Source organism: Flavobacterium lacus, assembly GCF_003268815.1.
Lineage (GTDB): Bacteria > Bacteroidota > Bacteroidia > Flavobacteriales > Flavobacteriaceae > Flavobacterium > Flavobacterium lacus.
Genome location: NZ_QLSV01000016.1, coordinates 57,672 through 100,424, shown reverse-complemented (window position 1 = coordinate 100,424; position 42,753 = coordinate 57,672). Strand labels below are relative to the sequence as shown.

Annotated in this window: 42 protein-coding genes (1 of these 42 cut by a window edge); 25 read left to right on the top strand and 17 right to left on the bottom strand. The window is 35.8% G+C overall.

Annotated elements, in window-relative coordinates; genetic code table 11:
- Window positions 1–378: T9SS type A sorting domain-containing protein (locus B0I10_RS14235; protein WP_146740372.1), on the top strand; the 378-nt coding region annotated here is incomplete at its 5' end.
- Between the two features lie 124 nt (window positions 379–502).
- Window positions 503–2,395 (top strand): beta strand repeat-containing protein, encoded by a 1,893-nt coding sequence (locus tag B0I10_RS14230; protein WP_146740371.1) that lies wholly within the window; start codon window positions 503–505, stop codon window positions 2,393–2,395.
- Window positions 2,396–2,616: 221 nt separating this feature from the next.
- Here the strand turns inward: B0I10_RS14230 and B0I10_RS14225 are convergent, their stop codons facing one another.
- From B0I10_RS14225 to B0I10_RS14210, 4 genes are all read right to left on the bottom strand, one after another.
- Window positions 2,617–3,930, bottom strand: coding sequence for an ABC1 kinase family protein (locus tag B0I10_RS14225; protein WP_112087178.1), 1,314 nt, complete (start codon window positions 3,928–3,930; stop codon window positions 2,617–2,619).
- Between the two features lie 71 nt (window positions 3,931–4,001).
- Window positions 4,002–4,673 (bottom strand): TetR family transcriptional regulator C-terminal domain-containing protein, encoded by a 672-nt coding sequence (locus B0I10_RS14220; protein ID WP_112087186.1) that lies wholly within the window; start codon window positions 4,671–4,673, stop codon window positions 4,002–4,004.
- Between the two features lie 139 nt (window positions 4,674–4,812).
- Window positions 4,813–5,508, bottom strand: coding sequence for an OmpA family protein (locus B0I10_RS14215; protein WP_112087177.1), 696 nt, complete (start codon window positions 5,506–5,508; stop codon window positions 4,813–4,815).
- 25 nt (window positions 5,509–5,533) lie between these two features.
- The gene (locus B0I10_RS14210; RefSeq protein ID WP_112087176.1) at window positions 5,534–6,004 is read right to left on the bottom strand and encodes a lipocalin family protein; all 471 of its coding nucleotides are present in this window, start codon (window positions 6,002–6,004) and stop codon (window positions 5,534–5,536) included.
- A 198-nt stretch (window positions 6,005–6,202) separates the two neighbouring features.
- On the opposite strand from B0I10_RS14210, the gene htpG reads away from it, so the two are divergent.
- The 4 genes from htpG to B0I10_RS14185 all read left to right on the top strand — a co-directional run bounded on the left by htpG (window position 6,203) and on the right by B0I10_RS14185 (window position 9,903).
- Window positions 6,203–8,089 carry a molecular chaperone HtpG gene (gene htpG, locus B0I10_RS14205; protein ID WP_112087175.1) on the top strand — a complete coding sequence of 629 codons (1,887 nt, stop codon included), beginning with the start codon at window positions 6,203–6,205 and terminating at the stop codon, window positions 8,087–8,089.
- 116 nt (window positions 8,090–8,205) lie between these two features.
- Complete coding sequence (locus tag B0I10_RS14200) at window positions 8,206–8,445, top strand: hypothetical protein (protein WP_112087174.1); 240 nt, start codon at window positions 8,206–8,208, stop codon at window positions 8,443–8,445.
- 598 nt (window positions 8,446–9,043) lie between these two features.
- Window positions 9,044–9,220, top strand: a complete 177-nt coding sequence (locus B0I10_RS15705) for a hypothetical protein (protein WP_181456965.1) — start codon at window positions 9,044–9,046, stop codon at window positions 9,218–9,220.
- A gap of 293 nt (window positions 9,221–9,513) precedes the next feature.
- Window positions 9,514–9,903, top strand: a complete 390-nt coding sequence (locus tag B0I10_RS14185; RefSeq protein ID WP_112087171.1) for a DUF2721 domain-containing protein — start codon at window positions 9,514–9,516, stop codon at window positions 9,901–9,903.
- On the opposite strand, the gene B0I10_RS14180 is transcribed toward B0I10_RS14185, so the two are convergent.
- Genes B0I10_RS14180 through B0I10_RS14165 form a run of 4 tightly spaced genes read right to left on the bottom strand, consistent with a single transcriptional unit; the run spans window position 9,900 to window position 12,987 of the window.
- Complete coding sequence (locus B0I10_RS14180; protein ID WP_112087170.1) at window positions 9,900–10,862, bottom strand: sodium-dependent bicarbonate transport family permease; 963 nt, start codon at window positions 10,860–10,862, stop codon at window positions 9,900–9,902. The genes B0I10_RS14185 and B0I10_RS14180 overlap by 4 nt on opposite strands.
- Window positions 10,862–11,905: an L-threonylcarbamoyladenylate synthase gene (locus B0I10_RS14175; RefSeq protein ID WP_245943002.1), complete on the bottom strand. Its 1,044-nt coding sequence runs from the start codon at window positions 11,903–11,905 to the stop codon at window positions 10,862–10,864. The genes B0I10_RS14180 and B0I10_RS14175 overlap by 1 nt, the downstream gene beginning before the upstream one ends.
- Window positions 11,856–12,698 (bottom strand): DUF6671 family protein, encoded by an 843-nt coding sequence (locus B0I10_RS14170; RefSeq protein WP_112087185.1) that lies wholly within the window; start codon window positions 12,696–12,698, stop codon window positions 11,856–11,858. Before B0I10_RS14170 ends, B0I10_RS14175 begins: the two co-directional genes overlap by 50 nt.
- Window positions 12,685–12,987 carry a hypothetical protein gene (locus tag B0I10_RS14165; protein ID WP_112087168.1) on the bottom strand — a complete coding sequence of 101 codons (303 nt, stop codon included), beginning with the start codon at window positions 12,985–12,987 and terminating at the stop codon, window positions 12,685–12,687. Before B0I10_RS14165 ends, B0I10_RS14170 begins: the two co-directional genes overlap by 14 nt.
- 268 nt (window positions 12,988–13,255) lie before the next feature.
- Here B0I10_RS14165 and B0I10_RS14160 point away from each other — a divergent pair, with 268 nt between their 5' ends.
- The 12 genes from B0I10_RS14160 to B0I10_RS14105 all read left to right on the top strand — a co-directional run bounded on the left by B0I10_RS14160 (window position 13,256) and on the right by B0I10_RS14105 (window position 24,903).
- A complete protein-coding gene (locus B0I10_RS14160; protein ID WP_112087167.1) occupies window positions 13,256–14,170 on the top strand; it encodes a LysR family transcriptional regulator in 915 nt (304 codons plus the stop codon).
- A gap of 294 nt (window positions 14,171–14,464) precedes the next feature.
- On the top strand, window positions 14,465–15,361 hold the full coding sequence (locus tag B0I10_RS14155) for an EamA family transporter (protein ID WP_112087166.1): 897 nt from the start codon (window positions 14,465–14,467) through the stop codon (window positions 15,359–15,361).
- A 110-nt stretch (window positions 15,362–15,471) separates the two neighbouring features.
- On the top strand, window positions 15,472–15,804 hold the full coding sequence (locus B0I10_RS14150; RefSeq protein ID WP_394336197.1) for a DoxX family protein: 333 nt from the start codon (window positions 15,472–15,474) through the stop codon (window positions 15,802–15,804).
- Window positions 15,805–15,820: 16 nt separating this feature from the next.
- Window positions 15,821–16,528: an aquaporin Z gene (gene aqpZ / locus B0I10_RS14145; protein ID WP_112087164.1), complete on the top strand. Its 708-nt coding sequence runs from the start codon at window positions 15,821–15,823 to the stop codon at window positions 16,526–16,528.
- Between the two features lie 69 nt (window positions 16,529–16,597).
- Complete coding sequence (locus B0I10_RS14140; protein WP_112087163.1) at window positions 16,598–17,200, top strand: alpha-ketoglutarate-dependent dioxygenase AlkB family protein; 603 nt, start codon at window positions 16,598–16,600, stop codon at window positions 17,198–17,200.
- Window positions 17,201–17,233: 33 nt separating this feature from the next.
- On the top strand, window positions 17,234–18,058 hold the full coding sequence (locus B0I10_RS14135) for a sterol desaturase family protein (protein ID WP_112087162.1): 825 nt from the start codon (window positions 17,234–17,236) through the stop codon (window positions 18,056–18,058).
- A gap of 101 nt (window positions 18,059–18,159) precedes the next feature.
- Window positions 18,160–18,435 carry a TIGR03643 family protein gene (locus B0I10_RS14130; RefSeq protein WP_112087161.1) on the top strand — a complete coding sequence of 92 codons (276 nt, stop codon included), beginning with the start codon at window positions 18,160–18,162 and terminating at the stop codon, window positions 18,433–18,435.
- Window positions 18,436–18,509: 74 nt separating this feature from the next.
- Window positions 18,510–18,794 (top strand): TIGR03643 family protein, encoded by a 285-nt coding sequence (locus B0I10_RS14125; RefSeq protein ID WP_112087160.1) that lies wholly within the window; start codon window positions 18,510–18,512, stop codon window positions 18,792–18,794.
- A 71-nt stretch (window positions 18,795–18,865) separates the two neighbouring features.
- A complete protein-coding gene (locus B0I10_RS14120) occupies window positions 18,866–20,260 on the top strand; it encodes an alpha/beta hydrolase family protein (protein WP_112087159.1) in 1,395 nt (464 codons plus the stop codon).
- Window positions 20,261–20,365: 105 nt separating this feature from the next.
- Window positions 20,366–22,225: a M61 family metallopeptidase gene (locus B0I10_RS14115; RefSeq protein WP_112087158.1), complete on the top strand. Its 1,860-nt coding sequence runs from the start codon at window positions 20,366–20,368 to the stop codon at window positions 22,223–22,225.
- A gap of 624 nt (window positions 22,226–22,849) precedes the next feature.
- Complete coding sequence (locus B0I10_RS14110) at window positions 22,850–24,154, top strand: DUF819 family protein (protein WP_112087157.1); 1,305 nt, start codon at window positions 22,850–22,852, stop codon at window positions 24,152–24,154.
- A gap of 29 nt (window positions 24,155–24,183) precedes the next feature.
- Window positions 24,184–24,903, top strand: a complete 720-nt coding sequence (locus B0I10_RS14105) for a DUF4369 domain-containing protein (RefSeq protein WP_112087156.1) — start codon at window positions 24,184–24,186, stop codon at window positions 24,901–24,903.
- A gap of 46 nt (window positions 24,904–24,949) precedes the next feature.
- Here the strand turns inward: B0I10_RS14105 and B0I10_RS14100 are convergent, their stop codons facing one another.
- Both B0I10_RS14100 and B0I10_RS14095 read right to left on the bottom strand, forming a co-directional pair.
- Window positions 24,950–27,982, bottom strand: coding sequence for a T9SS type B sorting domain-containing protein (locus B0I10_RS14100; RefSeq protein WP_112087155.1), 3,033 nt, complete (start codon window positions 27,980–27,982; stop codon window positions 24,950–24,952).
- A 108-nt stretch (window positions 27,983–28,090) separates the two neighbouring features.
- Window positions 28,091–30,811 (bottom strand): gliding motility-associated C-terminal domain-containing protein, encoded by a 2,721-nt coding sequence (locus B0I10_RS14095; protein WP_112087154.1) that lies wholly within the window; start codon window positions 30,809–30,811, stop codon window positions 28,091–28,093.
- Window positions 30,812–31,066: 255 nt separating this feature from the next.
- Here B0I10_RS14095 and B0I10_RS14090 point away from each other — a divergent pair, with 255 nt between their 5' ends.
- From B0I10_RS14090 to B0I10_RS14075, 4 genes are all read left to right on the top strand, one after another.
- On the top strand, window positions 31,067–31,480 hold the full coding sequence (locus tag B0I10_RS14090) for a hypothetical protein (RefSeq protein ID WP_112087153.1): 414 nt from the start codon (window positions 31,067–31,069) through the stop codon (window positions 31,478–31,480).
- A 68-nt stretch (window positions 31,481–31,548) separates the two neighbouring features.
- Window positions 31,549–32,226: a peptidoglycan DD-metalloendopeptidase family protein gene (locus B0I10_RS14085; RefSeq protein WP_112087152.1), complete on the top strand. Its 678-nt coding sequence runs from the start codon at window positions 31,549–31,551 to the stop codon at window positions 32,224–32,226.
- Window position 32,227: 1 nt separating this feature from the next.
- Window positions 32,228–32,710 (top strand): hypothetical protein, encoded by a 483-nt coding sequence (locus B0I10_RS14080; RefSeq protein ID WP_112087151.1) that lies wholly within the window; start codon window positions 32,228–32,230, stop codon window positions 32,708–32,710.
- On the top strand, window positions 32,691–33,161 hold the full coding sequence (locus B0I10_RS14075) for a nuclear transport factor 2 family protein (protein WP_112087150.1): 471 nt from the start codon (window positions 32,691–32,693) through the stop codon (window positions 33,159–33,161). The genes B0I10_RS14080 and B0I10_RS14075 overlap by 20 nt, the downstream gene beginning before the upstream one ends.
- 1 nt (window position 33,162) lies before the next feature.
- Here B0I10_RS14075 and B0I10_RS14070 read toward each other — a convergent pair whose 3' ends face one another.
- From B0I10_RS14070 to B0I10_RS14045, 6 genes are read right to left on the bottom strand one after another with little or no spacing between them, the layout of a single operon-like run.
- On the bottom strand, window positions 33,163–34,206 hold the full coding sequence (locus tag B0I10_RS14070; protein ID WP_112087149.1) for an o-succinylbenzoate synthase: 1,044 nt from the start codon (window positions 34,204–34,206) through the stop codon (window positions 33,163–33,165).
- Window positions 34,207–34,209: 3 nt separating this feature from the next.
- Complete coding sequence (locus B0I10_RS14065) at window positions 34,210–34,887, bottom strand: metal-dependent hydrolase (RefSeq protein WP_112087148.1); 678 nt, start codon at window positions 34,885–34,887, stop codon at window positions 34,210–34,212.
- Window positions 34,888–34,905: 18 nt separating this feature from the next.
- On the bottom strand, window positions 34,906–35,847 hold the full coding sequence (menA, locus tag B0I10_RS14060) for a 1,4-dihydroxy-2-naphthoate octaprenyltransferase (RefSeq protein ID WP_112087147.1): 942 nt from the start codon (window positions 35,845–35,847) through the stop codon (window positions 34,906–34,908).
- Between the two features lie 44 nt (window positions 35,848–35,891).
- Window positions 35,892–37,391: a PH domain-containing protein gene (locus B0I10_RS14055; RefSeq protein WP_112087146.1), complete on the bottom strand. Its 1,500-nt coding sequence runs from the start codon at window positions 37,389–37,391 to the stop codon at window positions 35,892–35,894.
- Between the two features lie 4 nt (window positions 37,392–37,395).
- Window positions 37,396–38,016: a PH domain-containing protein gene (locus B0I10_RS14050; protein WP_181456964.1), complete on the bottom strand. Its 621-nt coding sequence runs from the start codon at window positions 38,014–38,016 to the stop codon at window positions 37,396–37,398.
- A gap of 22 nt (window positions 38,017–38,038) precedes the next feature.
- Window positions 38,039–38,878, bottom strand: a complete 840-nt coding sequence (locus B0I10_RS14045) for a 1,4-dihydroxy-2-naphthoyl-CoA synthase (protein WP_181456963.1) — start codon at window positions 38,876–38,878, stop codon at window positions 38,039–38,041.
- A 227-nt stretch (window positions 38,879–39,105) separates the two neighbouring features.
- Between B0I10_RS14045 and B0I10_RS14040 the strand changes: the two genes are divergently transcribed.
- The 3 genes from B0I10_RS14040 (at window position 39,106) to B0I10_RS14030 (ending at window position 41,358) form a co-directional block, all read left to right on the top strand.
- Window positions 39,106–39,624 (top strand): hypothetical protein, encoded by a 519-nt coding sequence (locus tag B0I10_RS14040; protein ID WP_146740370.1) that lies wholly within the window; start codon window positions 39,106–39,108, stop codon window positions 39,622–39,624.
- 25 nt (window positions 39,625–39,649) lie between these two features.
- Window positions 39,650–40,093: a PH domain-containing protein gene (locus tag B0I10_RS14035; RefSeq protein ID WP_112087144.1), complete on the top strand. Its 444-nt coding sequence runs from the start codon at window positions 39,650–39,652 to the stop codon at window positions 40,091–40,093.
- Between the two features lie 62 nt (window positions 40,094–40,155).
- A complete protein-coding gene (locus B0I10_RS14030) occupies window positions 40,156–41,358 on the top strand; it encodes a serine hydrolase domain-containing protein (protein WP_112087143.1) in 1,203 nt (400 codons plus the stop codon).
- A 637-nt stretch (window positions 41,359–41,995) separates the two neighbouring features.
- Here the strand turns inward: B0I10_RS14030 and B0I10_RS14020 are convergent.
- Window positions 41,996–42,753 carry the 3' portion of a metal-dependent hydrolase family protein gene (locus B0I10_RS14020; protein ID WP_112087141.1) on the bottom strand. The gene runs 607 nt beyond the window's last position, so only the last 758 of its 1,365 coding nucleotides appear in the window; its start codon lies off the right edge, out of view; the stop codon is at window positions 41,996–41,998.

Below are 42,753 nucleotides of genomic sequence, written 5' to 3'. Positions count from 1 at the left end.
ACAACTTACACTGTTAGAGTAGCGATACGTTTGAATGGTGTTTGGGGACCTTACGGTAAATCATGTAGTATTATTACTCCAGGAGCCGGAAGACCGGATGCAGTTTCAAGAATGGATGCAACCAATGTAAATGAGTTCAAAGCGATTGCTTATCCAAACCCATTTGCAAACAGTTTTGCTATAGATGTGAGAACTTCTAACACAGAAGCAGTAAGCCTGACCGTGTATGACATGACGGGAAGACTATTGGAAGTAAAAGAAGTAAAAGCACAAGATGCGACCAACTACCAGTTTGGTGATCGTTATCCATCGGGAGTTTACAACGTGATTGTAACCCAAGGTGAAGAAACGAGAACCGTGCGAGTGGTGAAAAATTAAGTTCTAAAATAAGTTTAATTAAAAATATACCTCTCTTTTTTCAGAGAGGTATTTTTTAATTTGCAGCTTTGTCTATTTGAAAGCAAAAGATAGAATGTTACCAAAAGTGAGAAATAAAAATATTATGAAGAAAATTAAAATCGTATTCGCTGCAATATCTGCTGTTTTATGCTTGAATAGTGTTCAAGCACAAGTGGGTATTGGTACAACAACACCGCAAGGTGCTTTAGATATTACATCAACGACTGATGGCCTATTAATTCCGAGGGTTTCACTGGGTGGGACAAATTTCCCAGCACCACTTACGGCACCAGTAAATTCTGAGATAGTTTACAACACGAATAATAATAGTGCACTACCTCTACCCGTTCTTGCATTACAAGGGCTTGTTACACCAGGATTTTATTTTTGGAATGGTACAATATGGGAACGTTTTATCACCGGTGTATTACCAGCTTCAACAGGATGGTTAACAACTGGAAATACAGGCATTGTTGATGGAACCAATTTTATCGGAACAACAACAGCTGCAAATCTTCAATTTAGAAGAAATAATTCACATGCAGGAAGAATTTCAGCCACTAGTACATCTTTTGGTGTTAATGCTCTAACAGCCGGTGCCACAACGAATGGCACTGCTTTTGGGGTAAATGCTTTAGCAGCAAATACAGCCGCGAATAACACTGCCTTTGGAACTAATGCTCTAGCGGCAAACACCACCTCTGCAAACAATACCGCTTTTGGGTTTAATGCTTTAGCAACAAACACACCAAATGCAGACACAGGAGCTTTAAACACCGCTGTTGGTAGTGGTGCACTTGCGAGTTTAAATGGAGGTAATAACAATACTGCGGTGGGATACAATGCTTTAACATCGGTGCCATCACGAACACTATTTAATACAGCTGTTGGAAGCAATTCCATGTCTGGTTTAAATTCTGACGCTACCAGGAATAATGTGGCTGTTGGAGATAATACTATGACCGGTTCCGGAACAATTACATGGACTGTAGCCATAGGCTCGAATGCTTTAAGAAATGCTACTAACACATCAACAAGGAACACCGCCCTTGGTTTTTCTGCTGGTTCAAATACTACTAATGGAACTGACAACGTATTTTTAGGTCACTTAGCAGGTAGCTCAGAAGCCGGAAGTAGCAGTAATAAATTGTATATTGAAAATACAAATGCTAATTCAAGTAATGCTCTCATTTATGGTGAGTTTGATACCAATATACTGAGAGTAAACGGGACACTACAAGTTAATAACCCAGCTGGTGTAAACGGTTATTCGTTACCAAACACCCGAGGAACATTAAATCAAATTTTAAGAACAGATGGTGCAGGGGTAACAAGTTGGGTAACACCCTCAACAATTGAAACTGATCCGCAAGTATCCTCTGCTACAAACAATGTAATACCGAAATGGAACGGCACTACCCTTGTGGATGGAATTATAACCGACAATGGTACGAGTGTAAATGTAGCTGGAAATACCACTACTACCACTTTTCAAATGACGAATGGAGCTACGGCCAATTATATTTTGCAAAGCGATGCTGCTGGAAACGGCACTTGGGTTCAAAATCCGCTAAACACTTTATCTATGGTAAGGGTTAATTTGGGTGGTTCAAATCAGGTTTTAACTGCCCCGGCTCCTCCGGGCACTTGGGAAAAGATTAATTTTTCAACAGAAGTTTTTGATACCAGTTCAGAATTTGCAGGTGGAACATTTACCGCCACTAAAGCTGGTTTTTATCAAATCAATGCAGGATTTCATACTAATGATCAAACCAATTTGCAACAATATGCAATTGGTGTTTTTGTAAATGGCGTTTTATATCAGGAAACGTCCGGAAATCACACTAATTTGGGCGAGGTATCACGCAACATTAACTGTCTAGTTAATTTAGCGATAGGGAATACTGTAGAAATTTTTGTTAAAAATTTTATTCCAGGAGTAGTAATTAATGGCTTTATCGGTAAGACCTTTTTTGAAGTACAACAAATAAGGTAAAAATACAATTTCAAATCGCTTTAGACGGATAGAAAATGACTGGGTGAAAATCCAGTCATTTTTTTATTTAATTATATTTGCAAATATGATATATATTATAAATGATACACTTAACTTTTCATGCTTACTATAAAGAATAAGAGCGACATAACTCAAACGTGGAGTGTCGCTCTTATCAACCTAACCAATAAATAAACAAACCTTATATAAACAACTAAAATTTAGTTGGCAATGTATTTTTCATAGTATTTGGTGTCCACTCTTGCTTTCAAATCGTGCAACAGTGTATACAAACCGAAGAATGTTCTGTTAATGTATAAAAAGTGCTTTGACCCTCTATTGCCATTCATTTTTCGCAACTGTGTATCTTTTGAAAACTCCTCACCCATTTTAGCAATACTTCCAAAAAATTCTTCATCTGAAAAATCGAAGAAATCACCATGAAACGGTTTAGTGAACAAGCTCAATAACTGATGAAACAGGTTGGTGAAATACTCAATTTCTTTGGGTGAATCATCCGTTCGCAATATTTCTAATTCAAATAACTTTTCATTAAATAATTTTGGATTATTGATCACTTCCGGACGAGCCAATTCAAAGTATGGGATATAAAATTCATCCGGTACTTGTTTAATGCAACCAAAATCAATCGCAATTAAATTCGCTTTCTCATCAATTAAAAAATTACCCGGATGCGGATCGGCATGCACTTGTTTTAAATAATGCATTTGATACATATAAAAATCCCATAATGCCTGACCCAACTTATCACCTTTTTCACGATCTGCATTGTGAGCCGTAAACTCCGATAAATGTTCCCCTTCCATCCAATCCATCGTTAAAATTCGTTTCGACGATAGTTCTTCATAGTAAATCGGAAATCGCAAGTTAGGTATCATGCTACACGCCTCTGCAATAAATTTCCCCTGTTTCAACTCTAACTCATAATCTGTTTCTTCCAATAATTTATGCTCAACCTCCTTGAAATATTTCTCCGAGTCTTTTCCTTGGAGGTTGAACATCTTAATTGCAAAAGGTTTCACAATTGCCAAGTCTGAACTAATACTTTCCGCTACGCCCGGATATTGAATTTTCACAGCAAGATTTTTCCCATCCTTTGCAGCTTTGTGCACCTGTCCGATGCTGGCCGCATTTATAGAATCAGGCGTAAACGAATCATACAGTTGTTCAGGATATTTTCCCAAATAATTTTTAAATGTCTTTCTCACCAACGGAGCACTCAGCGGTGGCACCGAAAATTGAGCTAAGGAAAACTTATCCACATATGCTTTAGGCATGATATTTTTTTCCATGCTTAGCATTTGAGCCACTTTCAATGCACTTCCTTTCAGATTCTTTAGTCCGTCATAAATATCTTCTGCATTGTTCTCGTTCAATTTATCCTTTGTCAAACCGGGATTCACCACTTTTTCGCCGTAATAGGCAATGTAGTTTCCTCCTACTTTCAAACCGGTTTTCACCAATTGTCCGGCACGTTCAATTTTATTGGTTGGTATTTTGTCTAATGTTTTCATTTATTTTTTTGGCGTGTTCCGCCGGTGGCGCACGGGTTATTCGCTACTATCCCTCATGCGAATGCGTGCTGTTAATTAAATTTTTCCTTCCAAACAAATTTGCCTAAATCCAATAAACTATCCAATGGCGTAGTGTCTAAGACATCAAAAGTAGCTTTTACTGCTTTTTCAATCATTACATCGGTTTTTTCAAATCCTTTGGAAGTGTCCTCCAACCAAAATTTCAATATAAATAAGAACTCTACCCAAGCACCTTCTACATAAAGTGGTTTTAAAACCTTATTGACTTTAAAATCTTCTTCCGAAGTTTGCGTGTCTGTCATATCTACGATAAAACTTTTAAAATGGTTTCGGAACGATTTCAATTGTTGCAAATTCTTCAACATATTTTTTTCTTCCTTCAACGCAAATACCACATAACTTCTGTTTAGTGTAAGTATTTCAATCAATGAAAAATAAAGCGTTAATAGTTTATTTTTATTGGAATAGGTCAAATAATTTTCGTCCGATTCGACCGTGTTTTTAACATTTTCAAAAAACTTTACCCAAATGTCTTGCTTCAATGCTTCTATTGAACCATATAAAGCATAAAATTCAGTTTCTAAAATTTTATTTTCTTGACAAAACAAATACACATTCTTGGGTTCGGCATTATTTTGTAAAACTTGATCCATGTACATACTTACAATTTGGTCATCACTTACAAGTTTTTTCTTCGTTGTTGTTTTTTTTATTGTTGCCATTTTTTGGTTAAATTTCTTGATTGTAAAGGTACTCATTTGTTCAACTTTTTTCAAAATTATTTAAACAAAATATTTGTTAAAGTTATTTCAAAAAAAAAGACCATCACAATTGATGGTCTTTGTACTATTTAAAAAGCAATTAGTTTTTCACTTCTTTCTCTGCATCTTGAATCATTTTTTCGTTAGCAGTAATTGTAAATTCCACTCGACGGTTTTTACTTCTTCCTTCCACCGTTTCATTAGAAGCAATTGGATCGTTGGGCCCCATTCCTTTTGTTTTAATACGGGTAGAACCTAAACCTTTACTTACTAAATAACTTCTCACAGATGCCGCTCGATCTTCGGACAATTTTTGATTAAATTCTAATCGACCTGTGCTGTCAGTATAACCATAAATTACAATATCGGTATCAGCATAACTTTGAAAAACAGGTACAACTTTATCCAAATTTGCTTTAGCAGTAGCCGTTAAAACTGATTTATTAGTTTCAAAATTCACTGAATTTTCACCCAAAACCAATACAATACCCTCTTCTACTCGGTTTACTTCTGCACCCGGTAACGCTTGTTCGATTTCGCGGGCTTGCTTGTCCATTTTATTACCAATTACACCTCCCACGGTTCCACCTACAACACCGCCAATTACGGCTCCAAGAGCGGTGTTTCCACCTTTTCCGAGGTTGTTTCCTAGAATTCCACCAATTACTGCTCCAGCAGCGACGCCAATTCCGGCACCTCTTTGTGTATTATTTGTATTTTTTGCCGCTTCACAACCCGTAAAGAGTGTCCCTAATGCAAAAGAAGCAACGATACTTATTGCTATTATTTTTTTCATATTCTGTTGTATTATATTATTTTATTTAATTTACTTTTTGAAATTGATAAACCACATCTGTCATCGAATTTCCTACGCTAATTCTATCTACCAATTGAAAAGAACTTTCAGTTTGATTGGCTACTTTCAATACATAGCCTTCTCTCACTTTCTTCGCTTTTTCTCCAGCGTCTAACACTTTCATGACAAAATTTCCTTCTTTATTCACAAACCAAGTAATTGGCGAACTAAAGGCAGGGCAACCCGCTTTGGTTAGTGCCATTTCACCCTTGTTATTATTGGAAACGAATTTCCAATTACTTCCCACGAAACATTGTGAATCGGCAAGTTCAAATGAATTTACTTTAATGTACTCTGACCCCGGATAATTTACTGATGCAATTACCCAATTTCCTTTCATGCCTGCTTCGGTCTTGTTGTCCAACTTTGTGGCGGTGTTTGTTTTGCAGGAAAAAAACAACACGGATAACATACTTATAAAAATTATTTTTCTCATTTTTTACTACTTTAAATGTTAGTGATACAAAGATACTTCCATTTTTTCTAAATAAAATTACATAATTCCCACTTTCTATTATCAAATTAATTCTACACTTCTTAACTAATTATTTCTACGTCAATTTGTCATATCTTCACAAATGGTATTGCTTTTGCTTATTGAGAAACCAATAATGTTTAACTTAAAATTCAAAATATGACAACCGGAAAAATTAATGTTTCTGTAGAAAACATCTTTCCTTTAATTAAAAAGTTTTTATACAGTGATCACGAAATTTTTCTTCGTGAACTAGTGTCTAATGCCACAGATGCTACTTTAAAATTAAAACACCTTACCAGCATTGGCGAAGCCAAAGTGGAATATGGCAATCCGAAAATTGAAGTCAAAATCGATAAGGAAAACAAAAAACTTCACATTATCGATCAAGGATTAGGAATGACTGCTGAAGAAGTTGAAAAATACATCAACCAAGTGGCTTTTTCGGGTGCCGAAGAGTTTTTGGAAAAATACAAAGATTCTGCCAAAGATTCAGGTATCATCGGTCATTTTGGATTAGGATTTTATTCTGCTTTTATGGTGGCTTCCAAAGTGGAAATTATTACTAAATCATTTAAAGACGAACCTGCCGCACATTGGACGTGTGATGGAAGTCCGGAATTTACTTTAGTTCCAAGCGACAAAACAGAAAGAGGAACTGAAATTATCCTTCATATTGCTGAGGATTCTTTAGAATTTTTAGAAGAATTTAAAATCCGTGAATTGTTGAAAAAATACAACAAATTCATGCCGGTGCCCATTAAATTTGGAACTAAAAAAGAAACGCTTCCAAAACCGGAAGATGCTCCTGAAGATTTCAAAGCAGAAGAAATTGAGGTTGATAATATCATCAACAACCCTACTCCGGCTTGGACCAAAGCTCCAACGGAATTAAAAGACGAGGATTATAAAGAATTCTACCGCGAATTGTATCCGATGCAATTTGAAGATCCGTTGTTCAGTATTCATTTGAATGTGGATTATCCGTTTAATTTGACCGGAATTTTATATTTCCCAAAAATGTCTGCGGATTTACAAATTCAGAAAGACAAAATTCAGTTATACCAAAATCAGGTTTATGTAACGGATAATGTAGAAGGCATTGTTCCTGAATTTTTGGTGATGCTTCGCGGAGTGATTGATTCGCCGGATATTCCGTTGAATGTTTCGCGTTCGTATTTGCAATCGGATGGCAATGTGAAAAAGATTTCCAATTACATTACCCGAAAAGTAGCGGATAAATTGAAGTCATTATTCAATGAAAACCGTGAAGATTTTGAGCAAAAATGGAACGATATCAAAATCGTATTGGAATACGGAATGCTTTCGGAAGACAAATTCTATGAAAAAGCGGGAGATTTTGTTTTGTATCCAACCGTTGATGATAAATTTTTCACCTTAGCAGAATTAAAAGAAAAACTAGCAGCCAATCAAACGGACAAAAACGGAAAATTGGTCGTTTTATATGCTTCCAACAAAGAAGCTCAACACGGTTACATTGACATAGCCAGAGAAAAAGGTTACGAAGTACTATTGCTTGACAGCCCAATCGTTTCGCATTTAATTCAAAAATTAGAAGCGGATAATGAAAACTTGACGTTTGTTCGAGTAGATTCTGATCACATTGACAAATTAATTCAAAAAGAAGACACGCAGATTTCAAAATTATCGGAAGAAGAATCAACCAAATTAAAAACCGTTTTAGAAGAATTAGTTCCAAAAGCAACGTATACGGTTCAATTGGAAGCAATGGATAGCAATGCCGCTCCGTTTATGATTACGCAACCGGAATTTATGCGACGAATGAAAGAAATGAGTCAGTCCGGCGGTGGCGGAATGTTTGGTATGGGTAACTTCCCGGAAATGTATAATTTGGTGGTGAATACCAACTCTAATTTAGCAACAACCATTCTTTCCACGGAAGACAAATCGGCTCAAGAACATTTGGTAAAACAAGCAATGGACTTAGCTAAAATCTCGCAAGGATTATTGAAAGGTGAGGAATTGACGGCGTTTGTGAAGCGAAGTTTTGAGATGATTAAATAGTATTAAGACGGGAGAATTAAGTAGTAAGACTGAACCTGTGAGTGAATGCTTGCAGGTTTTTTTTATAACTTTAAAAATTATTCCTTAAATTTATAATCAATTTAAATTTCAATAAAATGAATATTGAAACCCAACGAAAAAATATAGTACATCGAATTTTAGATGTAGAAAATACTAATTTGCTTTCTAACATAGAAAAATTACTTGACGAAGAAGTATTTACCTACAAAGCAAATGGCACTCCTTTAACCAAAAATGAATATCAAGAGCATATTTCAAAAATCCTACATGCGTCTGAAGATACTGAAAATGGTTATTTGACTGAAGATGCAAAAGCTAAGATAAAAAAGAAATGAGGACAGTCATTTGGTCCGAAGATGCAATTGTATCTATCCAGCCTATTTATGATTTCATACATCTAAAAAGTCCACACAATGCTGAAAATGTTAGTTGATACTCTTTTCACAATTGGGAAAAAACTATCAATTTTTCCGGAACGAAATCCTATTGATCCTATTTTTAAATCTGAAAATATTCGATTTTTTCCAAAATGGAACTTCAAAATTGTTTACAAAATTGAACCTGAAAGAGTATTTATACTTGATGTGTTTTCAAGTAGACAAAATTTGAATATATAAATTTTAAAGATCAAATAAGAAAAGCTTAGAGGCAAGACCTATGAGCAAAAGCTTACATATTTTTTTTATTCTGTTAAAAATCCAATAGTTTTTATCGTATATTTACTGCAGATCTTTCTTAAAAACAACTAAAAAATGTTTACTAAATTTAAAAAAATAGAACTGCTTATTCTTGTATTGGTTGTGGTGTTAATATTTATTTCGGAATATTATTATGTTGTTTTAAATAACCCCGAACGTGCACTTTTTATTGGATTATGGCCTCCAACAATTATTGGATTACTGATCTATTTCAATTTAAAACTTAAAAAGTAGTATGGAAAATCTAGACCTTATTATTTTAACGATTATCGCGGTAGTTTTTTTTATTGCCTTTTTCATCTCAACGTTTAAGGCTTACGAATATGCTTCAAAATTAGATAATCCTGAAAATGAAAAGCAAGGAATTGTAGCCAGATTGATCGCGTATATAGAAAGTATTACAGAAAATTAAAATTTTTACTGATAGCAATTTCTCTTATTATTTTTTATCTGCTTTTTTAAAGTGTTTCATAGCTCAACTTGATATAATCAATTATAGCATTACAAGTAGATTACATATTAATGAAATAAATATTTGTACGATTCTTCAGTTAAATCCGGGCATATTTTTTCAAACATTCCAAAGTTGAGTTCGTTTACTTCTTTTGAAAATGACTGGTTTTAAAATTTTATTCAATATATATTGAAACTCGCTTCAAGATTAACGAACTTTGAACCCGCAACTTTTTAACCCGCAACCACACCATGACACTAACCATAGACACTCCCGCCCTACTCTTTTCTGCCACTTCGTTGATTTTATTGGCCTATACCAATCGGTTTTTAACCATTGCTCAAATTGTGCGTGGATTAAAAAAGACGTATGATGAAAAAGAGAACAAAAGTATTTTGATTGAAATCGCGAATTTAAACCTCCGGTTAACGTTGATTCGTTACATGCAATTGGCTGGTGTGTTGAGTTTGTTTTTATCGGTTTTTGCGATGTTGGTTTTATTTTTTGAACACCAATTGCCGGGTATTGTTCTTTTTGGCGGAAGTTTATTAGCCTTATTGATATCGTTGGGTATTTCGTTTTGGGAAATTAGTATTTCGGTGAATGCATTGCGGGTTCATTTAAAAGATATGGTTGATTAAAAATAGTTAATTACCGCCAAATATATCGGCATTCCTACCGTAATGTTAAATGGAAAAGAAACTGCTAATGCCATGGGTACAAATAAACCCGGATTCGCTTTCGGCACTGCCATTTTCATCGCTGCAGGAACTGCGATATAAGAAGCACTTGCTGCTAAAACTGCAAACATAAATCGATCGCCTGTGTCTGCTGTAATAAATTGACTAATTACTGCGACAAAGACACCATTTACTAAAGGAATAACGATTGCGAAAACAGCTGTAAACCAGCCACTTTTTAAAAAGTCATTGATTTTTTTGCCACAAACAATTCCCATATCCAACAAAAAAATGGCTAGAAATCCTTTAAAAATATCGGTTGTAAAGGGTTTTATGCCCATTGCCTCTTTATCACTGGCTAAAAACCCGATGATTAGACTACCAATAATTAAAAAGACACTTCCATTGGTAAATGAATGTTTAATAATAGAACCCATATTACTATTGCACGATTCTTTGGAACCAAAAAAACGAATTAAGATTACACCAATAATAATAGCAGGAGCTTCCATTAATGCCATCACAGCAACCATGTGGCCGTTGAACGAAATATTTTGAATCTCTAAAAAAGACACCGCTGTAACAAATGTCACGGCACTTACTGAACCGTAAGCCGCCGCAATTGCTCCTGAGTTTTCTATACTAAGTTTTCTTTTTAAGATAAAAAAGGTATAGCATGGAATAATACAAGCTACAAGCACGCCAAAGAGCAGAGCCCACAAGATTGATAAATTTAGCTCGCTGTGCACCAATTCTTGTCCTCCTTTGAAACCAATTGAAAACAAGAGATAAAGTGAAATAAATTTAGATGAGTTATTCGGAATTTCCAGATCACTTTTAAACTTCACGGCTAAAATTCCTAACACAAAAAACAATAAAGCCGGATTGGTTAAGTTTTGAAGTAATAAATCTAAATTCATTAAATAAAAATATTATTAGGTGTAAAATTGGTTTCTCTTATACAAGCCCTTGAAAGTCTGTCATTGATCGATTTGCCTATACCTATGTCCAGAAACTTCTCGGCAATTAGCAAATCGAATCCTTTGGTGTCTAACTTATGCATGGCTGCGTATAAATTTTTGGCAGCTTCTTCCATATCGCCCTTTGGAGACAACACTTCTGTATAATAATCTTTAGAAATATGCTGGCCTTCAAAAACCAGAAGTCCGATATTTTTGCCAATTAAATTAAAAGCCGTATGTAGAGGATTACTACTCATCATCATTGGTGTTCGGGGGGCATAATGCTTTTCTAACATTCCGGGTGCAATAGGATGTTTTTCAGAATTTACAATGACCTTCACATTCCCCACCACTAACTCAAGCATTTCTAGCGAAATAGAACCTAAGCGGTAAACCACAACTTCTCCCTTTTTAAAACCTACTATAGTTGACTCAATACCTTTTTCTGCCATACCGCCATCTAAAATCACATCGAGACTATGCTTAAAATAATTTTCAACATGTTTGGCAGTAGTCGGACTAATCGAGCCAAAGGGGTTAGCACTTGGAGCAGCCAGTGGAACGCCCATTTTTTTAATTAATTCTAAGGCAACCGGATGATTGGGCACTCTCACAGCAACCGTATTTTTATCTGCAGTGACAATATCAGAGACTGTTTTATTTTTTTCAAGTATCATTGTTAAGGGACCGGGCCAGAAATTTTTGGCTAACAAATAAGCTTTTTCAGGAACATTTTTAGCAACTTTATCTAACGATTCAACCGAGTCAATGTGAACAATTAATGGATTAAAAAATGGTCTTTGCTTTATTTCAAAGATTTTTTTTAAAGCACTTTCATTATAAATATTAGCGGCTAGTCCATAGACCGTTTCTGTTGGAATAGCCACAACATCGCCTTTAGTTAAATAAAAAACTGCTTTTTTTATTGACTTTGTGATAACTCCTCTTTTATTAGGGATTGCAGTAGTTGCAAAATTCGGGTGATTCATATTGTTTATCATTTGGATATTTTTGAAGCGATGTATAATTACATTTTTTACAATTGAATTGCCAAGCGAATGTAGATTCTGTGGGCGATTTACACCACTTGCAAGGGAGACCTTTTATTACTTTATTCACATCAAATCCGGGAGCTTGACAGTTTGGACATGCAGTGTTTATTTTTTTTATTAATTTTTGCGTCGCTTTTTCTATCACTTTCATTCGGGTCGGATTCCTGTAAGCTCTCATGTCTGTTTCCACCCAAACTTCTGAGGTTTCTTTCTTGATAGACTCATAAACTGCTTGTAAGTTTTCCCAATCCAAAATATCTTTATGAATAATTGTACTGTTTTCTTTTGCGTCTTTGAGAATCAATCCGTGAGAAGGAAAATCTGATTTTTGGGCAAATTCCAGCAACTGTTCCTGTGATGTAATTTTCTCCGCATTAAAATTGGTTTCTAAACTTAATTCACGGGCAATAATTTCTAATTCATTTTTTTTATCAATAAGCATTAGTAACTCATCATCTGCTTGGGCAAAAAAAAGACTAGGATGCGGCCCGAATGAACCTTCGGAGGCAACTACTAAATCATATCCATACTGCTCCATCGCTTCGTAACATTTTTTTCGAATGGCTTCCAAAGCATTTCCTGTTCTTTCTACTTCTCCGCTAAAAGTGCCAAACTTATCCGTGTCAAAATCAGAGGGGACAAAAACATCTACCCCCAAATATTCTTCAACCAGTGGAAGAATAACTTTTTCCTTGTGATGTTTGGTTGCAACAATGAGCTTTCTACCCTCAAAAAACTTCATTTTTTTCTTTTTTTTCAACTGCCAAAACTTCAATAGTTCCTGAAATTCGTATCTCTACCTCTTCGCTTTCATAGTCTTTTAAGACTTGACTTATCTGCAATAAAATTTCATTTAATTCTGCAATTCTTTTTTTTGAATGTGGTAGTTCAATACCAAATCGCTCGTGAGCACTAAAAAGTTCTAATTCATGAAACTTAATCTTATCTTTAACCAACGTGGTTAAAACCGATTTGGCGTCTGATGGTTTAAATGTTCCATCAATCAATTTGAAATTTAAATTTTTGTCCATTTTAATTAATTTTAAAGTTTACTTTTCGCAAGGTGTGCAAGGTTAAAAGGACTCCAAGTCCTAAATAAAAATCAATGAAAAGGTTTTTTTGGCTAGTGAATGATAAAATCAAACCAGAGAGTAACCAGATTGAACAAAGCACTAAACCATATTTTTCAATATTCTTTTTCATAGTTATATATGTAAGTGAAATTTAATTTTACAAAATTCTACAAAACATTTCATATATTTTTATTTATATTTGTAATGATATACATAAACTAAACTTATGAATTACACCTTACACCAATTGCTTATTTTTTTAAAAATAACAGAGACAAAAAGCATTACCAAAGCTTCTGAAGAGATGCATCTTACGCAACCTGCTGTTTCTATTCAGCTCAAAAAACTACAAGATCAATTTGATATTCCGTTAACGGAGGTTATTGGCAGACAACTTTATGTTACTGATTTTGGCAAAGAAATTGCATCGGCTGCTGAAAAAATATTAAATGAAGTTCAAAATATCAATTACAAAACGATGGCCTATAAAGGTCTAATTTTTGGAAGACTAAAGATTTCTGTTGTTTCAACCGGTAAATACGTTATTCCTTATTTTATCACGGATTTTATGAAAGAAAATCCTGCGATAGAATTAGAACTCGATGTAACCAACAAACTGAGAGTAATTAAAAGTTTGCAAAACAACGATGTTGATTTTTCATTAGTTTCTTTGTTGCCCGAAAACGTGGATATTGAGAAAATTGATTTAATGGAAAACAAACTCTTTTTAGTTGGAAACAAAGAATTTGATTTTCCGCATCAACAGAATGACAAATCAATTATTGAAAAGCTTCCAATTATTTATAGGGAAAAAGGCTCGGGAACGAGGCAAGTGATGGAACAATTTCTTGAGACCAATAAATTACAGCTCATCAAAAAAATGGAATTAACTTCCAACGAAGCGGTAAAACAAGCTTTGATTGCAGGATTGGGATGCTCCATCATGCCCTTAATTGGCATAAAAAATGAATTGAATAATGGTGATTTACACATTATACCCATTATGGGATTACCTTTAAAATCAACCTGGAGTTTAATTTGGTTGAAACAAAAAAAACATTCACCGGTAGCTCTTGCTTTTCAACACTACTTAATCGAAAATAAAACGAAGATTATGAAGGAAAAATTTTCTTGGATTTAATGGCGTTCCCATAACAAGTCGGTTTTCTCCATCTTTTGAATTTCAAATCTACTCTAGTTTAAATTATCACCTCCCACTTTTGGTCGACCTATGGATTGAAAGATAAAATGAATTCTTCTTGAATTGGATTGCTTCGCAGTAAAAGTTTGAAATGGATTTATACTGGGAACATTTTTTATTAACAACCATCAACTTCAAACCTGAAACTTGAAACCTGAAACCTGAAACTTTAAAACTTTCAACCCGCAGCTCACAACTTTTACCTATCTTTGCCGGCTTTTTAAAAATTAAATTATGTTTGGAAATCGTGTTTTAAAAGGGGTGTTTTTAGTTGGATTAGGAGCAACAAGTTATGGCATGCTGGCCACTTTTGTTAAACTTGCCTACCAAGAAAATTTCACTACTGCTGAAGTCACTACAGCTCAGTTTGTATTGGGAATTATTGGTGTTTTGATTATCAATTCTTTTCAGCGGTTAAAGAACAACAATACCGCTGTAAAAGCATCTAAAACAAACATTTTTCAATTGATGCTCGCCGGCACTTCGTTGGGAATGACAAGTGTTTTCTATTACTTATGTGTTCGTTATATCGATGTATCAATCGCCATCGTTTTGTTAATGCAAACGGTTTGGATGGGCGTTTTGCTGGAAATGATTTTAGACAAAAAACTTCCTTCTCTGCAAAAAATTGTTGCTGTTGCTATTGTTTTAGTGGGAACTATTTTGGCGACCAACTTATTAAAAAATGAAATTGAATTAGATTGGAGAGGATTATTTTGGGGAATGTTAGCCGCAGCGTCATTCACCACAACCATGTTTACAGCCAATCGAGTGGCTTTAGGTATTTCTTCTGCTCAACGAAGCTTATACATGCTTTTAGGTGGAGCTGTCATCGTTTTTATTTTTGCTCTACTCACTCAAAATACCCCGTTTAATTTTGAAATTTTCTTGAAATGGGGAATTATTTTAGCCCTTTTTGGAACCATTATCCCGCCCATGCTATTAAATGCAGGATTTCCTTACACCGGAATCGGACTTGGTAGTATTGTTTCTTCCTTAGAATTACCCGTTTCTGTTTTAATGGCTTATTTTCTTTTGAGTGAAAAAATTAACGCTTTGCAATGGTTTGGTATTGTATTGATTATTTTTGCCATAATCATTATGAATGTTGGCTCAAGAACTAAAACATAATTTTTATTTTTAGTAGAATTTTTTCTACTTATGCAATATATTAACATTTTTTCTATAAATTCGTGTAATCTTAGTGATTATTTATGAATTTACCTTGGCATCTGTATTGTATGGCAGCTATTTATTTTATAGCTGGTTTCAATCATTTTCGCAATCCCAGACTTTATTTAAAAATTATACCTCCTTACTTTTCGAATCCTAAATTATTAAATGGGATAGCTGGCGTTGCCGAAATTGTTTTAGGAATACTTCTTTGTGTACCTCAAACAACTTCCTATGCCGCTTGGGGCATAATTGCACTGCTCGTGGCTGTTTTTCCTGCTAATTTCTATATGTATCAGAACAAAAAAGCAGCTTTAGGATTACCAAAATGGGTGCGATTGATTCGTCTTCCATTGCAACTAGTTTTGATCTATTGGGCTTTTCTTTACACTAAATATTAACCTAACTAAATACATCATGAAAAAATTATTTGCAGAGTTTTTTGGAACCTATTGGTTGGTTTTCGGTGGTTGCGGAAGTGCACTTTTTGCCGCCGGAGTACCCAATGTAGGCATAGGCTATGCCGGAGTTGCTCTTGCCTTTGGACTAACCGTTTTAACAATGGCCTATGCTGTTGGGCATATTTCAGGCGGACATTTTAATCCCGCTGTTTCCTTCGGTCTTTGGGCTGGTGGGCGTTTTGAAGCCAAAGAGTTGACGCCGTACATCTTTTCTCAATGTATTGGTGGTCTCGCCGCCGCAGGAACACTCTATTTTATCATGAACGGTCAAGACTCTTTTCTTGGTATTGACAATACCAAAGCCGGGGCTTTTGCTTCTAACGGTTATGGAGCCTTTTCACCCTCAGGCTATTCGATGGCGACTGCATTTGTAACAGAATTTGTTTTAACATTGTTCTTCGTTTTAGTTATTTTGGGAGCTACTGATAAATTTGCTAATGGGAAATTTGCCGGAATTGCCATTGGGTTGGCGTTGACCTTAATCCATCTAATTAGTATTCCGATTACAAATACATCTGTAAACCCAGCCCGATCTACATCACAAGCCATTTTTACCGGCGGTGAACCTTTACTGCAACTTTGGTTATTTTGGCTCGCACCTATTTTAGGAGCAATCGTTGCCGGAATCATTTATAAAAATATTTTACAAGACCACGAAAACTAACAAATTTTAATCTTACGTTTTCTCGAAAGCGATGGTGATTTTCCATCGCTTTTTTTTTATTTTTACGACATGAATTTACTCTTTCCCAAAGAAAAAATAATATTCGATGTACCTGATGCTGAAATCGAGTATTACCCCGACTTTTTTAGTTTTGAAAAAGCCAAAGAACTATTTGAAAAATTAAAAAATGAAATTCCGTGGCAGCAAGACAACATCACCATTTTTGGGCAAACGCATCCTCAACCGCGTCTTACCGCTTTGTTTGGTAACGATGGGAAAACGTATTCCTATTCCAATATTGTCATGCATCCGCATAAGTGGAACCCTTTGTTGATGTTCATTAAAAATGAAATTGAAGAAATTTGTGCTGAAAATTTTACCACCGTTTTATTAAATTTGTATCGTGATGGAAAAGACAGCAATGGTTGGCATGCTGATAATGAAAAAGAGTTAGGTAGAAATCCTATTATTGCCTCCGTTAGTTTTGGTGCCGACCGAAGTTTTCATCTGAAGCACAATTCAATAAAAGAAGCCAAATTAAAAATCAACCTTGAACACGGCAGTTTATTGCTCATGAAAGGAAGTACACAGCATTTCTGGAAACATCAAATTCCGAAAACAGCCAAGCCAATTGGAGAACGCATTAATTTGACTTTCAGAATTATTAAATAATATTACTTTTTTTATTACTTTAGTTAAAAAAAAATGCAGACGCTAATCGACTATTTTGAAACCATTTCATCCTTGCATCGCGGTTTAATTCTCGTTGGTGGAATCACTGTTTTTTGGCTAATTGAAAATGCGTTCCCTCTTTTCAAATTCCAATACAACAAAATCAATCATGCCGGAATAAATATTTTCTTCACGATAACCACCATCATCATAAATTTTGTAATGGCTTTTATTTTATTGTTAGCCGCCGATTTTGCTATTCAACAAAATTTCGGAATTTTACAATGGTTGCCCGAGATGAATATTTGGGTGTATACGTTGGTTGGATTGTTATTATTGGATTTTATCGGAGCTTATTTAGTGCATTTAATTGAACACAAAGTCAAGTTTTTATGGCGATTTCATCTGATTCATCATACCGACACTTGGATTGATACCACTTCTGCCAATCGGCATCATCCGGGTGAAAGTGTCATTCGATTTGTCTTTACTGTTCTTGGCGTTTTAATTGTTGGTAGTCCGATGTGGATGGTTTTTCTCTATCAATCGCTTTCGGTTGTTTTTTCGCAATTCAATCACGCCAACATTCCTCTTCCAAAAAAATTGGACAAAGTGTTGAGCTATTTTATCATTTCTCCGGATATGCACAAAGTGCATCATCATTATAAATTGCCTTATACCGATAGCAATTATGGTAATATTTTTTCTGTGTGGGATCGGATTTTTGGCACTTATTCGTACCTCGAAAGAGGTCAAATAATCTATGGAGTCGATACGCATATGAAACCGGAAGAAAACAATGATTTAAGTAAGTTACTTAAAATTCCGTTTCAAAAATCCAGATCTCCTGAACTTTAACTAAAAAAAATGGTGTTGATTGAAAAAGTAATTTATTTTTTTAGTAATATTGATTAATAAAAATAAAATTAGAAAATAACATTAATTGTGCTTTTGAACTAATGAAAAAAAGTAAAAGAGTGGAACTGACTTACGAAGAACTCGAACGCGTAGTCAGTATGGCTCAAGAGGAAAAGAAACCTTTTGAAGTTTTAAAAGTTGAGTTTGGAATTTCTGAAAACGAAGTGACCGAAATCATGCGTAAAAAATTATCAAAAGACAATTTTGAGCTGTGGAAAAAAAAGGTAACGGCTAGCAAACCCAAGCCAAAACCTGTTATTGATGATTTTGATGACGATTTAGAAGGCAAATATTATATCAAAAATAAGTTTGATTAATAAAAGTTTAACTCTTGTTCAGCAAGCGTTTTTTTATTTATACCGTTCCTTTGTTATTATAATTAAAAAGATGTATGCCTACCACCAAAGTTTTTAATGACATTCAAATCGATCGAATTATCGAAATGGCTTGGGAAGACCGAACGCCATTTGAAGCCATTACGTTTCAATTTGGGATTTCTGAACAAGAAACCATCGAATTGATGCGAAAAGAAATGAAATCGTCCAGTTTCAAAATGTGGCGTGAACGTGTGCAAGGCAGGAGTACTAAGCATGCTAAACTTCGTGGAAGCGGAATTGACCGATTCAAATGCACGTTACAGAGGCAAATTACACACAATAAAATTTCGAAAAGATAATTGCATAAAATAAAGCATTTCAGTAATCATTTTTATAAATTTATAATCTGAACCATTATATAAGTATCGAAATGAAAAAAATACTGTTTATTATTGCGTTATTATTTACTTCAATGCTTTTTTCTCAGGACATAACGGGGAAATGGTATGGAAAATTAAGTATTATGGGGTCGGAATTATTATTTGAATTAAATTTCGATAAAAAGGAAACCCTCTACACCGGCACAATGGATATTCCGCAACAAAATGCTATCGGAATTCCACTTTCCTCCGTAACGTTTGAAGATAAAACACTCGTTTTTAAATTTGATCAAGCCAAATTTTCCTATTCCGGAAAGTTTAATGATACTTTAGAATTTGATGGAATTTTTTCTCAAAATGGACAAAATTTTCCACTGAAATTAACTCGAACAAAAACAGCTGTAAAAAAAATAAATCGTCCACAAGAACCCAAAGCACCATTTCCTTATGAAATTGACGATGTAGTATTTGAAAATGTAAAGGCTAACGTCTCACTAGCAGGAACATTCACTTATCCAAAAAAAGAAAATTATCCGACTGTTGTTTTAATTTCCGGAAGCGGACAACAAGACCGAAATTCTGAAATTTTTGGTCACAAACCCTTTTGGGTAATTGCTGATTATTTAACTAGAAATGGTATCGGGGTTTTACGAATCGATGATCGTGGTGTTGGCCAATCCGGTGGTGATCCTACTACCTCTACTTCCTATGATTTTGCAACAGATATTGAAGCAGCTGTAACCTATCTTAAAAACAGAAAAGGTGTAAACGCTAAAAAAATAGGACTAATTGGTCATAGTGAAGGTGGAATAATTGCCCCTATTGTTGCTTCAAAAGATAAATCGATTAGTTTTATTGTTTTATTGGCAGGACCCGGAATACCGGGTGATGAATTACTTTTAGAGCAAACTTACTTGATTGGAAAATCATCGGGAATGGATGAGACTGCCTTAGAGGACATTAAAAAATTTAATAAATCTGTTTATACTATAGTCAAGAGCAACAAAACAGCTATCGAAGCTCAAAAAGAATTAGAAACTGTTTTCAACACGATGTATTCGGACAACTCAGAATTTAACAATCTTAATGAAAATGATAGAAAAGAAGCCTTGAATCAACAAATTGAACCGTTGCTTTCACCGTGGTTCCGCTACTTCATCAGCTATGAACCCGCAGTGTTTTTGCAAAAAGTAAAATGTCCGGTTTTAGTTTTAAATGGCGAAAAAGACCTTCAAGTTCCACCCAAAACAAATATGACAGGCATTAAAAATAGTTTAGAGAAAGGTGGGAACAAAAAAGTAACAGTAAAAGAATATCCAAATTTGAACCATCTTTTTCAAGAAAGCGAAACCGGCTCAGTGGATGAATATGGAACCATCGAACAAACTTTTTCACCGATTGTTTTGACAGATATTAAAGACTGGATTTTACTTCAAGCCAAGTAATTTCTTTATACCATTATTATCAAAACGCTTTTTAATAAGGCGTTTTTTGTTTTTATTTGTAACATATTTAGCATTTACGCTACTAACGAATTAAATTTAACTTTCATGAGAAAATCACTCTTATCCCTTGTGCTCTCTAGTATATTTTTACTACTACACATTAGTACAAGTTTTGCACAAAACAAAAATAATGAAATTCATGTTGAACTTGATTTAGTAAAAATCAACAATGACAGGGTTGCAGTAAAAATTACACCACCAAAAATTAAAACAGACGAAACTACTTTTTTTCTTCCAAAAATTGTTCCCGGAACCTATTCTGAGGATGATTATGGACGATATGCTGAAAACTTTAAAGCTTATGATGCCAAAGGAAAAGAACTTTCTGTTGCCAAAATGGATGAAAATTCGTGGGTTATCAAAAACGCTAAAAAATTAGCTTCCGTTACTTATTTGATGAATGACACTTTTGATTCTGAGTCCGGAACCGAATTTGGTCAAGGCGATATCTTTTCTCCGGCAGGAACAAATATAGCAGAAGGTGAAAATTTTGTAATCAACACGCATGCATTTATAGGTTATTTTAAAGATTTAAATGAGCTTCCGTATCAATTAACCATCACTAAACCAACGCACTTGCACGGTGCAACTGCCATGGTAGATTTGGATAAAAGTGATGCTATTGATGTATTTAAAGCAACTAGGTATGCTGAACTAGCCGATAATCCAATCATGTATACCAAAGAAAAAAGTGCTTCTTTTATGGTGGATGATATGGAAATCATCATCAGTGTTCATTCGCCAAACGGTATGTACACCGCAGAAGATTTTAAGCCCGCAATGGAAACCATGATGAAGGCACAAAAGAAATTTTTAGGTCCAATTGACAATACCAAAAAATACGCTATTCTACTTTATCTCTCCGATTATGAAAAAGAAGATGCCAAAGGTTTTGGAGCATTGGAACACAACACATCTACAGTTGTTGTCTTCCCTGAAGCGATGCCGGCAGATCAATTAAACCAGAGTATGGTAGATGTGGTTTCGCATGAGTTTTTTCATATTGTAACACCCTTAAGTGTTCATTCCAAAGAAATTCATTTTTTCGATTTCAACACACCTAAAATGTCACAACATTTATGGATGTATGAGGGAATTACCGAATATTTTGCCAACCTTTTTCAAGTCAATCAAGGCTTGATTGATGAAACAGAATTTTACCAAAGAATGGCAGGGAAAATCACCAATTCTCAACGTTTTGATGATACGATGCCCTTCACCAAAATGAGTGCCGAAGTATTGAAAAAAGAATACAAAGATGCTTATTTAAATGTGTATGAAAAAGGGGCTTTAATTGCAATGTGTTTAGATATCAAATTACGAGAATTAAGCAATGGCGAACGCGGAATCTTAGATTTAATGCAAAAACTTTCCAAAGAATACGGCAACGAAAAACCATTTGAAGACAGTGAATTGTTTAACAAAATAGTTTCCGTTACTTTCCCAGAAATCAGAACGTTTTTAGACACGTATGTAGGCGGAACAACACCGTTGAACTACGAGGAGTTTTTTGCTAAAGTTGGCGTTAGCAAAACCAAAGTACAAATTCCCGGAAATATTTTCTTAAAAGGACAAGTTCCGTATATTACAGTAAACCCTACTACCAAAGAAATTATCATTCTTCCCGGAATTGAATTAAATGACTTCATGAAAGCAATCGGATTGCAAGGTGGCGACATCATTGTTTCCATTAATGACACTAAATACAATCTCGACAACATCTACGATATGATTATCGGCAGCATGTCATGGCAAGAAAATGACCCGGTGACATTTGTCATAAAAAGAGAAGACAAAGAACTGACTTTAAAAGGAACCGTAAAAGTTCCGATGGACGAAATTGACGGCTTTCAAGCTACTGACGAAACGAAGAAAGCACTTCGCGAAGCGTGGTTGCGAGGCTAAAAACCATAAAAATAAGTTATAGGAATCCCTGAATCGAACGTTTCAGGGATTTTTTTTTTAGAGAAAAGAACACTGATTGGAAAAATTTGAGAAATTGGAAAAATAATAAATTTTGTAAATTTTAATGATTGCTTTGTTCTACTTATTTAAAGCTTTTGTTTGAACACTGATTGGAAAAATTTGAGAAATTGGAAAAATAATAAATTTTGTAAATTTTAATGATTGCTTTGTTCTACTTATTTAAAGCTTTTGTTTGAACACTGATTGGAAAAATTTGAGAAATTGGAAAAATAATAAATTTTGTAAATTTTAATGATTGCTTTGTTCTACTTATTTATAGCTTTTGTTTGAACACTGATTGGAAAAATTTGAGAAATTGGAAAAATAATAAATTTTGTAAATTTTAATGATTGCTTTGTTCTACTTATTTAAAGCTTTTGTTTGAACACTGATTGGAAAAATTTGAGAAATTGGAAAAATAATAAATTTTGTAAATTTTAATGATTTCTTAAATCTGTGTTCTACTTATTTAATTCGTGAATTCGTGGCTCATTATTACAACTAACTCAAAAAAACACTTCAGAATTTTCAAAAAATACCTATTTTGCACCCAAATTACAACGAATGAAAAACGCACCCTACATTACAGACGACACCATCGTTTTTGGATTATTAATGCTTTTGTTAGCATTTGTCTTTTACACCTCTACTATTAAAGAAGGTTTTTGGAAAAAATTCTATGTCATTTTCCCTTCGTTGCTAATGTGTTATTTACTTCCTTCTATTTTTAGTTCGCTGAATATTATCTCGCCCGAGTGGAGCGAAGTTGCTGAAAATGGCGAAATAATTACAAAAAAATCATCTATTTATTTTGTTGCCAGTCGTTATTTATTGCCCGCTGCGTTGGTTTTGATGACCTTAAGCATTGATTTAAAAGCCATGTTTAAATTAGGTCCAAAAGCCTTAATCATGTTTTTTACCGGAACAATTGGTGTTATTTTGGGCGGACCTATTGCCGTCTTAATCGTTTCCATCTTTTCACCGGAAACCGTTGGCGGTGCCGGTTTTGATGCCATTTGGCGTGGACTTTCCACATTAGCCGGAAGCTGGATTGGCGGTGGTGCAAACCAAGCTGCTATGCTTGAAGTATTTAAATACAATCAAGAAAAATATGGAGCTATGGTGTTAGTTGACATTGTTGTTGCCAATATTTGGATGGCGGTGCTACTTTTTGGAATTGGCAGAAAAGAAAAAATTGACAACTGGTTAAAAGCTGACAATAGCTCAATTGAGGAATTAAAAAATAAAGTTTCTACTTATGCTGCGAGTGTAACAAAGATTCCAAGTCTAACTGATTTGATGATTATTTTGGGAATTGCTTTCACAGCAGTTGGCCTTTCGCATTGGGGGAGTAATTCAATTTCTGATGTTTTAAAAGCCAATTTTGAAGCCGTTAACGACCCAACTAGTTTTGTATCTACGTTTGGTGACCGTTTCTTTTGGATGGTTACCTTCGCCACTGCACTCGGTATCATCTTTTCATTTACAAAATTAAAAGAATACGAAGGAGCGGGAGCCAGCAAAATTGGCAGTGTCTTCATCTACATTCTAGTCGCTTCCATCGGAATGAAAATGGATTTAGGTTCTGTTCTCAGTAATCCCGGACTTTTGGTTGTGGGATTGATTTGGATGGCTATCCACGTACTGTTACTTATCATTGTAGCAAAAATAATCAAAGCTCCGTTTTTCTTCCTCGCTGTGGGAAGCAAAGCCAATATCGGTGGAGCAGCATCGGCACCTATTATCGCCTCGGCATTTCATCCGTCATTAGCCAGTGTTGGCGTTTTATTAGCTGTATTTGGCTATGTAGTTGGCACTTATGGTGCTTTACTTTGTGCCTATCTTATGGAGATTGCTGCACCAATTTAATATATTAACCAAATTAGAATCAAAAAAAAATGAAAAAAACCGTATTGCTTTTTGTAGCATTCAGTCTGTTTATCGCTTGTAAAAAAGAAGAAACCAAAAGCGATGCCAATCTTCACATTTCCGGAAATATAAAAGGAATCAAACAAGGAAAATTATATATTCAAATGCTCAAAGATTCGACGTTGGTGGTGGTTGATTCTATTATTTTTGATGGAAAATCTGAATTTGAAAGTCATTTAAAAATCGATTCCCCCGAAATGTTGTATTTGTTTTTAGACCGTGGTCAGTCGAATTCATTAGATAATAATTTAGTAGTTTTTGCTGAGCCGGGTCATCTTTCTATCGAAACCACATTGGAAACCTTTTATGCAAATGCGCAAGTGAAAGGTTCAAAAAATCATGACTTATTTGAAGATTTTCTTACAATTAATTCGCGTTTTAATATAGATCAATTGGTATTGTTAGAGAGAGAAATTAAAGCCAAACAAGAGAACAACCAAGCTAGTCTCGACAGTATTCAATTAGCGAACGAAAAACTTGTCAAACGCAAGTACTTATACACCATCAACTTTGCACTCAACCAAAAAGAGTATGAAGTGGGTCCATACATTGCTTTGTCGGAAGTACATGATGCCCAATTAAAATATTTAGATACCATTCAAAAATCGATGTCGCCTAAAGTAGCGAATTCTAAATACGGAAAAATGCTTACAAAATTTATCGAAGAACGAAGAAAAGAAGAGCAATAGTCGACGATTTTTATAATCAAAAAGTAAACTTTTTTCATTCCATAGGTTATCGCTTCAAACTAAAATGCGACTGAAACGTCTTTGGTGTCCCGTTTTCGGGATAGTTAATCATAAACCAATAATCGCTGGAAAAAACCGGTTGCCCATTATAGGTTCCGTCCCAACCTGATCCTAGTGGGCTGATTTGCTTGAGTAACTTTCCGTAACGGTCAAAAATATAGATAAGAGATGAGCCATCCACACCGGTAATATTCCAAGTATCGTTGTAACCATCACCATTAGGCGTAAAAAACTTAGGATAATTAATAATCGTTACAGTTCCAGTCAAATTAGTGCATAAACTATCATCTACCACCGTGATGGTATGAAAACCGGGTGCCACATTAGTAAATACATTTGACGTTTGAAAACCAAAATCATCCAATTGATAATAAAAGGGGCCTTCTCCACCCACTACCGTAACAGTAATCGTTGGGTTTTCACTAAACGCTTCGGATTGTTCGATTACTAAACTTTCACCAAGTACCGATTCGGTAACTACTGCTGTTACTACCGGAGAAACACAACCGGAAATAAGGTTGGTCGCTACCACAGCATATTCTCCAATTTGGAAAGCATCGTATGTACTTCCGTTTGCATTTGAAATTAAATCTTCTTCATAATACCATTCAAAACTATAATCAGAAGTTGATAATCCAGTATCTAACACATACGGTTGAGCAGAAGTATTTCCCGTGAGTAAACAAATGGCACCATCTGTTAACGTTGGTTCCGGAATTGCATTTACCACGACAATTATTGTCATTGGGTTTCCGGTACAGTTGTTATAAACAGGAGTTACAGTATAAGTAGCTGTACTATTGGCATTAGTAGCCAACAATAATTGACTAATTTGATCTCCACTTCCGGCTGTAGCTCCGGTAGTTCCGTTTTGAGCAACTGTCCATGTAAACACCGTACCAACCAAATCAGCTGCAAGTGAAATAGCGGTAGTTTCTCCAGAACAATAGGCTATACCACCAGTAAAAGTAGCTGTCGGTATCGGATTAATCGCAATGGTAACTGCGTCTGAAATAGATTGAAAACAAAATGGGCTTTGTAGCAATTCTGCCTTTACCAATCGAAATGTCGTAGCGGTTGTAATCGCCTGAGTGGTTAGGGTAGCTGTTCCACTTCCATTCAAATCTATGGTTTGATTAACACCATTGTTTTCTGTATACGTCAATTGTGAATTGGGTGTTCCCGTAAATGTCAGCACTACTGTATCACCATCACATACAGCTGTTTGATTAGCTGAAATGGTAGCGATAGGCAAAGGCACAACCGTGAATGTGATCAATTGACTTAACGTTTGCGAACAACCACTTCCACCGGCTGTACTCACTTCAGTAATCCTTACCACCGTAGTGGTTGTGACATTCGAAATCGCGACAGTTTTTTCACCTATGGCATTTAAAACAGTGAACTGACTTGGTCCATTGTCAATCGTATAAAAAACAGTTGCATTTGGGGTGCCCACAAATTGTATCGAACCGTTATCACCTAAACAAAGCGATGTATCACCTGAAATGGAAGCCGTGGGTGGTGGATTTACTAAAATAGTTACTGATCCTGCTATCGTTTGATTGCAACTTGCAGAAATAGGAGAAGTGATACTCACCAAACTATAGGTAGAATTTGCACTTAAAACCGGTGATGTAAGCGTAGCGAAGCCCGTTGCATCTAACGTAATAAATTGGTCTGCTCCTCCATCAATTGTATATGTTATTTCTGCGTTTGGAGTTCCGTTAAAATTAATCACTGTACTATTTCCGGCACATATGGATGTTATTCCTGAAATTGTTGCCGTAGGTAAAGGAACAATTGATAATGTAACCGGAGTTCTGGTCGTGCTCAGGCAATTCGAATTTAAATCGTAGGTTTCCGTATAAAAGGTTCCGGCAGCCGCAGGTGTAAACGAGGTAGTATTCGATTGCAGTAAGTTTCCACCTGTTAGAGCGTCGTACCAATTCACTCCCGAAGTCGTATTGGCGGAAACAGAAAGTGGTGGAAAAGGATCATTTTGACAGATTTCCACATTTCCATTACTGATTGGGGCAGCGGGTGAATTTAGAAATGAAACTGTAAAAATATCCGAAATCGTTGAACAAAAACTATTGTTTAAATTTGCTACATCTTGTGCTGCTTTGGTTCTAAAATAAGTTGTGGAACTTATGTTTGTAGCCGTGTAGCCAGCAGCATTCGCTCCCGGAATATCTGTCCAAGTTATGCCATCGCTACTCGATTGCCATTGATAAAAGTGTGGTAAAACACCCGTTGTAGCGGCTTGAAAAGTTAGAGAAAACGGAGCTTGGTTGGAACAAGCTTGATATAGTTGTCCGGAAAGAGGCGGACTGGATATGGTTGTTAACTCACCACAAGCTCTAAATTCAATATCGTCGATTGCCAAATCATTTCCGCAACCGCCTACGCCATTATTTTTCATTTTTAAAACCACAGAGGTTTCGGCTCCTGTGGTAAATACGAGCGCAAATTGTTGCCAAATCGGTGAAAATGTACCCATTATATTTCCGGTATCTCCTGAACCTAACAAAACTGTTTCCGTATCATTCCATATTTCAAACCGGACATTGATAGGGATTTCACTTGCACCGCAAAAACCAGAACCGGGATTATACACATTCATCACCCAAGCAGAAAACTCAAAAGTAGTATTTACACACAATCCGGTAACAATACGTTTATAAAAATCACCAGTTGTACTAGCATTAGCGTTCACAATTAATGCCTTTCCATTTACTCCATTGGTGGCATCTGGAGTGTGGTCTAGCGAATAGTGCCAAGTGCTGTAGAGATTAGTTCTGTAGAATAACGTATAACTTCCATCATTAGGGCTACCTGTAACAAAATTATAATTAGTAGTTCCGGTAGGTAAAGCAGGTCCGTAATTGGTTCCGTTTCCGAAATTTTCAGTAAAAATAGGTTCACCTTTACTTCCTGTACAAAAACCCAATTGTGCGGAACTGCTTGAAGAAAATAATAGGAAGAAAAAAGCAGCAATTATTTTTATTTGATTCATTTTATTTAGGGAAACTTTTGGCTTGACAATTTCTATTCAAAGATGTCTTCACAAGAAAATCCGGCTTTATTGGTTGCAATTCTATTTTTAAAATTTTTATGACTAAATCTAGTACGCTTTATTAATGTAAATCCAGCCTGTTTTCGTTTCAATATTTTCAAAATTGATCACATAATAGTAGGTTCCATCAGGCAATTCGTTTCCTTTATTACATTGACCAAACCATTCATTTCTATAATTTGCTTTGTTGTAAACAGAAACTCCATATCGATTAAAAATCTGCAAATCAGTTACCTCATAAGAAGAAAGGTCAAAACTGTCATTTAATCCGTCATTATTTGGTGATATTCCTTTTTGGATGCTACAAATCGTACTAATTACATTCAGACTTTGTTCACTACTACATCCGTTTTGTGTGACCACCAAACGATATTCTCCTCCAGAAGAAATTGCGACAGTGTTATTCGTTCCAATCTGAATGTCTGAGGAATTATACCACGCATACGTTGTAGTTGCACCGGTTGATTCAACCACAGCACTAAGTGTATAAATCGAACCTACACAGCCTTGTGAAATTGTAAATTGCGGTGGAGAAATCACGGCAATCGTAAGTTCTGTTGTTACTGCACACGCTCCAATGGCAGGTGTAAAGGTATAGGTTGTTGAGGCAGACATGTTCAAGGGCGGCGACCAAGTACCGTTTATTCCATTGATTGAAACCGTGGGTAATTCATTGATCGTAGAGCCAAAACAAACCGACTCTTCCACTTCAAAAACAGGAATCACCGGTGCTGTCACTTGTATCGTAAGTGTTGTTATAGTGGCACATTGCCCTGTATTGGGTGTAAATGTATAGGTTGTGCTTAACGTATTGTTTAAGGCAGGCAACCAAGAGCCAATAACACCATTTTGAGAAGTGGTAGGTAAAGGATTTAACGAATCTCCTGCACAAATTGGGCCAACCATTTCGAAAACAGGGGTTGTTAATTCTACAACTTGAATAGACAAAGTAGTTGTTGAAATACAGCCGCTCGATTCACTTGGAGTAAATGTATAAATAGTAGTTGCCGAATTATTCAAAGCAGGCGACCAGCTTCCTTCAATTCCGTTTAAAGATGTAGTTGGTAGAGCTGATAAAGTACCTCCCGTACAAATTGGGTTAACCGGATTAAATGTGGGAACAACCAGCGGGTTAACCGTTATTGTTACACTTTTTTCGTACAAACAAGTAACCGTTTCTGCCAGTGAAATATCGTCCAAGGCAAAGTCATTTCCATTATTGGCAAATACTAAATTAAAAATACAAATCTCTGCCGTTGTTGATGAACCTGAGTTCCATGAAAACGAATGCAAAGTCCATTGGCAAGTTGTTGTAGGAGCATTTAACGCTGCACCTAATGAAACACCATTAATTTCAACCACCATGGAAGCCGGATTTTCAGGTGCGACAGATGCTATGTAGTAGGAAAAGGTATAATTTGTATTTGGTTCCACATTGATTACTTCTTCGTTACACCAGACACGAGTAGTTCCGGTTGGATCAGTTGAACCATCAAAAACAATCATATTACCACTTCCGGTAGTATGATCACCACACGATGCAAAAGGTGTAAACCATGCATTAGGGTTTTGAACGATCTCATAGGAAGACTGCACACCAAATGGATTGGGATTAGCCACTTGCGTGTAATCAGTGGTAAAACCAACATTTCCAAGCGTAAAATCCCCATTAAAAACAAGATTAGTTGGCGATACCTCAGTACCCGAAACAGCGGTGTAGGTTGTTGTCACTAATGGACTAACATTCTGTGTAGCAGCGTTTGGATTAATCAGTGAACTATCCGGCGGATTCGCTGTCCACGTGTAAGAATTGACACCTCCACTCACCGTTAATTCTGTTGACTCTCCTTCGCAAATTGTAGTTGGTTCACTAATTTGCAGATCATTTGGTGCAACTAAAATAATATTATCTACCCTAAACTCTTCGCCACTTGAATCAATAACTGATACAGTATACGTTCCTTGCGGTAGGTTTGAAAAAATTCCAGAAGAATTGGACTGCGAAACAGTTCCTGTTAAATTAAAACTTCCGTAAGGTAAAGCACCTCCCACAACCGATACAGTAATAGAGGCATCGGTACTGGTTGGACAAGTTGGGTTTATGGTTGTAACTGAACCCTCTAGCGGCAATGCCCCTTGCTCGACAACAAAATCATCAACTGCAAAATCATTTCCCAAGGCACCACCATTCAGTGTTCTAAGTCGTATTAAAATAGCGGGAGCTGTTGCCACAAATGAATAAACTACTTGCTGCCATCCTTCCTCCGGAAGTGGAGCTAACTGATTCAAATTAGAAGGACTAATGTTATTTGCTCCTACAAAAAAAACACCTATATTAGGCCGTGTATTACCGACTGTAACCTCATTGGATACCGTTTTAATCCAATAGCTAAAGGTGTACGTTGATCCCACCGTAAAACCTCCAATTGCACCACCTGTATTTCCGGCGGTCCAGAAAAAAACACCGCTATTATTTGCCCCGTCATACACTAACATATTTCCGGTTCCGGTCGTGTGATCACCTCCGGGAATAAAATTAGTGTTCATGAGTGTTGGATTTGTAGTTATGGCATATTGACCGGGGCTACTCGCTCCTGTAAGCGGGTTTATCAAGGAGTAATTATTAACAAGAAAACCTATACCACTTCCGCCGGATTCAAAATTGCCGTTACTCAATAGATTCTGAGCAGTCAGTTTTGTTGAAAAAAATAATATCAACAAGGTAGCCATAAAATAACTTTTGAAGTAAGACAGTGCGTAGGGTATCATATTTTGCTTTTTTTGGAATTACTAAAAATAACTTAAAAAAAATAAAAAAATAATTATCTTACGCTACAAAAACTATACAATTCTTAATTTCACGACAAAAGCCCTAAGTACTTGGCAATGGCATAAAACTAAAAACAAAGGCAACGTAAGATGAGCATATTTTACTCATGTGATGTGGTAATGTATAGCTGAATTATAATTTTTAACAATCAATTTGTCATTAAAGTTTATGAAAAATTAAATAAATAGTAAAAAATGAATACTTTTTTTAAGAATACTGTAGCAGTTGTTATTGGAATTGTTTTAGGAAGCATTATCAATATGGCTTTGATTAAAATCAGTGTTTTTGTCATTCCACCACCCGAAGGAGCTGATGTAAGTACCATGGAAGGATTGAACGCATCCATTCATTTGTTTAGGCCTAGCCATTTTATTTTCCCCTTTCTTGCTCATGCTGTAGGTACGCTTTTTGGTGCTTTTCTTGCTGCCAAATTATCAAGCAATCATCCGATGAAGCTGGCCTACGGAATAGGCTTTTTTTTCTTGCTGGGTGGCATTGCGAGCGTGTTTATGCTTCCGGCTCCTATGTGGTTTAATTCGTTAGATCTACTTGTTGCCTACCTTCCCATGGCTTATTTAGGTGGTAAATTAGCTATTAAAAAGAAATGATATGTTAATAAGTAATATTTTAAAATCAATTTAACAGATTAAAATATTGGGTGAAGTATCTTTGAAAAATGAATACACTTGAAACAATTTTATTTCAACAAACTAATGTGCGAGTTATTGACTCTTCCATTCCATACAGTAAATATATTCCTTTAGATTTATCTGTTCATTCCGATGCGTTAAAAGAATATAAACCTCAAACAGCTGCTGAATATGAAATTTTTATTGCAGATTATTTATCCAAAAATCAAGCTCAAGTAGCCTATGGTGGTTATCTTGAAAAACGAAAGTTATACGAAAGGAGTTCAATTTTTAATTCCACAACTGCTGCCTCTGAAAGAAATATTCACATCGGTTTAGATTTATGGATTAAAGCCGGAACATCAGTTTTAGCAGCACTTGATGGTGTAGTGCATAGCTTTCAAAACAATACAGCTTTGGGTGATTATGGACCAACTATCATTTTAAAGCATACGTTAAATAATTGTGAATTTTATACACTTTACGGTCATCTTTCGTTAGAAAGTATAGCTTTGTTGCGTGGTAATCAATCTTTTAAAAAAGGGGAGAAAATAGCTACTTTAGGTACCGCTGCTATTAATGGCAATTATGCCTCACATTTACATTTTCAAATCATCGTGGACATAGAAGAATATCAGGGGGATTATCCTGGTGTTTGTAGTGAAAATGATATGCTTTATTATACTAAAAATTGCCCTGATCCAAATTTGCTTTTAAAGATTTAAGATGAAAAAAGTTGCCTACTGTTTCCTATTATTACTACTTATTACCGCTTGTAAATCGAGAAAAACAGCCGCAACAGGTGAGCACGTAGAAAAAAAACCTGAATTTATAAAAGTAAGCATCAACGAAGTCAGTTCGGTCAAAAAGAGCAGAGCGTATGCGTTAGGCAAACGTATGCTAAACACTTGCAACACCTCTACTTTCAAGCCGTTCACCAAAGAAGAAGCGACTGACGAAGTTTTGAAAAAAATAAATAAAGATAAAATCGCGATGACTTGCCAAAACATTCTACGTGTTTTTGGTCAATTTCAAGACATGAAATTAGTGGAAGCCCTCCGAAATGATGAAGATGGACTAACCATTTTCCGATACAAATGTGAATACGAAAAAAAATACAAAATCAAAGAATTACGCGTTTCAATTAACGACGAAAATAAAATAACAGCCATAACCACAAAAGACTGGAATGATACATACCACCCATAATGTCCTACTGAAATTCTATGACTCTTTTAGTAAACTCGACGCCAAGAGGATGGCCGAGTGCTATCATCCGGATGCCACCTTCACTGATCCGGCTTTTGGCAAATTAAATTATGATGAAGTTTGTGCCATGTGGAAAATGCTTATCGAACGAAGCAAAGGAAACCTGTCCGTTGAATTTTTCGATTTAAAAAGTTCCAAAAAAAACGGCACAGCTAAATGGGTTGCGACGTATAACTTTAGTAAAACCGACCGAAAAGTCGTGAATGAAATTTATGCGAAATTCAAATTTCAAGATGGTTTAATCATCAAACACACCGATTCATTCAGCTTATGGAAGTGGAGCGGAATGGCATTGGGATTAAAAGGTTATTTACTGGGTTGGACACCTTTTATGCGAAACAAAATCAGAGAACAAGCCAAAGATTCATTGAATAAGTTCTTAGCTAAATAAGCTAAAATTCCAATTGGCTGATATCCCAATTCAGAGCAGGATTATACTTTAATTTTCCTTTGACAACTTCCAGCGGACAATCAACATTGTTGGTATAAAGTCCTCCTGTTCCCAAACCTTGTGGCATTGGATTTTGAAGCGTAAACGTCCATTGAGCAATTGCATTCAAACCAATATTACTTTCCAAGGCTGAGGTAATCCACCACTTAATTTGAAGTGATTCAGCTACCTCAATCCACTCTTGTGTTCCTCGAAAACCACCGACCAAACTCGGCTTCAAAATGATGAATTGAGGTTGGGTTTTTTGAAGTAATTGTCTTTTTTCTTCCTTTGAAAACACACCAATCAGTTCTTCATCCAAAGCTATCGACAAAGGTGACATTTTACACAACTCTGCCATCCTGTCAGTATGATTTTTTGCAATAGGTTGTTCTATACTATGTAATTTAAAACCAGCTAATTGATTTAATTTATCTAAAGCTTCATTTAAACCAAAAGCACCGTTCGCATCCACTCGGATTTCAATGGTTTTTTCATCAAAATGTTGACGAATATAACGCAATAATCCTAATTCTTTTTCAAAATCAATGGCTCCGATTTTTAATTTTATACAACGAAAACCTTGTGCTAATTTTTCTTCAATTTGGGCTTTCATAAACGACTCTTCGCCCATCCAAACCAACCCATTTATTTCCATATTTTTTTGTCCGGAAGTAAATTCAGATGGAAATAATTCAAACGGATTTTCACTTTCCAACGATAAAAAAGCCATTTCAATTCCGAATTGAATAGACGGAAATTCGATTAAATTTTCCCAAAGTTCATCCACTCCTAAATGAATATGTTGACACACCCATTTTAATTTTTCTTCATAATCGGGTCGGTCATCAATGCTTAATGTTCGTAAAATACCGCACTCGCCTATTCCTTTTTTACCATCCTTTTCTAGGATGATAAACCAAGTTTCTTTTTGGGTTAAAACACCTCTGGAAGTACCGGAAGGTCTTTTGAAGTTTAATGTATATTTTTGATATGTTGCTTTCAAGAATTACAGCTCAATAAATCCACCAATTTCTAACAACATCAAATCTTTTCCGCTGTTAAAGAATTTTTTGATGGCTTCTTCGTGATTGATTTCGATATAACCGAACGTATCGTAGTGAATGCCTAACACTTTATCACATTCCACAAATTCTGCGGCTGTGATCGCATCTTCCACATCCATGGTAAAATTACTTCCGATGGGAAGAATGGCCAAATCCAACTTCGTGCGAAGCGGAATTAACTTCATATCCATCGTTAATGCGGTATCGCCTGCAATGTAAATATTTTTATGTTCGCCTTCAATCACAAATCCGCCCGGATTTCCGCCATACGTACCGTCCGGGAAAGAACTGGAATGAATGGCATTGACATATTTTACCTTCCCGAATTCAAAATCCCAACTTCCGCCGTGATTCATTGGATGGTTTTGAAAGCCTTTGTTTCCGTAATAGGTAGCAATTTCCCAATTGGAGACAATTATGGCATTGGTGCGTTTTGCAATGGCTTCCACATCTAAAATATGATCTTGGTGTGCGTGCGTCAACAATATAAAATCAGCTTTCAATGAATGAATATCAATGTGAGAAGCCTTTGGATTTCCTGAAATAAACGGATCCACTACAATATGTTTTCCATTCACTTCAATTCCGAGTGAAGAATGACCAAAAAATGTAATTTTCATAGCAGTAAAAATTAAAAATTATACAATAATATCTGAAATAAAATAAATCAAACACAACGACAGCAGCAAAGAAACCATGAACGTGGATATCGCCAAACGTTTTAACTCAGGGTCTAAATCGGCTGGGTTTTGTGTTCTGCTCACACGAAGTAAATGCGTAATAATTGGTAGAAAAACAATCAAATAAATATATTGATCGATGGCAAAATTTTGCAAAATTCCAAAAATCAACAATAACACCATTGCAGAAATAACCAAGAAGTAATGATATTGTTTGGCTTTTACTCCACCAATTTTCACCACAATCGTATTTTTTCCAGCTTTTTTATCCGAAACCTCGTCACGCATGTTATTCAAATTGAGCACTCCGACGCTCAAAAATCCAATGGCAATTGCCGGTAGTAACAAATACCAATCAAATACTTTGGAAAACATAAAATAGGAGCCATACGTACTTACTAATCCGAAAAAGAAAAACACAAAAATATCACCATAACCTTTGTAGCCATAAGCTCCTTTTCCAACGGTGTAGCGAATTGCCGATGCAATGGCAATAATTCCCAATAGTAAAAAGAAAATGGAATAATATAAATATTCTAAACCAAAAGCCGTGTAAATCAATAAAACAGCCGAGATAAAGGTTAGAAATGCTGTAATAATGATGGCTCGCTTCATTGCAGCAGGAGAAATTACTCCACTTTGCAACGCCCGTTTCGGACCAATTCGGTCTTCGTTATCGGTGCCTTTTACTCCATCGCCGTAATCGTTGGCAAAATTGGATAACACTTGCAATCCTATTGTTGTTAACATCAATAAACCAAAAATCTTCCAACTGAATACTTGTGTGGGTGTGAGCACACTTTCTGTTGGTTTAGACAAGGCATAAAAACTTCCTACCAAAATTCCCGATACCGAAAGTGGTAATGTTCTCACCCGAGCGGCTTCAATCCAATGCTTCATTATTGTTTAATTTTATTCTGCAAAAGTAAGCTAATTTTAACGATTTACATCCAATTTTGGTTACTGCGTTCCACTTGATACAACCAATAATTGATCCACGGTTTTAAAGCAGAATAATTAGCAAATTTAAAGGATAAATCGCCAGCAGCGGTATGAAAGGTTAAATGAACTACATCTGACCGTTTGTGCCACAAATATTGTTTAGTAGTAATGCCTTGTATTTTGAATGGTTCAATCAATTGATGCTGAACATCCCAAGCATTGCCTTTTAACGTTATAAAATCGAGACTAAGCAGCAATCGGTAATTTCTAAATTGAAAAAACACAATCATTCCCATCAACAAAACATACGCGATCATTACCGGAAAAAAACTTTGTAGTGCTTCAAAAACAAATAAGCCCATGAAAGTAAAGATGGCACAAGGGAAAAAAATTCCGAATAGAATTGCTTTGATTAAATATCTAAAATTAGGCTTCAAAATTTCTTTGGTAGTGGGAATTTTATCTAAAATCATTTGCAGTATAGCCTCTTTTTCTGCAGGACTACAACCGGGAACTTCAATATCATTACTGCTTTTTCCCTCTGTTCCAGCTTCATCGGTAGAAGAAGCCTGCTTGAGTCGCAGGTCGAATAAATTAAGCTTTCGTTGAAAAAAATTCTGGCTAAAGGCCGTAATCTGAACTTTTGCCGGTTTAAGTAGCGTATTCTTTTTGGCGAATAAACCATGCGTGATAGCCAATGCTTTTCGTTGAATAACCATTTGATATTCAAAATACTTGACTACCGTTCGGATTAGATTGATTAAAAGTACTAAAACCATCACTCCAATTAGAAAAAACGAGAGCGAAAAATAACCCAATCCTCGGTCAACCAAACCATTTACTTCCTCTTCATCCACCTCAAAGGAAGTTACCACATCATGAAAACCGCCGTATAACGTACCAACAAAACCAATCAATAAAGCTATGCTTCTTCCGTAATTGGAGGTAATTCCAACTTTTAAAAGTGTGAGAAAGCTAATCTTTAAAAAAGGTTTTTCCGTTTCCAAACTTGATTCATCGGTTAAAATATCGATTGTGGTTTTTTCAAACGAAAGTAACTTGTTTTTCAAATGTAGAGCTACCTGATTATCCACTGCACGAATACTCGCTTCTTTTTTATTGCTTCCGGCCGTATCGATATCTACACTGAACACACCCACCAATTTTTGAACAACCGACTGATTGATATTTACTTGCTGAATTTTATCTAACTGAATTGTAATGTTGTTTTTGGTAATTACCCCTTTTTGAATGACAAATTCTTGTTTTTCTTCATCTAAAAAATAAGTAAAATTGATGTATTTTAAATAAGCGATTACACCAATTAAAAGTAATAAAATTAAAAATCCGAAAATTAAAAAATACATCTTACTCCAATCAAACTTGTAAATTACGAGCAAAATCGGAGCCCAGAGTCCGCGAATAATACCTTGCAACGTATCGGCAAACATAATGGCGATTCCTTTGACCGATTGCCGTTGGGGTTTACTAAAATCGTACATGGCGTTAGTTTTGCGTTTCGTTTTCCGAATCGGATCGCGATTCGTCTATTGGATGATTTTCTTCCCGGATTTCTTCGGGAAAAATTGGTTCTTCAATTACGTTTGAAACATTTTCCAGTACCGTAATCTTATTCAACAAGAACGATTTAATGCGTTCGGCTTCTTCTTTTGGCAAACCCGGAATATGCAAATCGCTGCTGCTTCCACCGGCAGTATACACTTGCAATTCGCTCAATTGGTACATGCGTGAAAAAACACCTTCATGTAAAGCGACGTGCTGAATTCTGTTGAATGGAATCACCGTTTTTGTGGTGGATAAAATTCCTTTGCGGAACAAAATATCTTTTTCACGAAGCGCATATCCTTTTTTTCTGAAACTGATGTTTGAGAGCCAAAATAAAAGCGCAATAATTCCTATGAGAATTGCAACCCAAAGAATAACATTGGAACGAACAAAGTCATTAAAAATAATGAATAGCGTAAGTCCGATAGCCAAAATAACTGCAAAAATGGCATTGCTGATATAGACGACGTTTAAATAATTTTTGTTTAGTGGTTGAAACGGAACCAATTCGAATTTTGGCAACGAATCAAACGAAACCGTTGAATTAGTAAATTCTTCCAAAGTATATAGTTTTAGTTGATGATTATGGAATCCATTTTTTCTCAAAGTTAGGCTTTCTTTTTTCCAAAAAGGCATTTCTGCCTTCTTTTGCCTCTTCGGTCATATAGGCTAAACGAGTGGCTTCGCCTGCAAAAACTTGCTGTCCTACCATACCATCGTCGGTTAAATTCATGGCAAACTTCAACATTTTGATAGACGTCGGTGATTTGGCTAAAATCTCCTGAGCCCATTCATAGGCTGTCGCTTCCAGTTCGTCGTGTGGAATCACGGCGTTCACCATGCCCATTTCAAATGCTTCCTGAGCCGAATAATTTCTACCTAAAAAGAAAATTTCCCGGGCTTTTTTCTGTCCGACCATTTTAGCCAAATAAGCTGAGCCATAACCCCCGTCAAAACTGGTGACATCGGCATCGGTTTGTTTAAAAATCGCATGTTCTTTACTTGCAAGGGTCAAATCGCACACTACATGCAAACTGTGACCGCCACCCACAGCCCATCCCGGCACCACGGCAATCACGGCTTTTGGCATGAATCGAATTAAACGTTGTACTTCCAAAATGTTTAAACGGTGCATCCCATCATCGCCCACATAGCCTTGATGACCTCGAGCCCGTTGGTCGCCGCCGCTGCAAAAGGAATAAATACCGTCTTTGGGTGAAGGTCCTTCGGCGGAAAGTAAGACTACCCCAATTGAGGTATCTTCTTGTGCATCATAAAATGCTTGATACAACTCGGCGGTCGTTTTGGGTCGGAACGCATTACGCACTTCCGGTCGGTTAAACGCAATTCGGGCTACGCCGTTGCTCTTTTTATAGGTGATATCTTCAAACTCTTTTGCGGTTTGCCAATTTATTTCTGCCATAATCATTTGATTTTAGCGTAAAAATACTATTTTTAACTTTTGAAAAGAAGAAATCTAGTTGTGAAAAATCATAACTTACTGTTAAATGATTTATAATAAAGATTTTATATTTTAAAAAAAAACAATAAAGTGACTATATTTGAAATAATAATTGTTTTGCCAATCAAAAGTTGTTGAAAACAAAAACAAAATAAGTAGCAACAAATAAACAACTCTTACTAAAAAATATGAAAAAGATTATTCTCTTGGTGCTTTCCTTTATAACCTATGCCTCTGTTTTGGGTCAGTCTGACAACCCATCTGTTTTTGTGATGAATTTAGCAGAAGATGCCTTGGAAAGTAAAACCATCGTTAAAAAAGACGAACTATCGATTGACAAATCAAATTACATGACCGAACAAAATGGTCTTGTTATTCTGGCCTATGAGTCGATTTATCCGCTGGAGTACATCAACACCTTGGATAAAGACGGTTTATCAAACCTCTTGAAATCAATTAATCAAGAAGGTTTTGAAAAATTAAATGGGCTGATGGGTGCGTTACCTGAAAATCCTGTTGAAAAAAATATGAAGTTCAAGAATGCCTCCGAAACCATTCAAACCATTGGAAAAGTAAACGGAATGAATTTAGAGTCAACCACACTTCGTAGTCAAAATAATTTTTTACAGCTTATTTTTATTGGTGAGGTAAAATCAAAAGAGGCTCAAGATTTTATGTCCCAGTTAGAAATTATTGTGGTAGAATAAAGTAAAAAAATAGTGCGTTTGTCAAATGAAAGAGCAGGTTTTTTATTCCGCTGTTCATCCCCTTACGAAAGTAATGCTCATTGGTTTTCCAATTTGTTTATTTTCCTTAACGTTTTTTATTTTCTGGGAAGGTAATTTAAAACCAGAAGACCTTATTGCCGCTTTGCTTATTGTTGCTGCGGCAATCTTTTTAGTTTGGATTTTAGTTGATACCAAATATGTCATCGAGAACGAAACTGTTTTACATTACAATTCAGGACCAATTCGAGGCAAAATTGACATTAACAGCATCCGAAAAATCGAATACCAATACGGTTGGGTTACGAAAAGTTTTTTAAAAGCCTCCTTGGATAAAAACGGGTTATACATTTATTACAACAAATTTGATGATTTGTATGTTTCTCCAAAAAATAAAGAGGCTTTTGTTAATTACCTGTTGACAATTAATCCTAAAATTGAAATAATTTAGATTTTTTTAAGTTTAAAAAGTTTAGTTTTGTTATTCCAACCAACCGAATACCCTTTTTACGCATGTCTAAACTACCCATTGCCGTTGCAATTTTCACGATACTCCTCACTTTTTCTTGTCAAAAAAAGCAAGAGACTCCACTTTTAGCACTTCATGTTCCTGAAGAGGTTGTTCTCGTCGATTCCTCCTTAATCACCATCCCGTATTCGTTAGCGTTACATCCGGTTTCAGCTGCTTATGCGTTTGAAAAAGAAAGAGCGGTTTCTGAATTCTACAGCAAAAAAATAGGATTATCTGATTTTAGCGGAAGCTTATTAGTCGCAAAGAACGGCAAAATCATTTTTGAAGATTATAAAGGTTATGCCAACTTTGCCAGCAAAACACCGATTTCGGAAACAACGGCCCTGCATTTGGCCTCTGTGAGCAAAGTAATGACCGCAACACTCATTTTAAAATTAGTTCAAGAAAATAAAATCGATTTAAACGAGAAAGTGCAAACGTATTTACCTGACTTTCCCTATCAAAATACCACGGTGAAAACACTCTTAAATCACCGCAGCGGCCTACCCCATTATTCCCGTTTCAGCGAAAGCATAAAAGGATGGAATTCAAGAAAAACACTCACCAATGCCGATGTGCTGGATTACTTAAAACGCTACAAATTTGCCTTGTTAGCTAAAAACGACACCAAATTTAATTACTGCAATACCAATTATGCTATGCTGGCTCTCATTATTGAAAAAGTAACCGAAAAAAGTTATGCCGAAGCTATGCGGGAACAAATCTTTCAACCTTTAGGGATGAACGATACGTTTGTGATTGATTTTGTGAATCAAAAAAATGAAGTGAGCCAATCGTATAAATCCAATTATGTCAATCACGGTTGGGATCAGTTTGATGCCATTTACGGCGATAAAAACATCTATTCCACTCCACGCGATTTGGTTAAATTTGACTTGGCGACCTATTCATCTGAATTTCTCCGCAACGATTTATGGGAAGAAGCTCTCAAGGGCTATAGCTATGAAAAACGAGGGGTAAAAAACTACGGTTTAGGCATTCGTATTCGCGAGTGGGAAACCGGTCAAAGCCTGCATTATCACAACGGTTGGTGGCACGGCAATACATCCTCTTATACTACTTTAAAAAAAGACACTATTGTGATTATCGCCTTGTCTAATAAATATACTCAAAAGACTTACCAGGCCATGAAGCTTTCGGCTTTGTTTGGTGATTATCCGTTTGAGTTGAATGATAAGGAGTAGGTTTCTGTTGTCTGTTTTCTGTTGTCTGTTTTCTGTTTTCTGTTGTTGGTTGTCTGCCAAAGTTTTCGGCACCAATTTTCACCCAGTTTTGTCATTCCGTATGAATCTCCTCCTAGATTTCACACAATCTTCTCATTCCGCGTTTTCTGTGAGAAAAAGTTCTTAATAAAAGTTCCATCAAAATTTATTGCTTCGCAAAGTCGCAATGATTTAACCCTTAAACTTTTAAACCCTTAAACATTTAAACCTAAAAGCTATATTCCTCAAACCCAATCCCCAAATGCCTCAGTAAAAAGATCATGCAAATGCTATTCAGTGCCAATCCTATCCAATAAAGCAGATTGATTTCAGCTGTGTTTTTGATAATCTCCACACAATTCAACAAAGGCATACAAAACACCAATAAAATTGTTGGAATCCAAATAAAATCAAACGTCACCGCAAAAAAAGTAACCGCAAAAAAGCTCTTCACCATCCCTAAAAACAAAAGGATAAAAGCGAAGATGCTTAACGAAAGATATAGTTTAGGTTTGGTCATCATTTTTTGGGTTGGATTGTTTGTGAGCACTCTATCTTTGTGACATCATATTCTATCGGTTAATGCAGCATGAAATTTTACAAGCATCACCCGAATGCATTACTTCTCTACAAATTTGTTTTTTGCTATCTGTCCATCCTTCATAATTACCCAAAAGTTTTCATTGGGTTGAGCGATTAAATCAATGTTTTCAATTGGATTTCCATCCACTAAAATCAAGTCGGCCATCGCTCCTTGTTTAACAATTCCGATTTCGCCTGTATAAGGACTTCGTTTACCGGATAGTGCCAACAATTGAGCATTGTCATAAGTCGCCATTTTTAAAATTTCATACGGTGTAAACCATTTTTTGAGTTTTAACAAGTAATTATTTCGCTCCTCATTTAGCCAAGGTTCAAACAGAAAATCCGTACCCCAAGCGAGGTTAACTTTCATTTTTTTTGCCATAGGCCATAACGCTTGTTGTCCTTCGATCACCGGTTTTCGCTTTTCTCTTCGCAACGGATCCATGTCCGGTGTATCTTCCACGAGGTATTGGGTGCTGAGCCACACTTTATTTTTCTTAATCAGTCGCAATGTTTCTTTGTCTAACAGTTGTCCGTGCTCGATACATTTTACACCCGCTTTTATCGCTCGTTGAATGGCTCTAGGCGTGTAGGCATGTACCGTGACATAGGTTCCCCAGTCCTCGGCACTCTCTACTGCAGCTCTCATTTCATCAAAAGTATATTGCGTCACATCTACCGGATCATAGGCCGAAGAAGTGCCACCACCTGCCATTAATTTAATCTGACTGGCTCCAAATCGCAAATTCTCACGCACTGCAGTCAGCACTTCGTCTCGGCCGTCTGCTATAA

What these genes read in the sequence shown, in the direction of transcription:
- B0I10_RS14230 (WP_146740371.1), top strand. Translation starts at nt 503, where the DNA reads ATGAAGAAAATTAAAATCGTATTCGCTGCAATATCTGCTGTTTTATGC.
- B0I10_RS14225 (WP_112087178.1), bottom strand. Translation starts at nt 3,930, where the DNA reads ATGAAAACATTAGACAAAATACCAACCAATAAAATTGAACGTGCCGGA.
- B0I10_RS14220 (WP_112087186.1), bottom strand. Translation starts at nt 4,673, where the DNA reads ATGGCAACAATAAAAAAAACAACAACGAAGAAAAAACTTGTAAGTGAT.
- B0I10_RS14215 (WP_112087177.1), bottom strand. Translation starts at nt 5,508, where the DNA reads ATGAAAAAAATAATAGCAATAAGTATCGTTGCTTCTTTTGCATTAGGG.
- B0I10_RS14210 (WP_112087176.1), bottom strand. Translation starts at nt 6,004, where the DNA reads ATGAGAAAAATAATTTTTATAAGTATGTTATCCGTGTTGTTTTTTTCC.
- htpG (WP_112087175.1), top strand. Translation starts at nt 6,203, where the DNA reads ATGACAACCGGAAAAATTAATGTTTCTGTAGAAAACATCTTTCCTTTA.
- B0I10_RS14200 (WP_112087174.1), top strand. Translation starts at nt 8,206, where the DNA reads ATGAATATTGAAACCCAACGAAAAAATATAGTACATCGAATTTTAGAT.
- B0I10_RS15705 (WP_181456965.1), top strand. Translation starts at nt 9,044, where the DNA reads ATGGAAAATCTAGACCTTATTATTTTAACGATTATCGCGGTAGTTTTT.
- B0I10_RS14185 (WP_112087171.1), top strand. Translation starts at nt 9,514, where the DNA reads ATGACACTAACCATAGACACTCCCGCCCTACTCTTTTCTGCCACTTCG.
- B0I10_RS14180 (WP_112087170.1), bottom strand. Translation starts at nt 10,862, where the DNA reads ATGAATTTAGATTTATTACTTCAAAACTTAACCAATCCGGCTTTATTG.
- B0I10_RS14175 (WP_245943002.1), bottom strand. Translation starts at nt 11,905, where the DNA reads ATGATAAACAATATGAATCACCCGAATTTTGCAACTACTGCAATCCCT.
- B0I10_RS14170 (WP_112087185.1), bottom strand. Translation starts at nt 12,698, where the DNA reads ATGAAGTTTTTTGAGGGTAGAAAGCTCATTGTTGCAACCAAACATCAC.
- B0I10_RS14165 (WP_112087168.1), bottom strand. Translation starts at nt 12,987, where the DNA reads ATGGACAAAAATTTAAATTTCAAATTGATTGATGGAACATTTAAACCA.
- B0I10_RS14160 (WP_112087167.1), top strand. Translation starts at nt 13,256, where the DNA reads ATGAATTACACCTTACACCAATTGCTTATTTTTTTAAAAATAACAGAG.
- B0I10_RS14155 (WP_112087166.1), top strand. Translation starts at nt 14,465, where the DNA reads ATGTTTGGAAATCGTGTTTTAAAAGGGGTGTTTTTAGTTGGATTAGGA.
- B0I10_RS14150 (WP_394336197.1), top strand. Translation starts at nt 15,472, where the DNA reads ATGGCAGCTATTTATTTTATAGCTGGTTTCAATCATTTTCGCAATCCC.
- aqpZ (WP_112087164.1), top strand. Translation starts at nt 15,821, where the DNA reads ATGAAAAAATTATTTGCAGAGTTTTTTGGAACCTATTGGTTGGTTTTC.
- B0I10_RS14140 (WP_112087163.1), top strand. Translation starts at nt 16,598, where the DNA reads ATGAATTTACTCTTTCCCAAAGAAAAAATAATATTCGATGTACCTGAT.
- B0I10_RS14135 (WP_112087162.1), top strand. Translation starts at nt 17,234, where the DNA reads ATGCAGACGCTAATCGACTATTTTGAAACCATTTCATCCTTGCATCGC.
- B0I10_RS14130 (WP_112087161.1), top strand. Translation starts at nt 18,160, where the DNA reads ATGAAAAAAAGTAAAAGAGTGGAACTGACTTACGAAGAACTCGAACGC.
- B0I10_RS14125 (WP_112087160.1), top strand. Translation starts at nt 18,510, where the DNA reads ATGCCTACCACCAAAGTTTTTAATGACATTCAAATCGATCGAATTATC.
- B0I10_RS14120 (WP_112087159.1), top strand. Translation starts at nt 18,866, where the DNA reads ATGAAAAAAATACTGTTTATTATTGCGTTATTATTTACTTCAATGCTT.
- B0I10_RS14115 (WP_112087158.1), top strand. Translation starts at nt 20,366, where the DNA reads ATGAGAAAATCACTCTTATCCCTTGTGCTCTCTAGTATATTTTTACTA.
- B0I10_RS14110 (WP_112087157.1), top strand. Translation starts at nt 22,850, where the DNA reads ATGAAAAACGCACCCTACATTACAGACGACACCATCGTTTTTGGATTA.
- B0I10_RS14105 (WP_112087156.1), top strand. Translation starts at nt 24,184, where the DNA reads ATGAAAAAAACCGTATTGCTTTTTGTAGCATTCAGTCTGTTTATCGCT.
- B0I10_RS14100 (WP_112087155.1), bottom strand. Translation starts at nt 27,982, where the DNA reads ATGAATCAAATAAAAATAATTGCTGCTTTTTTCTTCCTATTATTTTCT.
- B0I10_RS14095 (WP_112087154.1), bottom strand. Translation starts at nt 30,811, where the DNA reads ATGATACCCTACGCACTGTCTTACTTCAAAAGTTATTTTATGGCTACC.
- B0I10_RS14090 (WP_112087153.1), top strand. Translation starts at nt 31,067, where the DNA reads ATGAATACTTTTTTTAAGAATACTGTAGCAGTTGTTATTGGAATTGTT.
- B0I10_RS14085 (WP_112087152.1), top strand. Translation starts at nt 31,549, where the DNA reads ATGAATACACTTGAAACAATTTTATTTCAACAAACTAATGTGCGAGTT.
- B0I10_RS14080 (WP_112087151.1), top strand. Translation starts at nt 32,228, where the DNA reads ATGAAAAAAGTTGCCTACTGTTTCCTATTATTACTACTTATTACCGCT.
- B0I10_RS14075 (WP_112087150.1), top strand. Translation starts at nt 32,691, where the DNA reads ATGATACATACCACCCATAATGTCCTACTGAAATTCTATGACTCTTTT.
- B0I10_RS14065 (WP_112087148.1), bottom strand. Translation starts at nt 34,887, where the DNA reads ATGAAAATTACATTTTTTGGTCATTCTTCACTCGGAATTGAAGTGAAT.
- menA (WP_112087147.1), bottom strand. Translation starts at nt 35,847, where the DNA reads ATGAAGCATTGGATTGAAGCCGCTCGGGTGAGAACATTACCACTTTCG.
- B0I10_RS14055 (WP_112087146.1), bottom strand. Translation starts at nt 37,391, where the DNA reads ATGTACGATTTTAGTAAACCCCAACGGCAATCGGTCAAAGGAATCGCC.
- B0I10_RS14045 (WP_181456963.1), bottom strand. Translation starts at nt 38,878, where the DNA reads ATGGCAGAAATAAATTGGCAAACCGCAAAAGAGTTTGAAGATATCACC.
- B0I10_RS14040 (WP_146740370.1), top strand. Translation starts at nt 39,106, where the DNA reads ATGAAAAAGATTATTCTCTTGGTGCTTTCCTTTATAACCTATGCCTCT.
- B0I10_RS14035 (WP_112087144.1), top strand. Translation starts at nt 39,650, where the DNA reads ATGAAAGAGCAGGTTTTTTATTCCGCTGTTCATCCCCTTACGAAAGTA.
- B0I10_RS14030 (WP_112087143.1), top strand. Translation starts at nt 40,156, where the DNA reads ATGTCTAAACTACCCATTGCCGTTGCAATTTTCACGATACTCCTCACT.